The organism is Pseudomonas sp. AFG_SD02_1510_Pfu_092, assembly GCF_003331055.1.
In the GTDB taxonomy this organism is placed as follows: domain Bacteria; phylum Pseudomonadota; class Gammaproteobacteria; order Pseudomonadales; family Pseudomonadaceae; genus Aquipseudomonas.
In genome coordinates this window covers 1-41,187 of the sequence record NZ_PUQD01000049.1, presented here as the reverse complement: position 1 = coordinate 41,187, position 41,187 = coordinate 1, and the positions used below count along the sequence as shown (strand labels likewise).

General features: G+C 65.6%; 45 protein-coding genes. 23 read left to right on the top strand and 22 right to left on the bottom strand.

The features are described from left to right. The first annotated feature begins 268 nt into the window (after positions 1-268). Together C6A77_RS19005 and C6A77_RS19000 are read left to right on the top strand one after the other, a co-directional pair. Positions 269-1,918, top strand: a complete 1,650-nt coding sequence (locus C6A77_RS19005) for a VRR-NUC domain-containing protein (protein ID WP_114170856.1) — start codon at positions 269-271, stop codon at positions 1,916-1,918. Then, on the top strand, positions 1,915-4,182 hold the full coding sequence (locus C6A77_RS19000; protein ID WP_114170855.1) for an ATP-dependent DNA helicase: 2,268 nt from the start codon (positions 1,915-1,917) through the stop codon (positions 4,180-4,182). Before C6A77_RS19005 ends, C6A77_RS19000 begins: the two co-directional genes overlap by 4 nt. Positions 4,183-4,347: 165 nt before the next feature. Here C6A77_RS19000 and C6A77_RS18995 read toward each other — a convergent pair whose 3' ends face one another. Next, complete coding sequence (locus tag C6A77_RS18995; RefSeq protein WP_114170854.1) at positions 4,348-5,529, bottom strand: NnrS family protein; 1,182 nt, start codon at positions 5,527-5,529, stop codon at positions 4,348-4,350. Positions 5,530-5,743: 214 nt separating this feature from the next. On the opposite strand from C6A77_RS18995, the gene C6A77_RS18990 reads away from it, so the two are divergent. The 9 genes from C6A77_RS18990 (at position 5,744) to ureG (ending at position 12,511) form a co-directional block, all read left to right on the top strand. Beyond that, entirely contained in the window at positions 5,744-6,658 is a 915-nt protein-coding gene (locus tag C6A77_RS18990; RefSeq protein ID WP_114170853.1) for a tyrosine-type recombinase/integrase, read from the top strand. A gap of 284 nt (positions 6,659-6,942) precedes the next feature. Next, the gene (locus tag C6A77_RS18985) at positions 6,943-7,776 is read left to right on the top strand and encodes an urease accessory protein UreD (protein ID WP_114170852.1); all 834 of its coding nucleotides are present in this window, start codon (positions 6,943-6,945) and stop codon (positions 7,774-7,776) included. Between the two features lie 9 nt (positions 7,777-7,785). Further along, positions 7,786-8,088, top strand: coding sequence for an urease subunit gamma (locus C6A77_RS18980; RefSeq protein WP_003256923.1), 303 nt, complete (start codon positions 7,786-7,788; stop codon positions 8,086-8,088). Positions 8,089-8,107: 19 nt separating this feature from the next. Further along, on the top strand, positions 8,108-8,425 hold the full coding sequence (locus C6A77_RS18975) for an urease subunit beta (protein WP_114170851.1): 318 nt from the start codon (positions 8,108-8,110) through the stop codon (positions 8,423-8,425). Further along, the gene (ureC, locus tag C6A77_RS18970; protein ID WP_114170850.1) at positions 8,422-10,125 is read left to right on the top strand and encodes an urease subunit alpha; all 1,704 of its coding nucleotides are present in this window, start codon (positions 8,422-8,424) and stop codon (positions 10,123-10,125) included. Before C6A77_RS18975 ends, ureC begins: the two co-directional genes overlap by 4 nt. Before the next feature lie 10 nt (positions 10,126-10,135). Then, positions 10,136-10,639 carry an urease accessory protein UreE gene (ureE, locus tag C6A77_RS18965; RefSeq protein WP_114170849.1) on the top strand — a complete coding sequence of 168 codons (504 nt, stop codon included), beginning with the start codon at positions 10,136-10,138 and terminating at the stop codon, positions 10,637-10,639. 17 nt (positions 10,640-10,656) lie between these two features. Next, entirely contained in the window at positions 10,657-11,202 is a 546-nt protein-coding gene (locus C6A77_RS18960) for a HupE/UreJ family protein (protein ID WP_114170848.1), read from the top strand. Then, entirely contained in the window at positions 11,202-11,876 is a 675-nt protein-coding gene (locus tag C6A77_RS18955; protein ID WP_114170847.1) for an urease accessory UreF family protein, read from the top strand. The genes C6A77_RS18960 and C6A77_RS18955 overlap by 1 nt, the downstream gene beginning before the upstream one ends. 11 nt (positions 11,877-11,887) lie before the next feature. Further along, positions 11,888-12,511: an urease accessory protein UreG gene (gene ureG / locus C6A77_RS18950; RefSeq protein ID WP_114170846.1), complete on the top strand. Its 624-nt coding sequence runs from the start codon at positions 11,888-11,890 to the stop codon at positions 12,509-12,511. Between the two features lie 183 nt (positions 12,512-12,694). On the opposite strand, the gene C6A77_RS18940 is transcribed toward ureG, so the two are convergent. The 11 genes from C6A77_RS18940 to mcpP form a co-directional block, all read right to left on the bottom strand. Then, entirely contained in the window at positions 12,695-13,423 is a 729-nt protein-coding gene (locus C6A77_RS18940) for a thioredoxin family protein (RefSeq protein WP_114170845.1), read from the bottom strand. A 95-nt stretch (positions 13,424-13,518) separates the two neighbouring features. Continuing rightward, positions 13,519-15,720 (bottom strand): LTA synthase family protein, encoded by a 2,202-nt coding sequence (locus C6A77_RS18935; protein ID WP_114170844.1) that lies wholly within the window; start codon positions 15,718-15,720, stop codon positions 13,519-13,521. 135 nt (positions 15,721-15,855) lie between these two features. Next, complete coding sequence (locus C6A77_RS18930) at positions 15,856-17,130, bottom strand: hypothetical protein (RefSeq protein ID WP_114170843.1); 1,275 nt, start codon at positions 17,128-17,130, stop codon at positions 15,856-15,858. A 37-nt stretch (positions 17,131-17,167) separates the two neighbouring features. Then, positions 17,168-17,920: a hypothetical protein gene (locus C6A77_RS18925; RefSeq protein WP_114170842.1), complete on the bottom strand. Its 753-nt coding sequence runs from the start codon at positions 17,918-17,920 to the stop codon at positions 17,168-17,170. Positions 17,921-17,964: 44 nt separating this feature from the next. After that, the gene (locus C6A77_RS18920) at positions 17,965-18,645 is read right to left on the bottom strand and encodes a C39 family peptidase (protein ID WP_114170841.1); all 681 of its coding nucleotides are present in this window, start codon (positions 18,643-18,645) and stop codon (positions 17,965-17,967) included. A 62-nt stretch (positions 18,646-18,707) separates the two neighbouring features. Further along, entirely contained in the window at positions 18,708-20,159 is a 1,452-nt protein-coding gene (locus tag C6A77_RS18915) for a heme utilization protein (RefSeq protein WP_114170840.1), read from the bottom strand. 48 nt (positions 20,160-20,207) lie between these two features. Further along, positions 20,208-20,786: an adhesin gene (locus tag C6A77_RS18910; RefSeq protein WP_114170839.1), complete on the bottom strand. Its 579-nt coding sequence runs from the start codon at positions 20,784-20,786 to the stop codon at positions 20,208-20,210. 1 nt (position 20,787) lies between these two features. Continuing rightward, entirely contained in the window at positions 20,788-21,225 is a 438-nt protein-coding gene (locus C6A77_RS18905) for a hypothetical protein (RefSeq protein WP_114170838.1), read from the bottom strand. A 299-nt stretch (positions 21,226-21,524) separates the two neighbouring features. After that, positions 21,525-22,094, bottom strand: a complete 570-nt coding sequence (locus tag C6A77_RS18900; protein ID WP_114170837.1) for an AAA family ATPase — start codon at positions 22,092-22,094, stop codon at positions 21,525-21,527. Next, positions 22,091-22,657: a nicotinamide riboside transporter PnuC gene (gene pnuC, locus C6A77_RS18895; protein WP_114170836.1), complete on the bottom strand. Its 567-nt coding sequence runs from the start codon at positions 22,655-22,657 to the stop codon at positions 22,091-22,093. Before pnuC ends, C6A77_RS18900 begins: the two co-directional genes overlap by 4 nt. A 199-nt stretch (positions 22,658-22,856) precedes the next feature. Continuing rightward, on the bottom strand, positions 22,857-24,491 hold the full coding sequence (gene mcpP / locus C6A77_RS18885) for a methyl-accepting chemotaxis protein McpP (RefSeq protein WP_114170835.1): 1,635 nt from the start codon (positions 24,489-24,491) through the stop codon (positions 22,857-22,859). A gap of 299 nt (positions 24,492-24,790) precedes the next feature. On the opposite strand from mcpP, the gene C6A77_RS18880 reads away from it, so the two are divergent. Both C6A77_RS18880 and C6A77_RS18875 read left to right on the top strand, forming a co-directional pair. Further along, a complete protein-coding gene (locus C6A77_RS18880) occupies positions 24,791-25,621 on the top strand; it encodes an undecaprenyl-diphosphate phosphatase (RefSeq protein WP_114170834.1) in 831 nt (276 codons plus the stop codon). Continuing rightward, positions 25,614-26,033, top strand: a complete 420-nt coding sequence (locus tag C6A77_RS18875) for a DUF1294 domain-containing protein (protein ID WP_114170833.1) — start codon at positions 25,614-25,616, stop codon at positions 26,031-26,033. The genes C6A77_RS18880 and C6A77_RS18875 overlap by 8 nt, the downstream gene beginning before the upstream one ends. A 114-nt stretch (positions 26,034-26,147) precedes the next feature. Here C6A77_RS18875 and C6A77_RS18865 read toward each other — a convergent pair whose 3' ends face one another. Both C6A77_RS18865 and C6A77_RS18860 read right to left on the bottom strand, forming a co-directional pair. After that, positions 26,148-26,507: an MmcQ/YjbR family DNA-binding protein gene (locus tag C6A77_RS18865; RefSeq protein ID WP_114170831.1), complete on the bottom strand. Its 360-nt coding sequence runs from the start codon at positions 26,505-26,507 to the stop codon at positions 26,148-26,150. Further along, the gene (locus C6A77_RS18860; RefSeq protein WP_114170830.1) at positions 26,500-27,402 is read right to left on the bottom strand and encodes a LysR substrate-binding domain-containing protein; all 903 of its coding nucleotides are present in this window, start codon (positions 27,400-27,402) and stop codon (positions 26,500-26,502) included. Before C6A77_RS18860 ends, C6A77_RS18865 begins: the two co-directional genes overlap by 8 nt. Positions 27,403-27,533: 131 nt before the next feature. Here C6A77_RS18860 and C6A77_RS18855 point away from each other — a divergent pair, with 131 nt between their 5' ends. The 5 genes from C6A77_RS18855 to C6A77_RS18835 all read left to right on the top strand — a co-directional run bounded on the left by C6A77_RS18855 (position 27,534) and on the right by C6A77_RS18835 (position 30,341). After that, positions 27,534-28,145 carry an FMN-dependent NADH-azoreductase gene (locus C6A77_RS18855; protein ID WP_114170829.1) on the top strand — a complete coding sequence of 204 codons (612 nt, stop codon included), beginning with the start codon at positions 27,534-27,536 and terminating at the stop codon, positions 28,143-28,145. 150 nt (positions 28,146-28,295) lie between these two features. After that, entirely contained in the window at positions 28,296-29,180 is an 885-nt protein-coding gene (locus tag C6A77_RS18850) for an EamA family transporter (RefSeq protein ID WP_114170828.1), read from the top strand. Between the two features lie 61 nt (positions 29,181-29,241). Next, the gene (locus C6A77_RS18845) at positions 29,242-29,562 is read left to right on the top strand and encodes a YbjQ family protein (RefSeq protein ID WP_003258990.1); all 321 of its coding nucleotides are present in this window, start codon (positions 29,242-29,244) and stop codon (positions 29,560-29,562) included. A 139-nt stretch (positions 29,563-29,701) separates the two neighbouring features. Further along, positions 29,702-29,890 carry a hypothetical protein gene (locus tag C6A77_RS18840; protein WP_003253897.1) on the top strand — a complete coding sequence of 63 codons (189 nt, stop codon included), beginning with the start codon at positions 29,702-29,704 and terminating at the stop codon, positions 29,888-29,890. Positions 29,891-30,029: 139 nt separating this feature from the next. After that, positions 30,030-30,341 carry a hypothetical protein gene (locus C6A77_RS18835; RefSeq protein WP_114170827.1) on the top strand — a complete coding sequence of 104 codons (312 nt, stop codon included), beginning with the start codon at positions 30,030-30,032 and terminating at the stop codon, positions 30,339-30,341. 46 nt (positions 30,342-30,387) lie between these two features. On the opposite strand, the gene C6A77_RS18830 is transcribed toward C6A77_RS18835, so the two are convergent. Both C6A77_RS18830 and ampC read right to left on the bottom strand, forming a co-directional pair. Then, the gene (locus tag C6A77_RS18830; protein ID WP_114170826.1) at positions 30,388-30,720 is read right to left on the bottom strand and encodes a hypothetical protein; all 333 of its coding nucleotides are present in this window, start codon (positions 30,718-30,720) and stop codon (positions 30,388-30,390) included. 295 nt (positions 30,721-31,015) lie between these two features. Then, positions 31,016-32,158, bottom strand: coding sequence for a class C beta-lactamase (ampC, locus tag C6A77_RS18825; protein ID WP_114170825.1), 1,143 nt, complete (start codon positions 32,156-32,158; stop codon positions 31,016-31,018). A 119-nt stretch (positions 32,159-32,277) separates the two neighbouring features. On the opposite strand from ampC, the gene C6A77_RS18820 reads away from it, so the two are divergent. Further along, positions 32,278-33,270: a bile acid:sodium symporter family protein gene (locus C6A77_RS18820; RefSeq protein ID WP_114170824.1), complete on the top strand. Its 993-nt coding sequence runs from the start codon at positions 32,278-32,280 to the stop codon at positions 33,268-33,270. Positions 33,271-33,376: 106 nt separating this feature from the next. On the opposite strand, the gene C6A77_RS18815 is transcribed toward C6A77_RS18820, so the two are convergent. After that, positions 33,377-33,970, bottom strand: coding sequence for a DUF4157 domain-containing protein (locus tag C6A77_RS18815; RefSeq protein WP_114170823.1), 594 nt, complete (start codon positions 33,968-33,970; stop codon positions 33,377-33,379). After that, complete coding sequence (locus C6A77_RS18810) at positions 33,957-34,520, bottom strand: TetR/AcrR family transcriptional regulator (protein WP_114170857.1); 564 nt, start codon at positions 34,518-34,520, stop codon at positions 33,957-33,959. The genes C6A77_RS18815 and C6A77_RS18810 overlap by 14 nt, the downstream gene beginning before the upstream one ends. Before the next feature lie 89 nt (positions 34,521-34,609). Here C6A77_RS18810 and C6A77_RS18805 point away from each other — a divergent pair, with 89 nt between their 5' ends. Beyond that, positions 34,610-35,341 (top strand): SDR family oxidoreductase, encoded by a 732-nt coding sequence (locus C6A77_RS18805; protein ID WP_114170822.1) that lies wholly within the window; start codon positions 34,610-34,612, stop codon positions 35,339-35,341. Between the two features lie 29 nt (positions 35,342-35,370). Beyond that, complete coding sequence (locus tag C6A77_RS18800; RefSeq protein WP_114170821.1) at positions 35,371-35,988, top strand: 2-hydroxychromene-2-carboxylate isomerase; 618 nt, start codon at positions 35,371-35,373, stop codon at positions 35,986-35,988. A gap of 73 nt (positions 35,989-36,061) precedes the next feature. On the opposite strand, the gene C6A77_RS18795 is transcribed toward C6A77_RS18800, so the two are convergent. The 4 genes from C6A77_RS18795 to C6A77_RS18780 form a co-directional block, all read right to left on the bottom strand. Then, complete coding sequence (locus C6A77_RS18795; RefSeq protein ID WP_046616603.1) at positions 36,062-36,607, bottom strand: cupin domain-containing protein; 546 nt, start codon at positions 36,605-36,607, stop codon at positions 36,062-36,064. Positions 36,608-36,688: 81 nt separating this feature from the next. Further along, positions 36,689-37,894, bottom strand: coding sequence for an MFS transporter (locus C6A77_RS18790; RefSeq protein WP_114170820.1), 1,206 nt, complete (start codon positions 37,892-37,894; stop codon positions 36,689-36,691). An 84-nt stretch (positions 37,895-37,978) separates the two neighbouring features. Further along, positions 37,979-38,512 (bottom strand): cytochrome b/b6 domain-containing protein, encoded by a 534-nt coding sequence (locus C6A77_RS18785; protein WP_114170819.1) that lies wholly within the window; start codon positions 38,510-38,512, stop codon positions 37,979-37,981. Further along, positions 38,509-39,561, bottom strand: a complete 1,053-nt coding sequence (locus C6A77_RS18780; RefSeq protein WP_114170818.1) for a catalase family peroxidase — start codon at positions 39,559-39,561, stop codon at positions 38,509-38,511. The genes C6A77_RS18785 and C6A77_RS18780 overlap by 4 nt, the downstream gene beginning before the upstream one ends. A 124-nt stretch (positions 39,562-39,685) precedes the next feature. Between C6A77_RS18780 and C6A77_RS18775 the strand changes: the two genes are divergently transcribed. Continuing rightward, positions 39,686-40,207: a sigma-70 family RNA polymerase sigma factor gene (locus C6A77_RS18775; RefSeq protein WP_114170817.1), complete on the top strand. Its 522-nt coding sequence runs from the start codon at positions 39,686-39,688 to the stop codon at positions 40,205-40,207. Next, positions 40,204-40,956 (top strand): anti-sigma factor, encoded by a 753-nt coding sequence (locus C6A77_RS18770; protein ID WP_114170816.1) that lies wholly within the window; start codon positions 40,204-40,206, stop codon positions 40,954-40,956. The genes C6A77_RS18775 and C6A77_RS18770 overlap by 4 nt, the downstream gene beginning before the upstream one ends. Positions 40,957-41,187: the final 231 nt, after the last annotated feature.

Sequence of the window (41,187 nt, the reverse complement as noted above, 5' to 3'; positions counted from 1 at the left end):
CGGCGTAGCCGGTGCCATCCACCGCGTCGCCTGCTTCGCGGGCTTGCCCGCTCCCACTGGGACGGCGCAGGTCCGGGCTCACGCTGTCCTTGTGGGAGCGACCGTGGCCGCGAACACCGGCGCAGCCGGTGCCATGCACCGCGTCGCCTGCTTCCACAGGGCAAGCGGACCGCTTGCGCATTGCCAAGCTGGCGCGACCTGCGGCACTTGCCAGGCATACTAATCTGTATGTATAACCAGTATCCATTCCAGCCGCCCGACCCATCCCGTGATTGCCCATTCCGTCGACGACCCGTTCTACTACCTGCACAATTTCCGCCAGGTGCTGCTGTGGGTCGAACAACGCTATGCAGACCTGCTCGACGATCAGGACCTCGCTTTCCTGCGTACCTTCGGCCAACTGAGCGCGCCTGCTCAGGCCCTGATGGTGCGTATGGTCATGCGCAAGGGCGAGCTGTTTCGTAGCGACCGGCTCGACTATGGCGAAATCGGCGATACCGCGCAGGCCCTGCAACCGCTGCTGGCCCTCGGCTGGGTACGGGAACCCGCGCAACTGGCGCTGGAGCAGCTGTTCGCCCTGCTGCGCAAGGACGAACTTGCCCGCTGTTTTGCCGCGCAGTTGCCGCGCCCGCGCGCTGCCAAACATGACCTGTTGGCGCAACTGCAACCCTTGGGCCTGCAGCCGCGGCCACTGGCCGAATGGTTTCCGGACTGCGGCGTACGTATCCTGCAGTGGTGCCTGCAACCCCTGTGTGATCGCATGCGCCTGCTGTTTTTCGGCAACCTGTACCAGGACTGGTCGGATTTCGTCCTCGCCGACCTGGGCCTGTTGCGCTACGAACAGGTGCCGTTTAGCACCGATTCGCGTGCCCTGCGGCACCGTGGCGAAGTCGACCTGGCCATGGCCCTGCACCAATGCGCCGAGCGCCTGGAGCAAGGTGACGACCCGCTGTCGATCCTCGCTGCGATGCAGGGGCTGTCCAGCGACAACCCCTGGCTGGCCCGGCGCCACGCGCGCCTGCAATTCGCCCTCGGCCAGCAATGCGAGCGCCTGGGTGACTGGGACCAGGCCTTTGCCGTGTACGCGCAGTGCAGCCATGCCCAGGCGCGCATCCGCCAGGTACGCGTGCTGGAGCGCAGCGAGCAGTGGTCGCAGGCCCACGCACTGGCGCTGCAACTGGCGGCGGCACCGGCCAACGCCCTGGAAGTGCAAGCGCTGGAACGCATGCTGCCACGCCTGGCACGCAAGCTGGGCGGCCCGCCACAACGGCGCCAGCGTGTCGCGCCGCTGGAGCTGATCGAACTGGAACTTCCTGCCGAGCTAGCTGCGCTGGGCGTAGAAGAAGCGGTACGCCAGCACCTGGCGGAAGACGGCGGGCCGGTGCATTACGTGGAGAACACCCTGTTCAACAGCCTGTTCGGCCTGCTGTGCTGGGAAGCGATCTTCGCCCCGGTGCCTGGCGCGTTCTTCAACCCTTTCCAGGCCGCCCCTCAGGACCTGCACGACAGTGACTTCCAGCAACGCCGCAGTACGCTGTTCGCGCGCTGCCTCGGTCGGCTTGACGATGGCAGCCATCAGCAGGCGATTCGCGACTGCTTTGCCGCCAAGCAGGGCCTGCAATCGCCGTTCGTGTTCTGGCCCATGCTCGGCGACGAACTGCTCGAGCAAGCCCTGGCCTGCCTGCCGGCGGCGCATCTGAAACAGTGCTTCCTGCGTTTGCTGCAAGACATCCGCAACAACCGCGCCGGCATGCCGGACCTGATCCAGTTCTGGCCCGGGCAAGGCCGCTACCGCATGGTCGAGGTCAAGGGCCCCGGCGACCGTCTGCAGGACAACCAGCTGCGCTGGCTGGCGTTCTGCCGGGCTCACGGCCTGCCGGTCGCGGTGTGCCATGTGCGCTGGAGCGAGGCGCCGTGAGCTACCGCGTGGCGGTGCGCGCCTTGTGCGAGTTCAGTGCCAAGGTCGGCGACCTGGACCTGCGCTTCACCCCATCGCCCACGGCCCAGGAGGGGATCGAAGGGCATCGGCGGGTGGTAGCGCGGCGCGCTGCCGGCTACGAGTCGGAAATTGCCCTCGAAGGCCAGTTCCAGGGCTTGACGGTGCGTGGCCGCGCCGATGGCTATGACCCCGCCTGCAATCGCCTCGAAGAGATCAAGACCCACCGTGGCGACCTGTCGCGCCAGCCGGCCAACCATCGCCAGCTGCATTGGGCACAGGCCAAGGTGTATGGCTGGTTGCTCTGCCAGGCACGGCAACTGCCGACCATCGAAGTGGCGCTGGTGTACCTGGACATCGACAACGATGGCCAGACGCTGATCAGCGAACACTGCACGGCGGGCGAGTTGCAGGCGTTCTTCGAAAGCCAGTGCCAACGCTTTCTGGCCTGGGCGCAAGGGCAGGCGCAGCGCCTGGCCGAGCGTAACCAGGGGCTGCAGGCGCTGGGCTTCCCGTACCCGGCGTTTCGCCAGGGCCAGCGACAACTGGCGGAAACCTTGTACAAGGCGGTGAGTACCGGCCGTTGCCTGATGGCCCAGGCCAGCACCGGCATCGGCAAAACCCTCGGTACCTTGTTTCCACTGCTCAAGGCCATGGTGCCGCAACAACTGGACAAACTGTTCTTTCTCACGGCCAAGACCCCGGGCCGGGCGCTGGCCCTGGATGCCTTGCGCCAGCTCACCGACGCCACGCCGCAGCCGGCCCTGCGCACGCTGGAACTGATCGCCCGCGACAAAGCCTGCGAGCACCCCGACAAGGCCTGCCATGGCGAATCCTGCCCTTTGGCTGCGGGCTTCTATGACCGCCTGCCGGCCGCGCGCGAGGCGGCCGCAGCATTGCCGCTGCTCGACCGGGCCCGGCTGCGCGAGGTCGCCCTGGCGCACCAGGTATGCCCGTATTACCTAGGCCAGGAAATGGCGCGCTGGGTCGATGTGCTGGTGGCGGACTACAACTACTACTTCGATGCCCACGCCTTGCTGTTCGGCCTGACCCAGGCCAACCAGTGGCGGGTGGCGGTGCTGGTTGACGAAGCGCACAACCTGGTCGAGCGTGGGCGCAGCATGTACAGCGCCAGTCTGGATCAGGGCCAGTTGTTGGCCCTGCGCCAGAGCAAGCCGCCAGGGCTGGTCAGTGCCCTTCACCGGCTGAACCGCCAGTGGAACGCGCTTTACAAGGACCAGCGTGCGCCGTACCAGGCCAGCGAGTCGCTGCCAGACGGCCTGTTGCGGGCCCTGCAGCAGTGCATCGGGCTGATCCAGGAACAGCTGAACCAGGCCCCCGTGCAAATCGACCCGCAGGTATTGCAGTTCTTCTACCAGGCGTTGCAGTTCAGCCGGGTTGCCGAGTTGTTCGACGAGCATTTCCTGTTCGACATCAGCCAGCGCCAGGGCCCGCGCCAGCGGCGGCTGGCCACCCTGTGCCTGCGCAATGTCACGCCGGCACGCCTGTTGGCCCCGCGCATGCAGGCGGCACGCAGCGTGACCCTGTTTTCCGCCACCCTCAGCCCGCGGCGTTTCTACAGCGACCTGCTGGGCATGCCGGCCGATACCGCTTGGCTGGAAGTGGCTGCGCCGTTCCGGGCCGAACAACTGGAAGTGCGCATCGCCAGCCAGGTCTCCACCCGCTACCAGCAACGCCAGGCTTCGCTGGCGCCCATCGTCGAGCTGATTGCCCGGCAATATGAACGGATGCCGGGCAACTACCTGGCGTTCTTCAGCAGTTTCGAATACCTGCAGCAGGTGGCCGGGTTGCTGGCCGAGCAGCACCCGCAGATCCCCCTGTGGGCCCAGCAACCGGGCATGGACGAAGCAGCTCGCCAGGGCTTTCTCGAGCGTTTTGTGGTGGATGGCCGTGGGCTGGGCTTTGCCGTGCTGGGCGGCGCCTTCGGTGAGGGCGTGGACTTGCCCGGCACCCGGCTGGTCGGCGCGTTTGTCGCAACGCTCGGGTTGCCTCAGGTGAACCCGGTCAACGAACAATTCAAGCAGCGCCTGGGGCGGCAGTTTGGCGCCGGTTTCGATTACGCCTATCTCTACCCGGGCGTGCGCAAGGTCATCCAGGCGGCAGGGCGGGTGATCCGTGGCGACCAGGACCGCGGTGTGCTGGTGCTGATCGACGAACGTTTCGCCGAACCCCGGGTGCAGCAGATGTTCCCAGGCTGGTGGCCGGTGGCCGAAAACTGTCCCTGATGGCGTCGGTCAGTGTCATTGGGGCTGCTGTGCAGCCCATCGCCGGCAAGCCAGCTCGCACACCGACCGCGCCGAGCCCAGCAGTAGCCTTGAACGCAGCGCGGTCAGTGTGGAAGCCGGCTTGCCGGCGATGGGCCGCAGGGCGGCCCTGGACAGGCATCTGAGCTAGCCCGGCATGCCGTCCGCCCGTGGCCGCAGCAGAATCGGCAGGTAGTGCCGCAGGAACAGCAACAGCGCCAGGCTCCAGCACAGTGCCGAAACGCTCACCCCCAGCGGCGTGAACAGCGGCAGCACTACCCGGGCCAGCGCCGCCAGTTGTATCAGGGCAAACGCCCAGGCAATGCTGGCGGGCACCTGCAGCGGCCTGCCGGTATGGCCCAGGCTGACGCGCGCCATCATCGCCACAATCAAGCCGGTCATGGCGCCCACGGTCAGCGCGTGCGTCACCAGGCTCGGGTTCAGCGCTACCCCGGCGTGCCACTGCGCCATGCCCAGGCAGGCAACGGCGATCCAGGCATAGGCCAGGTGCAGCGACCACAGCAGCGGCACACGCCACAGGCCACGGTCGTGCCACAACACCAGGCGCGCAGCGTGCCCGGCGAACAAGGCACCGAACAGCACGGCGAGGCCGCTACGCGGTGTGTCGGCCAGGCCCGAAGCAAACGCCAGCGGTACCGCCACGCTCAGCAGCAGGCAGGCACGGTCCAGCCACGGGCGGGCCGGGGTCGGCGCCATGTTGCCCAACCCGCGCCGGGTGAAGAATGGAATCACCCGCCCGCCGAGCACCGTCATCATCGCCGCCACCAGCCATAACCCGGCGAACACGCCGCGGCGCTGCAACAGTTCGTCGTGGCGCAACCAGCCCGCCAGGGTCAGCCACTGGCAAGCGGCGATCAGCAGCACCAGGCCGACGATCGGGTAATTGTTGCGCAAGCGCCGTTGCACGATCGGCCGCGCCAGGGCCAAGGCCACCAGCGGCAGGAAGCTGCCCTCGATCAGCGCCAGCAAGCCGCTTGGCAGCGGCACGAACCAGCTGGCCCGACCCAGCAGCCAGAGCAGGAACAGGCCCTGCAGCGCCCGCCCGCTCAGGCCCGGGATGCCGCTCCAGTTCTGCACCGCAGTCAGCAGAAAGCCGGCGACGATGGCGGCGGCAAAACCGTAGAGCATTTCAAAACGGTGCCAGGCGAGCATGCCGCCGGGCGGCGTGGGGTTCAGCAGCCCGGCCAGCACCCCAGCCCACAACAGCAGGGCCACCAGGGCAAACAGACTGCCGCCGAGGAAGAACGGGCGGAAACCCAGGCCCCAGACGGCCTGGCGTGGGCGTGAAGCGATCGGTTGCACGAGCATGGGCGGTCCTTCGTTCGTTCAGTGGGCTCAATTGGGGTAAGATCACGATCCGTGCCAGTTGCAAACCCCTTGCATATCAAGGTGATGGCCTCTCGCCAGGTCCGAATGACACGCTGTAATTGCAGTCATCCGGACACATTTCCATGTCGTTTTGACCCGCTTCAGGGATTGGCCGGTGCACCCCAGGCCAACGCTCCGCTACAGGATTCACGCTTTGTCCGACCTCTCGAAAAATCCGCTGCTGCAGTACATGGCCCGCCTGGCCCCCTCCAGCCAGCAGACCATGCGCTACATCCTTCAGGACGCCGCCGACCGGCTGGGGTTTGTCGACTGCAACATTGTCGATGTGCCCTGGCATCGGCTCGAGCCCGGCCATGTGATGGCCCTGGTGGCGGCGCTGCGTGCCGATGGTTATGCCCCCAACAGCTCGTCGCTGTACGTCAACGCCATTCGCGGGGTGATGAACGAGGCCTGGCGCCAGGGCCTGATCGACCACGAGCAGTTGCTGCGCATCCGCGAGGTCAAGCCGGCCAGCGGCAGCCGGCTGCCGCCCGGGCGCAACCTGCGCCGCAGCCTGATTCGCGAACTGATGGATGTGTGTGCCGCCGACCCACGGCCGCAGGGAGTGCGTGACGCGGCGATCATCGCCTTGCTGTACGGCACCGGCATGCGCAAGTCGGAGTCGGTGGACATCGACCTGAACCAGGTGGACTTTGCGGCGCGCAGCCTGCAGGTGCTGGGCAAAGGCAACCGCCAGCTGATCAAGTACGCCCCGCCGTGGGCGTTCGAGAAGTTGCAGGCGTGGCTGGACCTGCGCCGCCAGGACCTGCCTGCCGGCGCCGAAGACGACCCGTTCCTGTTCAACCGCATCCGCCGTGGCAGCCACATCACCCGGGCGCGTATCACCAAGCATGCCATCTACTACATCGCGCGCCAGCGCGGTGCACAGGTGGGGGTGAAGATCATGCCGCACGACTTCCGCCGGGCCTTCATTACCCGGGTGATCGAAGAGCATGACTTGTCGATTGCGCAGAAGCTGGCGCATCACGCCAATATCCAGACCACGGCCATTTATGATCGGCGTGACGACAACGAACGCCGGCGCGCGGTGGACCGCTTCGATTACTGAGCCTCGATAGTCTTGGGCCGCTTTGCGGCCCTTCGCGGGCATGCCCGCTCCCACAGCTGCAGCACTGGCATCCAGGTACCGATCAACCTGTGCACCATCCCCTGAATGCCTGAGGCCAGAGCGGCTGCCGTGCAAGTTTCATCTTCCTTCACCTGCGAAGTTGGCCCGCAACCTGCTATATCCAGCCTGCGAATTTGATCGAGTGGTCAGGCTGTGCGTGCAGGCATGCACACGCCGCGGACCCTCTAAACGGCCAACAGGCCACGGATTTCAGGGGCCGCAGGATGTCGCTCGCGGAGCAGATCGAACCACAACAAGACGATAGCGGCTGGAGTGCCCAGCTGCAGTTGCGCTTTGTCAGGCGCGACGCGGTGACCCGCCTTGGTGCATGGCGGCACTTCGGTCCCCTTTTGGTGCAGCGGCCGTTCTACCCCGAAGGTGCACCGTGCCATGTTTACGTTTTGCACCCACCCGGTGGTGTCGTCGCCGGCGACCGCCTGGCGCTGGACGTTCAGCTGGAACCCGGCAGCCACGCGCTGCTGACCATGCCCGGCGCCAGCAAGTTCTACCGCAGCATCGGCCCGACCGCGCGCCTGACCCAGCGTTTTCACCTGGCGGCCGGCAGCACCCTGGAGTGGCTGCCGCAAGACAGCATTTTCTTCTCCGGCGCCCGCGTCAGCCTCGCCAGCCATTTCACCCTTGAGCCGGGGGCGCGCCTGCTGGCCTGGGAAACCCTGTGCCTAGGGCGCCCGGTGATGAACGAGCGTTTCGACCACGGCGCCCTCGACAGCCGCCTGCACATCGAATTGCCCGACCAGGTCGGCCTGCACGAGCGTTTGCGCCTTGCAGGCGGGCAGCTGGACAAGCTGGGCGGGCACCCGCTGCTCGCCACCTTCTGCGCCGCACCCGCCGACCAGGCCGTGCTGGAGCAGGTGCGTGCGCTGCTCGACGAACTGGCCAACCCGGCCGGCGCGACCCTGCTTGGGTCGCTGCTGGTGATCCGTGTGCTCGACCATGACAACCAACACCTGCAACGCACCCTGCAACGCCTGTGGCACCTGCTGCGCCCGGCCGTCCTCGGCCTGCCGGCGTGCCCGCCGCGTATCTGGGCCACCTGAGAGAGCGCCATGGAGCTGACCCCGAGAGAGAAAGACAAACTGCTGCTGTTCACCGCCGCGTTGCTGGCGGAGCGGCGCCTGGCCCGCGGCCTCAAGCTCAACTACCCGGAAGCGGTGGCGTTGATCAGTGCCGCCGTGCTCGAGGGTGCCCGGGATGGCCGTACCGTCGCCGAACTGATGAGCCTGGGCCGCGAGGTGCTGAGCCGCGAGCAGGTGATGCCCGGCATTGCCGAGATGCTCCATGACGTGCAGGTCGAAGCGACTTTCCCGGATGGCACCAAGCTGGTGACCGTGCATGACCCCATCGTCTGACATTGCCCAGGAGGCGCGCATGATTCCAGGTGAAATCCAGGTCGCCGCTGGCGACATCGAACTCAACAGCGGCCGTGAAACGCTCAGCGTCAGCGTGGCCAACCATGGCGACCGGCCGGTGCAGGTCGGCTCGCATTACCACTTCTACGAGGTCAACGACGCGCTGGTGTTCGACCGCCTGCCAACCCTGGGCTTTCGCCTGGACATCCCGGCCGGGACCGCCGTGCGTTTCGAGCCTGGCCAGGCGCGCACCGTGCAGCTGGTGGCCTACGCCGGCAAACGCGAAGTCTATGGCTTTCAAGGCAAGGTGATGGGTGCGCTGGAGGGCAGGGCATGAGCCGCATTTCCCGCCAGGCCTATGCCGACATGTTCGGCCCCACCGTGGGCGACCGCGTACGCCTGGCCGACACTGCACTGTGGGTCGAGGTGGAGCGGGACCTCACCGTATACGGTGAGGAGGTCAAGTTCGGTGGCGGCAAGGTCATCCGCGACGGCATGGGGCAGGGCCAGATGCTCGCCGCCGACGCCATGGACCTGGTGCTGACCAACGCCCTCATCATCGACCACTGGGGCATCGTCAAGGCCGACATCGGCATCAAGCACGGGCGTATCGCGGTGATCGGCAAGGCCGGCAACCCCGATGTGCAACCGGGCGTCAACGTCCCGGTCGGCCCCGGCACCGAGGTGATCGCGGCCGAAGGCAAGATCGTCACCGCCGGTGGCGTCGACTCGCACATCCATTTCATCTGCCCGCAGCAGGTCGAGGAGGCGCTGAACAGCGGCGTCACCACCTTCATCGGCGGCGGTACCGGGCCGGCCACCGGCACCAATGCCACCACCTGCACGCCCGGCCCCTGGTACCTGGCGCGCATGCTCCAGGCCGCCGACAGCCTGCCAATCAACATCGGCCTGCTGGGCAAGGGCAACGCCTCGCGGCCGGAAGCGCTGCGCGAGCAGATTGCCGCCGGTGCCGTGGGCCTCAAGCTGCACGAAGACTGGGGTTCGACCCCGGCGGCCATCGACTGCTGCCTGGGGGTGGCCGAGGAAATGGACATCCAGGTGGCGATCCACACCGACACCCTCAACGAGTCCGGCTGCATCGAGGACACCTTGGCGGCCATCGGCGATCGCACCATCCACACCTTCCACACCGAGGGTGCCGGCGGCGGTCATGCCCCGGACATCATTCGTGCCGCAGGGCAGGCCAACGTCCTGCCGTCCTCGACCAACCCGACCCTGCCGTACACCGTCAACACCGTGGACGAGCACCTGGACATGCTCATGGTCTGCCACCACCTGGACCCGAGCATCGCTGAAGACGTGGCCTTCGCCGAGTCGCGCATTCGCCGCGAGACCATCGCTGCCGAAGACATCCTTCACGACATGGGCGCCTTTGCCATGACCTCGTCCGACTCCCAGGCCATGGGCCGGGTCGGCGAAGTGGTGCTGCGGACCTGGCAGGTGGCCCACCAGATGAAGCTGCGCCGCGGGCCATTGGCGCCGGACAGCGCCTACAGCGACAACTTCCGGGTCAAACGCTACATCGCCAAGTACACCATCAACCCGGCACTGACCCACGGCATCGGCCACGAAGTGGGTTCGCTGGAGGTTGGCAAGCTGGCCGACCTGGTGCTGTGGGCGCCGGCGTTCTTTGCGGTGAAGCCGGCGCTGGTCATCAAGGGCGGCATGATCGTCAGCGCGCCCATGGGCGACATCAACGGTTCCATTCCCACGCCGCAGCCGGTGCATTACCGGCCCATGTTCGGCGCCTTGGGCGCGGCGCGCCATGCCACGCGCATGACCTTCCTGCCGCAGGCGGCGATGGACCGCGGCCTGGCCGCTGAGCTGAACCTGCGCAGCCTGATCGGCGTGGCCCGGGGCTGCCGCCGGGTGCGCAAGCCGGACATGCTTCACAACACCCTGCAGCCGCTGATCGAGGTCGACGCGCAGACCTACCAGGTACGCGCCGATGGCGAGCTGCTGGTCTGCGAGCCGGCCCGCGAACTGCCGCTGGCCCAGCGCTATTTCCTGTTCTGAAGGAGCACCGATGATTGTCTTGACCCGCCGTATCAGCGCGCCCGGCCCGCTGGACCCAACCGGCACCGTTACCCTGGACGTCGACAGCCGCATCAAAAGCCGCCTGCGGGTGACCCTGGACGATGGCCGCGAGGCCGGGCTGATGCTCGAACGCGGCCACTTGCTGCGTGGCGGCGAACTGCTGGCCGATGCTGCGGGCACCGAGCTGATCCGGGTGCTGGCGGCGCCCGAGGCAGTGTCCACGGTGCGCTGCGCCGACCCGCACCTGCTGGCGCGCGCGGCGTATCACCTGGGTAACCGGCATGTCCCGCTGCAGATCGAACCCGGCCTGCTGCGCTTCCAGCACGACCATGTGCTGGACGACATGCTGCGTGGCCTGGGCCTGACGGTAGAAGCCGAACAGGCGCCGTTCGAGCCGGAGGCGGGCGCTTACCAAAGCGCGTCGCATAGCCATAGCCATAGCCATAGCCAAAGCCACGATCACCCCTTCGTGCGCCTGCCTGCCCATTCCTGAACTACCCGGAGCAAACGATGAAAAAGACTTTCGCCCTGATTCTGCTGATGCTGGCGCTACCAGCCTTCGCCCACCCTGGGCACGACGGCAACCCGCTGCAGGATGGCCTGCTGCACCCGCTGACCGGCCTTGATCACCTGCTGATGCTGCTGGGCACCGGCGTACTCGCGGCGTTGACCCGGCGTAACCTGACGTTGCCGCTGGCGACCCTGGTGGCGATGTTCGCGGGTGCGGTGTGCGGCCACCTGTTCGGCGATGTGCTGGGCATGGAAACCCTGATTGCCGTGTCGCTGCTGGTGGCTGCCGGGGCCGTGCTGCTGCCGCGTCGGCAATTGCTGCTGGCCATGGCCATGCCGGTGTTTGCCCTGTTCCATGGCTGGGCCCATGGCGTGGAAGCCACGCCCAGTGCGTTCTGGCAGTTCAGCGCCGGCTTCGTCACGGTCAGCGGCCTGCTGCTGGCGGCCGGTTTTGCGCTCGGTTGCCTGTTGCGCCGGCACAGCGCTTTGCAAAAGGCCTTTGGCGGTGGCCTGCTGGCCAGTGCCGCGCTGGTACTGGCGGGCTGATGGACAGCGACCTGGCATTGCTGCGCCTGCTGCAGCTGGCCAGCCCCGGCTTGCCGGTGGGCGGCTTCACCTACTCGCAGGGCCTGGAGTGGGCGGTCGAGGCGGGCTGGGTCGGCGATGTGGAGGCTTTCGCTGGCTGGCAGCGCGAGCAGATCGACGACACCCTGGCGCGGCTCGATTGGCCCGTTTTGGCACGGTTGTATCAGGCCTGCCAGGCCGAGGACGCCGAGTCCTTCGGCCACTGGAGCCGCTTTCTGCTGGCCAATCGCGAAACCGCCGAGCTGCGCCTGGAAGAGCAGCAGCGCGGCGCGGCGTTGGCGCGATTGCTGGACGGTTGGCAACTGGGCCAGGCCACGCCCTGGCGCGCCAGCCTCGAACTCACTCAGCTCGGCGGCATGGCCTGGCTGGCTGCCCACTGGGCCATCCCGCTGCGTCAGTTGGCCCTGGGCCATGGCTTCGCCTGGCTGGAGGGCGCGGTGATGGCTGGGGTCAAGCTGGTGCCGTTCGGCCAGCAGGCTGCGCAGACCTTGCTGCGCGACCTGAGCCAAGGTTTGCCCGCAGCACTCGACCAGGCCCTGGCCCTGGATGATGACCAGCTCGGCGGCGGCCTGCCGTTGCTGGCCATTGCCTCATCGCGTCACGAAACCCAATACACCCGTTTGTTCCGTTCCTGAGGACTGCCTGCATGCAAAGCTATCAACAACCCCTGCGCGTCGGTGTCGGCGGCCCGGTCGGCTCCGGCAAGACGGCGCTGCTCGAAGCGCTGTGCAAGGCCATGCGCGACCACTACCAGATCGCCGTGGTCACCAACGATATCTACACCAAGGAAGACCAGCGCATCCTCACCGAAGCCGGCGCGCTGGAGCCGGAGCGCATCGTCGGTGTGGAAACCGGCGGCTGCCCGCACACCGCGATCCGCGAAGACGCCTCGATGAACCTGGCGGCGGTCGAGGCCCTGGCGCGCAAGTTTGGCAACCTGGAAGTGATTTTCGTCGAGAGCGGCGGTGACAACCTGAGTGCCACGTTCAGCCCGGAGCTGGCTGACCTGACCATCTACGTCATCGATGTCGCTGAAGGCGAGAAAATCCCGCGCAAGGGTGGGCCGGGGATAACCAAGTCGGACTTCCTGGTGATCAACAAGACCGACCTGGCGCCGTATGTCGGCGCTTCGCTGGAAGTGATGGAGCGCGATACCCGACGCATGCGCCCGCAACGGCCATGGACCTTCAGCAACCTGAAGAGGGGCGAGGGGTTGCAGGCGGTGATCGATTTCATCGTCGAGCGCGGGATGCTGGGTGTGCGCGGCTGACAGGTCGCGCCCTTGTGGTAGCAGCGGTCTTGGTCAATTTCTAAAAGCTGGCGCGATCCCTTGTAGGAGCGGGCTTGCCCGCGAACACCGGCGCAGCCGGTGCCATCTACCGCGTTGCCTGTTTCGCGGGCTTGCCCGCTCCCACAGGGAATCGTGCAGGCCTCGGGCTCATGCAGTGCTGCATCATGTGTGGCAGCAATGGCTCGAGTCTGGCTGCCCGTCATAGCGATCATGATGGCGCACCCAATCCATGGTCCCGCCCTCATTGCGCCCCAGCGGGGCAATGTCGAGGAAGTTGTAGGTGTTGACCAGAATATCCAGGCCGCGGGCGTAGGTTGAATAGGTGTGGTATACGCTGCCGTCTGCCGCGCGGTAGAACGCACTCAGCCCGGGCAACTCGCTTTCACTGCCGTTATACGGTTCATAGTTGTACTGCCGCTGCCCGTCACTGCCGACACTGACGCCAAAGTCCGCGTTGAACCCGCTGCCCTGTGACGAATACCACGGGAACCGCCAGCCCATGCGCCGTCGGAAGGCCTGGAATTCGGCATACGCTGCCCGTGATACCGCGACCAGCGATACATCGTGATGCGCCAGGTGCAGGTTGGCGCCGTCAAAATGGTCGGCCAGAAACGAGCAACCGGGGCAGCCTTCGCTCCAGCCCTCGGCGAACATGAAGTGGTAGACCAGCAACTGGCTGCGGCCGGCGAACAGGTCGGCCAGGCTCAGTTCGCCGTCCGGCCCATGAAAGTGATAGTCGTGCTCCACCCTGACCCATGGCAGGGCGCGACGGGCTGCGGCCAGCGCGTCGCGGTGGTGGGTAAAGGCTTTTTCGTGCAGCCACAGCTGGCGGCGGGCCGCCAGCCACTGGTCGCGGGAAACCACCGGGTGCTTGCCTTCGCGCGTGCTCATGGTGCTGTCTCCAGGTTGGGGATTCACCCTCTGGTCGAACACGGCAGGAAGGAATCGACAGGCCGCGCGGGCCGGGCGATGGGCGGTGGTACCGTTCAACCCGAATGGGCGATATGGCCCTCGGTCAGTTCATCGGCAGTGTCGTCCTCGCCGGGTAGCGCGGTGATCACGCTGAAGTCGCTGACTTCCACCTGGCCGCCGCCGTAACCCAGCAGATGGAAGGAAAACGCCTTGCGCGCGGTCGGGTTGTCGAAGCTGAATTCCATCTCCAGCGGCGCGTCGGCGGTGACTTTCACTTCTTCGGGCAAGCCCAGCGGTACGTCCTGCTCCAGCTGCTTGGCCTTGAGCTTGATATAGGCTGCGCGCTCAGGGTCCAGCGAGCGCACCTTGACCCGCACACGGGTATGCGAGCCTTCGGGCATTTCCAGATACTGGGCGCCGATCAGGTTGTCGGCCCAGTCGTCATGAATGCGCTTGCGCAACTGAATCGGCGATGGGCCGCCGAACTGGTAACGCAGGTTGAGCGGGGTTTGCAGCAGGGACTGGTCGAGCACGCCGGCCAGGGCACCGATCTGCTGGCCGAGCAGGCTGTCGCCCGGGCCCAGGTAACGTGCCTGGTCGGCGATGAAACCGTCACTGGCGTAGCGCCGGCAGCGCTGCTGGAAGTCGCATTCGGTGAACACCCCCTGGCCGTCGTGGTACCGCAGCATGCCGTTGGTGTAGGCGATCATCTCGCGACCGCTGTCGTAGTCGCGGTACAGCGAGCGACCGCCGAGCGCCATAGGGATCGGCAGGGAAAAATAGTCGAGCAGGGAGGTGGCCAGGTCGACATGGCCGTAGGTGCCGCGCTTGATCCGGGGCAGCTGCGCCTGCTCGGGCGCCAGGGTGAGGTTGAAGCCCCATGACGAGGCCAGGCGTACGCCATCGATGCCGTGGGACTCGTCAGAGGTGACCACGACCAGGGTGTCCTTGAGTACCCCCTGGCGTTCGAGATTGTCGAGGAAGGCGCCGAGCGCGTCGTCCAGGTAGGCGACCGCCGCCTGTTTCGGCGTGTCGTAACGCGCGAGGTAGTCGGCCGGTGCCGAGTACGGCTGATGAGTGCCCACGGTGAGCAGGGTCAGCATCCACGGCTGGTCCTGCTGCTGCAGCTCGCCGACGTAGTCCAGCGCGCCTTCGAAGAAGGCCCGGTCATCCTTGCCCCAGGGGAAGTCCAGGTAGTTCTTGTTGGCGAACCACTCCAGCCCGTGCACCGCCTCGAAGCCGATGTGCGGCATGATGCGGTCCTTGGCCATGAAACGCAGGCCGGCGCCCTGCAGGTAGTGGGTGGTGAAGCCGGCCTGGCGCAACTGCGCCGGCAGGCAGGCCTGGTTGCGTTCGTTCTGGGTCAGCAGTTCCACGCCCTTTGGCGTACCGTTGGCCAGCTTGTCGTAGTCACCGCACAGCATTGCATACAGGCCACGGATGGTCTGGTGGGTATGCAGCACGTAGTCCGGGGTGTTCATGCCGCGCTCGGCCCAGCGGCTGAGCCTGGGCATCAGGTCTTCGTCGAAGCGGCTGTGCAGGGCCTGGCGATTGGGCCGCAGGTAGGCCCCGGGGATGCCTTCGACGGTGATCAGCAGCAGGTTGCGGGCGTTGCCGGGCCCGGCGAGCAGGCGCTGGCCATGGAGGTCGGACTGGGTAAGGCCAGCGCTGGCCAGTGGCGTGAAGGGCTGCTTGTGGCCTGCCCAGCCTTCGAAGCGGCGTTGCAGGTCGCCGACGCCGGCCGACATCAGCTGGTGGGTGAGGTTGTATTGCCGCCACTGGTCTGCATCGGAGGGGGCCAGTTGCTGGCTGGCCCAATGCGCGCCAAACAGCAGCAGCGGAACGGCCCATGCCTTGCGCGGCAGAGCTTGCGGGCGTTGTGTGCGGCTGCGCCAGGCGCTGCCCAGCCAGGCCAGCAGGCCGGTGCCCAGCACCCAGGGCAGCCAGGCATGGGCCAGGCCGCCACCGGTGGAGTTTTCCATGAACTGGGCGTCGAGCAGGTAGGCCAGGTCGGCGCTGGTGGGCAACCGGCCCACTGCGCTGACCAGTTCTGCCGACGCCACCCACAGCGCAGCCCAGGCCAGCAATACGGGCAGCGCCAACCACCACGGGCGGCGCTGCAACAGCACGATCAGCAGGCTGCCGAGGGCGAGGTCGGACAGGTAACCGAGCGGGTTGGACCAACCCAGTATGGCGCGCGTACCCAGTGGGATCACCAGCACCAGGGCCGCCAGAGCGACGAGCCGGGTACCTGGGTGGTCTGACAGGTTCTTCACAAAAACATCCCTTTTGCCATTAAATCGTCATACATCTGTGCTGGATGATAACAGGCCGGGGCGGCGAACGCGTTTGGCTACAAGCCTGGTAACCAAATGCCGGGGCCGCTGGCGCGGGCCCGGCGGGTGCAAGTGTCAGAAGTAGTAGGGGAATTTCAGGCTGAAGGAAAAGTCCGGTGCGTCATCGGTCAGACCAATGGACAGGTTGGGCACGATGGTCAGGTTGTCGGTGGCGGCGAAGGTCATGCCGATGTTGAAGTTGGCGGCGTTGTAGTCGCTGTTGGTGATCGACTGCCAGTCGCCGCCATCCGGTTTGATCTTGCTCTTGCTGGCGAACTGGTCGGACACCGAGAACGACATGCTCATCTTTTCGTTCAGGGCAAAGGCGATACCGCCGCCAATCTGCCAGGAGTCGCCTAGCTTGACGTCACCCGGCACCTTGCTGTTGACCTGCGGGCTGATGTCGCTGAACGAGTCCTGCATGTTGTAGGTGTAGGACAGGCTGCCGAACAGCACGGCGGGGTCGAAGGTCTTGACCAGCGAAATGCCCGGGGTGATCGACCACACCCCGTTTCCGGTCGGCAGGCTTTCGGGTACCGACAGGTTGTCGTTGCCCTCGACCTGGCGCAGTTTGATGCCATACGGGTCCTTGCCGGTCGGGGCCTTGACCCGCAGGGTGGCGACGGCGTCCGGCCAGGTCTCGTCCTCGTCGAGGAACTTGTAGGCGACGCCGACGTTGACATCGCCGATTTCCGGGTCGCGGGTCACGGTCGCATCCGAAGTGCTGGCGCCGGCGCCCCCCGCGCCACCGGACGAGTAGGTGGATTCGCGGTACACCACCGGCACGTTGATGTCGAACTGCCAACGCTGGGCGAGGTTGTAGCGGGCGGTCATGTCCAGCGTCCAGTTGTCGGCCTTGACCCGGTCGAGGTTGATGCTGCCGAGGAAGATCGAGTCCAGCGCGAGGAAGCCGTTGAGCACCAGGGCCCGGGTATCGTAATGGGTGTAGGTGACACCGGTCTCGAAGCTGAACTTGCCGCCACCGAAGAAGCCACTGGCCTCGTCATACAGGTTGGACACGCTTTGCGCCGGCTCGGCGTCGGCCGTCAACGCCTGGCCATAGGAGCTGCTGCCCGATGCGCCCGAGGCTACCGTCTGCGCCCCCTTGACCCCCTCGGCGGGCGACCTGACCAGGCGTTTTGGCGGCGGGGCGGCAGGGGCTTCCTCGACTTGGCGGACGCGCTGTTCCAGCACCATCAGCGCCTGTTGCTGTGCCTCGTAGCGTTGCTTGAGCTCGAGCAGCTCTTGTTTCAGCATTTCGACCTGCGGGTCGGCAGCTGCGAAAACGGCGGTGGCCGGGGCCAGGGTGGTCAAACAGACGATAGCGCGGAGCGTCAATGATCGGTGCATGGATGTGCGTCCCTTTCGACTGCTTTGAACGTGAAGATCAGTATCCGAATGTGCGCAGGCCCTTGAGCTGGTCGAGGCTGCCGTTCAGCGAAGCCGCTGTCGGCACGCTCTCGCGCATGACCACATTGAGGGTGGTGACGTTGTTGACGTGGTTGCCATTGCCAAGCAGCGTCGAGTTCTGCAGCAGGCCGCCTTGGGCCAGGCGCTGCACGCTGCTGCCCTGGTTGTTGCTGGCATTGATGTTCAGTTGCACACCCGCGCCGGTGGACGACACGCTGAGCGAGCCGGCAGCGTTAGCGCCGACCAGGGTCTGGCCCGCCGCCAGCACCTGGCCCTGGGGTTGGCTGGCCGGTGCCTGGTCGGCGTGGGTCACGTTGATATCGACGTTGTTGTAGGCACTGTTGTTGTCGCCGGCCGCGCGCACCACCTGGGTCACCCCTTGGGTGCTGTCGAGCCCGCTGCCGCCGGTGACCGTCCCGGTGCCGGCGGGCGAGCCACCGCTGGTGGCCGGGGCGGTGGCTTTTTCGTCGATCATCGATACGTGGAACTGCGGCTTGAGAGTCGATTGCTGGATCTGCAGGGTGGAGGTCGCGCCGATCACCTCACCGTTGGCGTGCTGCCAGGTGCTGCTCATGACGATGCCGAAACTGATGATGCGCCCCGGCAGCACATAGCGCCCACGCAGGCTGGCCAGTTCCTGATCCTTCAGTTCGATGGGCCGGAACGTTTCGCCGTGGCTCGGCAGGCTGGCCGCCAGGCAAACCACTGCGAGCCAGAGTGGATTCTTCATGGTTGCTCCCCGGAGCGTCGTGCTCCCTGTCGTTGCAGGCGTCGTTAGAAGAAGTCGCTTTTGATGAAGCCGAAGTCCAGCAGCTCTGCGTCCTGCACCGGGGTGAAGTTGTTCACCCGGCCTTTGGCGGTCAGCGGCAGCGGCGGATCGAGCAGGACATTGTTCTTGTCATAGCCTTGGCCGATCACGGCGAAGATGATGCCGTTCCAGCCCTTGAGAAAATCGTCGACCCTGTAGCGCTTGTGGCCCAGCACCGGGTCACCGATGTACACCCAGCCCTTGTCGACCTTCTGCATGACCACGAAGTGCTTGTAGCCACGCACATCCATCAGCACCACGACCGGGATGCGCACGCTGTGCAGGGTTTCTGGCGCCACGCGGTAGCCGCGGGCGCGCATGCCCAGGCTTTCCACATAGCGTTTCATGTCGAGCATCGAGAAGCCCTGGGTGCGGACCAGCTCCTGGTCGGCGTGGGCCAGCATGCCTTCGATGATCTGTTGTTCGTTCACATCCAGCCAGTAGGCCTGGCGCAGGATGGTGGCCAGCGCGGCGGCGCCGCAGCTGAAGTCGGTTTTCTGTTGCACCAGGTCGGCGAACTTGCGCTCGCGAACGCTCTGGATCGGTTTGAACACCACGGCGCCGCCGGGCAGGACCGACAGCGGCATTTGTGCCGCTTCGCTGACGCTGGCCAGGCACAGCAAAAACGCCAGGGCAATGATGCGCATGATCGAGGGCCTTCCACTGCTGTTGGAGAAAGGCCCCCCGAAGGGGGCCTCAGGCACACTGCTCAGAACGAGGTGTTGGAGATGGCCAGCGAGTTGCTCTGCTGGTTGCCCACACCGGCTGCCACGTTCACGCCCAGGTTGCCGCTGCCACCGTTCACCGAGCCGCTAAGGGTTGCAGTGTTGGTCACAGGGTTGGCCCAGCCGGTCGGGGTCAGCACTTGGAAGGACACGGTATTGCTCAAGTCGTAGGCGCTGCTTTCGCTGTAGCTCTTCGACACGTCGTTCGAAGATTGCGACGACTTCTCGCCAGACTTTTCAAACGCCGATTCCGATGCATTGGCATACGACGACTCGTGGGCTTTTTCATACGACGAGTCGCGCGACTTCTCGTAGCTCGATTGGCGGGTCTTGTCGTACGACGAGTCGAATGCTTTCTCGAACGAGGAGTCGTAGGCGCTTTCTCGCGAACGGTCGACATCGACATTGAGCGAGGCATTGAGCGAAGCATCGAAGCTGTCGGTGCGGGTGCGCTCGCGACGGCCGTCATCGGTGGCCACGGTGCGGGTCGCATCGGCCGCAGCCGCCAGGGTGGCGCTCAGGCTGGCGCTGCTGGACGAGCTGGCAGTACCGGCCATCGAACCACTGGCATTCCAGCTGTTGGAGCCACTGGCCGTCGAGTTGCGCGAGCCGCTGGCGTTCATGCTGCTCGAACCGCTGGCGTTCCAGCCACTGGAGCCGCTGGCACTGGCGCTTTGCGAGCCGGCCACGCTGAAGCTCGACGACGAGCTGCGATCGTCGGTCGAGTTGAACGTGCCCTCACGCGAGCTGGAACCGCTCTGGGTCGTGGTGACGGTCAGCGTGTCCACCCGGTAGGTGCGGTCGGCGCCGTTGTTCACCGTCAGGCCCGGGCCGTTCTGCTCGGCAGAGGCGGTGGCAGTGGCGTTGCCCAGCGGCGCACCCGTGTTGGCGATGGCCATGGTGTTCTTCTGCTGGTTCAGGTCGCCGCCTGCGATGTTGACGCCGACGTTACCCTCCGCACCATCGGCCGAGCCGGTCATCACCGCCGAGTTCTGTGTGGACCAGTTGTCGACCCGGTTGTTGTTGCTGAACTGGCGAACGTCAGCGGTAGCTTCGGCGCTGCCGAACACGAAGCTGTTGTCCAGGCTGGACTCGGACGAAGCGTTGGCAATGGCCGCGGCGTTGTCCTGCTGGTTGCCGTTGCCGGCCGCTACGTTGACACCCACGTTGCCGCTGGCACCCGAGGCCGAGCTGCTCATCTCGGCTTCGTTGACGGTGCCCTGGTTGGTGATGGTGTTGCCGGTGCTGCTCTGGCTGTCAATGGCGTTGGCGGTGGCGAACACAGGGATCCTGGTGGGAGGAGGGGTGTGCTGCCCGTTGTGGTTGTGACCATTGTGGTGCCCGCCACGCCGGTCGTTCTGATCAGCTTGTACAGCAACAGCCATGACCGCAGCAATTGCGAAAACCAGAGGCTTGATTGCCATCGAGGGTTTCATGGTGATTCTCCGTACGCTATTAGGTTAAGTGTCGTTCTTGACTGAGGGTCAATCCGCGACCCGGATGCTCAGGGTGTTGGCCATGCGGTTTCCCACCCCGGCACTCTGGTTCAACTGGATCACTCCACGGCTACCGGTGAAGGCCTGGTCACTGGTAGTGACCTGGCGATGGCCAGCTGGAGCGGCAATTGCACCGGAGTCGTTGAGCAGCGCCACGTTCTGCTGCATGAGTACGCTGTCGTCGATGCTTTGCGGCTGGGCACCGATGCTGATGCTCAGTGCGTTGGCTTGCTGGGTGTTGGCACCGGCGCTCTGGTTGATGCCCAGGGCACCACTGCCGTTGCTGAAGGCGTCGCCGTGGATGGTCGCGCGGGCGTCCATCGCCGGGTTGGCGGGGGTATTCAGCCGTTGCCGTATCTGCGTGCTGGCATTTGCCGCAGGCCCGACCGCAATGGCCCGCGCGTTCGCCTGCTGTTGCAGGTCGCCGGCGGCCTGGTTGACGGTGAGGTTGCCCTGGTAACGGCTGCCGGAGCTGTCGATGCCGGCGTCGTTGACCACGGGTACTGGCGATTGGGCGAAGGCTGAGGTACTGCACAGCGTGGCCAGGATCAGCAGCGTGTGCTTCATCTCACTTGCTCCCCCCGGTCAGGATCTGCAACGGGGCCAGGCCACGCTGCACGCTGGAGTTGACCATGTTCGAGATACCGCTGCCGGCCCCCGTGCCGCGTCCGCCGGAAAGGTTGGGCAGTTGCGTCTGGTTGCCGAGGTTGCCGCCCAGGTTGCTGGTCTGCTGGGTGATCAGGCTGCTGATGCCGGCGCCACTGCTGATGCTGGCGAAGTCGCCATCACTGAGTTCATTGGTTTGCCTGAGCACGTGGGCAGACGGGTTGGCATTGACGGTGGTGGGGTTCGGGTCGGGGATCAGCGGCGGGACGGTCGCGTTGCGCGTCTGCACGTCGCGGGTGATGATGATGACGCCGTTGTCCGCCTGGGCTGTCATGCTCAACGAGCCGAGCACGCAGCCCAGCAGTAGCAGGTGATGAAGGCCTTTGTCAGTTTTCCTCACGACGGCATCTCCTTCTTTGAGCGCTGGCCCGGTTCAGCGATGCGAACCAGAGAGCAGAAGGTGTGCCGGTTTTGCCAAGTGTTTGCAGATCAACAGCTTAAGGGAGGGGGCAGGCGAACCTGCGGCGTATTCTGTCTCGCCGCTGAAACAGGCAGCCGCGCGCGCTGCCGGCAAAGCCAGCAGCGCCGTTGGCAAAGAGGGTTTTGGCAGGGGTGTTTCAGCGGCTTGACAGGGCCGCCCCAGGCGCGGGGAAGCCTTGCAGTTTCAGGGCTTTTGCGCCCTTGGCCTGTGTCAGGCGGTTAACACTCGGTGGCGCAGGCTGGCGCATCGCTATCAATGAGCTTAGCCACTGTTTGTAGGGCCAGCAACTGGCGCTGTGGCCAATCGCCCTCAATTATCTGGTACGCCTGGTGATGCCGTTGCAACCAGTGCAGGCTGTCGTCGAAAAAGCGCTGGCGGTCACGCAGTTCGGGCTGGCTGCGCTGGCCATCGGCAACCCAGTCCACACCTTGCGGGCTGAGCAACAGGTGCAGGTCATAACGGCGGGCCAGCAGTGCCGGTTCCAGCCAGACCGGGCAGTCATCGAACAAGGCCCGGCTCCAGAGCATGTTGCTGAGCAGGTGGGTGTCGAGTATCAGCAGCGGCGGCGCCTGCTCGCGGGCGCGGTCTTCCCAGGCCAGCTGGCCGCGGGCGATGGTGGGGATATCGGCGTAGCAGGTGTCGCGGCCTTCCTGCTCGATGAAGTGGCGCACGTATTCGGCCACCACCACACCGCCGAAATGCGCCTGGATCACCCCGCTGAGCCAGCTTTTGCCGCTGGATTCCGGGCCGCACAGCACCAGCACTTTCATCGCCTGCTGCGCGCTCATGGCTGCACCAGCGCCGGGTCACGGCGCCATTCGAGCCAGCCGCGCACGGCAATCAGGGTGAGCACGGCGAAGAAGCCGGCGGTGAAATACAGCTGCTGGTGCAGGTACTGGGCCACATAGATGATGTCCACCACCACCCACAGAGGCCAGCATTGCAGGCGCTTTTGCGCCATCCACAGTTGTGCCACCAGGCTGAAGCCGGTCAGCGCGGCATCCAGCCAGGGCAGGGCGGCGTCGGTCCAGTTGGCCATGGCGGCGCCCAGCACGGCGCTCAGCAGCACCCCGACGGCCAGGCCGGTGAACACCGCCGGGCGTTGCAGGCGCGAGACCTGGCGGGCGTCTTCGGCATGCCCCGGGCGCTTCCATTGCCACCAGCCGTAAACCTGGAGGATCGCGTAGGCCAGTTGCAGCAGCATGCCCGAGTACAGCTTCACCTCGTAGAACAGCCAGCCATAGATCAGCACCATGACCAGGCCGATCGGCCAGCACCAGGCATTTTGCCTGACCGTGAGCCAGACAGCGGTGACGCCCAGCACGGCGGCGATGAGTTCAAGGCCGGACATCGGCGATCCTTGGAGACTACAGGGAGGGGCGCGATTGTAGCGGGTCGGTGGACGAAGGAGTAGGGCGCAATAGGGAGCGACGCCCCCACAGGTGTCGCAGCTCCCTGTGGGAGCGGCTTCAGCCGCGAACACCGGCGCAGCCGGTGCCATGCACCGCGCTGGATTCTTCGCGGCTAAAGCCGCTCCCACAGACCGCTTGCTATACCCGGAACTGGCGCAGCAATTGCTCCAGCTCTTCGCTCAACTGCCCCAATGCCACGCCGGCATCGCTGGACTGGCGCGCCGCATCGGCGGTCTGCTGGGACAACCCGGCGGTATCCAGCACATTGCGGTTGATCTCTTCGACCACATGCGACTGCTGCAAGGTGGCGCTGGCAATGGAAGCATTCAAGGCGGTGAGGTTGTTCAGCACCTGGTTGATGGCATCCAGGCTGGCCCCGGCCTCGCGGGCCTGCTCGATGGTCTGGCGCGAAGCCTCGCTGCTGGTGTCGATGGCCTTGACCGCAGCGTCGGACTGGCTCTGCAGGTGCTCGATCATGGTATGGATCTCGGCAGTCGACTGCGCAGTGCGCTGGGCCAGCAGGCGCACTTCATCGGCGACCACGGCAAAGCCGCGCCCTTGCTCGCCGGCCCGCGCCGCTTCGATGGCGGCGTTCAGTGCCAGCAGGTTGGTCTGTTCGGCAATCGAGCGGATCACATCCAGCACACCGCCGATGCGCGTGCTGTGCCCGGCCAGGTCGCGGATCACCTGCACAGCCTGGTCGATGGTCAGCGACAGCTTGTCGATCTGTGCCAGGCTGCCGTGAATGGCTTCCTGGCCATGCGCCACCTGCTGCTGGGCGGTGCGCATTTCCCCGGCAGCCTGCTCGGCGGTCTTGGCCACATCCTGCACGGCGTAGGTCACCTCATTGACCGCCGTGGCCACCTGGTCCATCTGCAACGATTGCTGGGCGCTGTGCTGTTGCGCGGCACCGGCATTGTCGCCGACATGCCCGGCAGACGCGGCCAGGGCATGGGCGGCGCCTTGCAGCTGGCCGATCACGCCTTGCAGCTTGCCGTTGAAGCGGTTGAAGTGCTCGCCCAGGTGGCTGATTTCGTCGCGGCCGTGGGTGTCCAGGCGCCGGGTCAGGTCGCTCTCGCCGCTGGCGATGTTGCCCATGGCCTGCACCGCTTCCTGCAACGGCTGGGCAATGCTGCGGGCGATCAGCATGACCACCAGCGCCATCAGCAGGGCAATCGCCAGGCCCACCAGCGAGGCGTCGCGCAACTGGCGGCTGAATTCGGCCTGCACGTCATCGACGTACACGCCAGAACCGATGATCCAGCCCCACGGTTTGAACAGCTGGATATAGGAGGTCTTGGCCACCGGCTCGCTGGCGCCGGGCTTGGGCCAGCGGTAGTTGACCGGGCCGGCATCCTGCTGCCGGGCCAGGGCGACCATTTCGTTGAACACGGCAAAACCGTCGGGGTCGCGAATCGCCGACAGGTCCTTGCCATCGAGTTTGGGGTTGGCCGGATGCATGATCATCTTCGGCCCCAGGTCGTTGATCCAGAAGTAGTCGTCGTGGTCGTAGCGCAAGGCGCGTACCACTTGCAGCGCCTGTTGCTGGGCGGCTTCGCGGCTGAGCGTGCCGGCCGCCTCCAGGCCCTGGTAATAGGCCAGCACACCAGCTGCGGTCTGCACCACATGGCGGGTCTTTTCCGCTTTGGCCTGGTACAGGTCGCCGTGGATCTGGCGCAGCATCAGCAGGCCCAACACCACCAGCATCGCCACTGCCACCAGCAGGATCAGCCACAGACGCCGGCTGATGGACATCGATCTCAGGGTTTTCATCCCACAGCTCCCGGATTGTTCTTTTTATTCAGGTGCATCCAAGCATGCTTTGCGCAAAGCCCCTACTCGACTAATGGCTAAGTGATATACGTCCTATAGTCTGCAGCAGTTCGTACAGGTTGATTGCACAAGCGTTCTGTCAGGATTTCGGCCGCGCAAGATGAAAGCTTTAGGCGCCATGAACTTTTCTGCTGGCGTTACGCCCAACAGTCGCTGTAAAACTGCCGGGCCGCGCGCGGCAATTTCAAGCAAATCAAGAACAAGGAGCCTGCAGCGAGCAGCGCTCCATTGGGGGAACGATGGATTTTTGGACTGCCTTCCAGGCAATCATCTTAGGCGTGGTCGAAGGACTGACGGAGTTTCTGCCGATCTCCAGTACCGGCCACCAGATCATCGTCGCCGACCTGATCGGGTTTGGCGGCGAACGGGCCATGGCATTCAACATCATCATCCAGCTGGCGGCGATCCTGGCGGTGGTGTGGGAGTTTCGGGCAAAAATCCTCGAGGTGGTGTTTGGCCTGAGCAGCCAGCCGACGGCGCGGCGCTTCACCGGCAACCTGTTGCTGGCGTTTCTGCCGGCGGTGGTGCTGGGGGTGCTGTTCGCCGACCTGATTCACCATTACCTGTTCAACCCGATCACCGTGGCGGCGGCGCTGGTGGTGGGCGGGGTGATCATGCTCTGGGCCGAGCGCCGCGAGCACCGCGTGGAGGTCGACCACGTTGATGAGATGCGCTGGAGCCATGCGCTGAAGATCGGCTTCATCCAGTGCCTGGCGATGATCCCGGGCACCTCGCGTTCCGGCTCGACCATTATCGGTGGCCTGCTGTTCGGCCTGTCGCGCAAGGCGGCGACCGAGTTCTCGTTCTTCCTGGCGATGCCGACCATGGTCGGTGCGGCGGTGTATTCCGGCTACAAGTACCGCGACCTGTTCCAGCCTGGCGACCTGCCGGTATTCGCCATCGGTTTCGTCACCTCGTTCATCTTTGCCATGATCGCCGTGCGTGGCCTGCTCAAGTTCATCGCCAACCACAGCTACGCGGCCTTTGCCTGGTATCGCATCGCCTTTGGCCTGCTGATTCTGGCCACCTGGCAATTCGGCTGGGTCGATTGGGCCACGGCAAATGGCTGAGGCAGCGCGGCGGCAAGGCGCGCAGGGCGTGCGCAATGTGCGCCTGAAGCTGCTGCTGTTGGGCCTGCTGTGCCTGTTGCCAGGCCTGGGTGCGGCGCGCATGGCCTGGCACGACCAGGCCTGGTGGTTGCTGGCGCTGTACCCGGCAATGAGCCTGATCAGCCTGTTGCTGTACTGGCAGGATAAACAGCAGGCGCGTACGCAAGCCTGGCGGACCCCGGAAAAGGTCCTGCATGCCAGCGAGCTGTTGGGCGGCTGGCCGGGCGCGTTGCTGGCGCAGCAGCTGTTTCGGCACAAGACACGCAAGGTTTCGTACCAGGTGGTGTTCTGGGCGATCGTGCTGCTGCACCAGGTGTTCTGGGCGGACTGGCTGTTCCTTGGCGGGCGGTATCTGCCATTCAGTGATATGTGACTGTGCCGGCCCTTTCGCGGGTAAACCCGCTCCCACAGGTGCTGGGCAAGTCTTGAGACCAGCAGAGAACCGTGTGGGAGCGGGTTTACCCGCGAAAGGGCCGGCACAGAGCACTCACAATACCAATCCCACCTGCAACCGCTTCGGTAAGCGCCGCACCACCAGCTGGTGCGAGCGCTGCAACAAATCGCAGAGTTCATCCCGCGCCATGGGGTAGGGCGCCGCCATGCTGACCCACCGGGCCCGCGCCAGGTACGGCGCCGGCCGGACCCCGGGGCGGTCGCAATAGCCGAGAAACAACTCGTCGGCAACTTTGAACGACAACCCTGCACCCGCCAGGTCGAGCACCGCGAACATCTTGTTGCCCGCCACCGAAAACACCCGGATGCCGCCCCATTTGTAGTCTTCCCGCGCCCCCGGCAGGCTCAGGCACAACGCCGCTACCTCGGCTTCGCTCATGTTCCGCTCAGACATAGCGCTCTCCACAGGCCTCGAACGAAGCCGCCAGGTGGTCGATCCATACCCGCACCGCTGGCAGCAAGCCGCGCCGGTGCGGGTACACCGCTTGCAGGTAACCGCCCGGCAGCGACCAGTCTGGCAGCAGACGCACCAGTTCGCCGCGTGCCAGCTCTTCTTCACAGAACATGCTGGGCAGCGCGGTGAACCCGAGACCGGCCCGTACAGCTGCATTACGTACCACGAAATCGTCGATTGCCAGGCGCGGTTCCAGGGCCAGGTCCTGCTGTTTGCCGTGCGGGCCGAACAGGCGGAAGTGTACCAACCGGTCGGCCTCGGCGGCGCCCAGCACCGGCAATGACGCCAGCTCGCCGGGTTCGCGGATGTGATCGGCAAAACCGGGCGCGGCCACCAGCTGCATCTGTGCCTGGCGTAGACGGCGGGTGACCAGCGCCGGGTCTTCGTCGCCCAGGTCGCGCACGCGCAGGGCCACGTCGATGCCTTCGGAAATCAGGTCGACGCGGCGGTTGAGCAGCACCATGTCCAGCTGCACCAGCGGGTACTGCGCGAGAAAGCGGCTGATCACCTCCGGCAGGAAGGCGTGGGCCAGCGCTACCGGGCAGGACACCCGCAAGCGCCCGCGCGGCTCGCTGCTCATGCTGGCCACGGTTTCGTCGGCGGCTTCGGCTTCCAGCAACATGGCCTGGCAGTGGTGCAGGTAGCGCTCGCCCACGGCGGTGAGCTTCAGTTGCCGTGTGGTGCGTTGCAGCAGGCGGGTGCCCAGGCGCTCTTCGAGTTCGGCGATACGCCGCGACAGGCGCGACTTGGGGATGCCCAGCTGGCGCCCGGCAGCGGCGAAACCGCCGGCTTCGACCACGCGGGCAAAATAGAAGAGGTCGTTGAGGTCTTGCATGGGAATGTCTCACTGTTCCACCTGTGGGACAAACTAACGCATTTTTGCCGACTTATCAGCCATTGGTGGCGCCGGTAGGATTCTCCCCATCGTGATCGCCACACCGCGGTCGTCATTCACAGGAGAGTCCCATGAAACTGTTGCACATCGATTCGAGCATCCTGGGCGACAATTCCGCCTCCCGCCAGCTGAGCCGCGAAGTGGTCGAAGCGTGGAAAGCCGCCGACCCTGCTGTGCAAGTGGTGTACCGTGACCTGGCTGCTGATGCCATCGCCCACTTCTCCGCCGCGACCCTGGTTGCAGCTGGCACCCCTGAAGACATGCGTGATGCCGCCCAGGCCTTCGAAGCCAGGCTGAGCGCGGAAACCCTGGAAGAGTTCCTGGCGGCCGATGCGGTGGTGATCGGCGCACCGATGTACAACTTCACCGTGCCGACCCAGCTCAAGGCCTGGATCGACCGCGTCGCCGTGGCTGGCAAGACCTTCCGCTACACCGAAGCCGGCCCGGAAGGCCTGTGTGGCAACAAGAAAGTGGTGCTGGTGTCCACCGCTGGCGGCCTGCACGCTGGTCAGCCGACGGCTGCCGGGCATGAGGACTTCCTCAAGGTGTTCCTCGGCTTCATCGGCGTCACCGACCTGGAAATCGTCCGCGCCCATGGCCTGGCCTACGGCCCCGAGCAGCGCAGCCAGGCACTCGACGCTGCCCAGGCGCAGATTGCCAACGAGCTGTTCGCCGCCGCCTGACCCTGTTCTCTGAACACATGCGCAACCGTTCGGGCTGTAACAGCCGCACTGTTGCGCAACCCTTGACCGCAACTGTGCCGGTCCCTGTCAAAGGAATAGCCTTATGCTGTAACGAAATATGTCTAGAAAAGCCTGAAGAAGGATGTCGCAATGCCGCTCAAGGACCTGCTCATCGCCCTGGTGGTGATTGTCGCCTGGGGAGTCAACTTCGTGGTCATCAAGGTTGGCCTCGATGGTTTGCCGCCGATGTTGCTGGGGGCATTGCGCTTCTTGCTGGTAGCGTTCCCGGCGATTTTGCTGGTCAAACGACCCAAGCTGCCCTGGCGCTGGCTGATTGCCTATGGCGCGACCATTTCGCTGGGCCAGTTCGCCTTCCTGTTCCAGGCCATGTACAGCGGCATGCCGCCAGGTCTGGCCTCGCTGATCCTGCAGTCGCAGGCATTCTTCACCCTCGGCTTCGCCGCGCTGTTCCTCGGGGAGCGGTTGCGCCTGGCCAGCGTGTTCGGGCTGCTGGTAGCAGCCAGCGGCCTGGCCCTGATCGGCAGTGAAGACGGCGGCCATGTGCCGCTGCTGGCATTGCTGCTGACCCTGTGTGGCGGGGCCATGTGGGGGATGGGCAACATCATTACCCGGCGCTTCGGCTCGGTGAACCTGGTGGCGCTGGTGATCTGGGGCGGGCTGATCCCGCCGCTGCCGTTCCTGGCGTTGTCCTGGTGGCTGGAAGGGCCGCAGCGCATCGGCGATGCCCTGGTCAATATCAGCTGGAGTTCGGTACTGGCCCTGGCCTACCTGGCGTTCGTCGCCACCATGCTCGGCTACAGCCTGTGGAGCACGCTGCTGTCGCGTCACCCGGCGGGCAAGGTGGCGCCGTTCTCGTTGCTGGTGCCGGTGATCGGCCTGAGTTCGTCGGCGCTGTTGCTGGGCGAGCGCCTGACCGCCACCCAGGGCTGGGGCGCCTTGCTGGTGATGGCCGGGTTGCTGGTGAATGTCTTCGGCGCCCGCATCGGCCAGCGGTTGCGCGCCGCCACCGCGTGAAGCGTCACGCCTGCACTCTGTTAGAATCACGCTCTTTTGCCAGGCCAATGGAGTGCAGCCCATGATCATTTCCACCACCAGCCAGCTCGAAGGCCGCCCGATTGCCGAATACCTGGGTGTGGTCAGTTCCGAATCGGTGCAGGGCATCAACTTCGTGCGCGATTTTTTTGCACGTTTTCGCGACTTCTTCGGCGGCCGTTCGCAAACCCTGGAAAGCGCACTGCGCGAGGCCCGCGAGCAGGCCACCGAAGAACTGAAAGCGCGGGCACGGCAGTTGCAGGCGGATGCGGTAGTGGGTGTGGATTTCGAGATCAGCATGCCGTCGGTACAGGGCGGCATGGTCGTGGTATTTGCTACCGGCACGGCGGTGCGTTTGAAATAGGCGTTCTGCCGCTGGTCGGGCCCCAGAGGTCAGCCTGGGCGGTCTGCAAATGACCAGCTAGTCTCACTTTCACAGGCCGCGCTTGTCTGGGCAACCATTGTGGTTTGCCGGCGCGTCCGCCACTGGAGGGAGACAGGGCATGAGCGAATCCTTTTTCGAAGACCTGAACGACGCGTTCCCGATCAACAGCCAGGTGCGTTGCGGCCAGGCGGCGTTCCGCCTGGGCTTCGCCCACATGACACTGGATGATTCCGAACAGCTCCAGCCTGCACATTTGCAGCGCAGCAAAAAAGGCCGCTTCATGCCGCGGGTTCCGCTGAAGAAGTGATCCCGCTCCAGCACAACCCCGCCGAACGGCGGGGTTTTTATTGCCATTTATTGATCCGCCTCATGGCATTGCCGGGTAGCGCTCGCCGAATGGGCATGGCTGTGGTTTTCTGACGCTGCATTCCAGCAACGGAGGATGAATGCTCATGCGAGTCAGGGAAGATACCTATTGGCAATGGGCCGATGCCCAGCTGCACAGCCGCTGCCATGAAGAAGCGCTCAGCGATGGCACCACGCTGGATGTGCAGGTGCGCCTGTCGCGCCTGGGGGCTACCCAGCTGTTCCTGGGGCTGTATGCCGCTGATGGGCGGGCATTGCTGGAGGAGTATTACCCCGCGCGGCCAGGCGAGACCATGACCCGCGCCCTGGTATGGGGTGTCGACCGCGCCCGGGCCATGGCTACCGGCGCCTTGCCGTTGCCGGATACCCGCCGGCAGCTACGCCAGGCATGAAAAAGCCCGGCCTATGCGGGCCGGGCTCAGGTACAGGTGGCAACCCTCAATTGAGCGGTTCGATCACCTTGACTGCCTGCTGCTCACGGGCAGCGGGCCATTCTTGTTGCAGGGTATGCAGGACACGGCCCACGAACTCGGTGTCGGCGGCGGCCTTCTTGCCGACGTAGCCTTGGCCACGGCGGTAGACCTTGAAGCGGGCACGCATGCTCGGCAGGTGCTCTTCGAATTCATCCTCAACGGTGTTCGGTGGCAGGCGGTCGAGGCGCACTTCACCGGTCTGGCTGACCCACAGCAAGTGGTCATCGAGGCTGTCCTTGCGTACGGCGAACAGCTGGGCCAATTGATCGATAGTCGGATTGTTGTTCAAGTTCATCATAAAGCCCCCATTACCCATTTGATTTTTCACAGTCGGCGCCACCACGGTGTAGCGCACTACCAAGGCTGCTACAGCAGCATCGCAACAGGGGCTTTCTCACGCTGCCTTTTGGACAGTTTCCCTCTCCACGGACGGCCTGCGTTACCGCGCAGGCCGTCTGGAACACCCTTGCCACCGCTCCCGATCAGGGAGACGGCTTCATCATGCCCAAGGGCGATGAACGGCGTCAACCGTTTTGTAGTGAATATTTTTCCTCACTACATTCTGTCATTTTGTTCGACAATCTCGCGCGGCACTACAACCCGGACAGAATGTCGAAGGCGGCGCGTACCCGGGCTTCGTTGGGGTAATTGCGGTTGGCCAGCAACACTACCGCCAGTTGTTCGGAAGGCACGAACGCGGCGTAGGCGCCAAAGCCATTGGTCGAACCGGTCTTGTTGTACCAGGCTGCCGGCAACGCGGGCAGGGGCGGTTGCAGGCGTGTGGTTGCCTGCGGTTCGCGGATAAGCTGCGGGCTGTTGCCAGCGACCAGGGTGGCCAGCGTGACCGGGTAGGGGTAACGCTCCCAGCCCAGGCCCTGGGTCATGGCGCCGACCTGAAAGTACCCTTGCCGGGTAATGGCCGTGGCTTGTTCCACAGCCGGCGGCAAGCCCTGCGGCTGCAGGTGCAGGCGCACATAACGCAACAGGTCGCTGGCGCTGGTCTTGATGCCGTAGGCTTCGTCGGCGTAGGGGCCGGGGCCGACCCGTACTGGCTGGTCGGCGCTGTCGTAGCCCTGGGCATACAGCCCCTGGGCGCTGGCCGGGACCTGCAGGTAGGTGTTTTCCAGGCCCATTTTTGCCAGCAGGCCTTCGCTCATCAGTGTGGCGAAGGGCTGGTGCTGCGCCCGTGCGGCGAGGTCACCGAACAGGCCCAGGCTGGGGTTCGAGTAGCAACGCTGGGTGCCCGGTTTCGCGCGGGGTTGCCAGTGGCGGAAGAAGTCCACCACCTGCTGTGGCGTCTGCACCGCATCCGGGAACTGCAGCGGCAGGCAGTCGGCACTGTAGGCGCCCAGTTCCAGCACGCTGGCGTCGCCGAGCGGGGTGCCGGCAAGCGCCGGGTGATAGCGCTTGGCCGGCGCCGCGAGGTCCAGCTTGCCCTCGGCGCTGGCCAGGGCCGCCAGGGTGGCGGTGTAGGTCTTGCTCAGCGAACCGATCTCGAACAGCGTGTCGCGGCTGACCGGCACCTGGTCAGCCTTGCTGGCCACGCCGTAGCTGAAGTAGTGCGCATGGTTGCGGGCATAGATGGCCACGGCCATGCCGGTAATGCCTTGCTCCTGCATCAGCGGGCGGATGATCTGGTCGACCTTGGCCTGCAACTGGTCGTCGGCGTGGGCCGCGCCGTGGCTGAAGGCAAGGGTGATGGCGGCGGCGAGTGCGGCCAGGCGGGAGCGGGGCATGGGCGGGTCCTTTGCTGGAACGTGTCCGTTGAGCGACACCGGTGGGGGTTCCGGCGTTAGCGGCGAAAAGCCGAAGACCTTATCGTCTGCCGTTGCACAATGACAAGACGGAAACTGTGATGAAGTATTTGCGCATGTTGTTCGACAACTTCACCCTGGCGTTGCTCGGGGTGGTACTGATTGCCACCGTGCTGCCGTGTTCGGGCGACGGCGCGGTGTATTTCGGGTGGCTGACCAACCTGGCCATCGGCCTGCTGTTCTTCCTGCATGGCGCCAAGCTGTCGCGCGAAGCAATCATCGCCGGCGCCGGGCACTGGCGCCTGCACCTGCTGGTGTTCTCCTGCACCTTCGTGCTGTTCCCGCTGCTGGGCCTGGCGTTCAAGCCGCTGTTCGTGCCGCTGGTGGGCAACGAGCTGTACCTGGGCGTGCTGTACCTGTGCGCCTTGCCGGCGACCGTGCAATCGGCGATCGCCTTCACTTCGCTGGCGCGCGGCAACGTGCCGGCGGCCATTTGCAGTGCGGCGGCCTCCAGCCTGCTGGGCATCTTCCTAACCCCGTTGCTGGTGATGATGTTGCTGGGGGCCAGCGGTGATACCGGCTCTGGTCTGGACGCCGTGGTGAAGATCACCTTGCAGCTGCTGGTGCCGTTCGTGGCCGGGCAGATCGCCCGGCGCTGGATCGGCGCCTGGGTCAAGCGCAATGCGCGCTGGCTGAAGGTGGTGGACCAGGGCTCGATCCTGCTGGTGGTGTACACCGCGTTCAGCGAGGCGGTGGTTACCGGGCTGTGGCATACGGTGTCGGCGCAGCACCTGGCCGGGTTGTTCGTCGTCTGCGGGATCTTGCTGGCGGTGGTGCTGTATGGCACCCGTGTGCTGGGCAAGGCGTTGGGTTTTGACCTGGAGGACCGCATCACCATCCTGTTCGCCGGCTCGAAGAAAAGCCTGGCCACTGGTGTGCCGATGGCCCAGGTGCTGTTCGTCGGCAGTGGCATTGGCGCGATGATCCTGCCGCTGATGCTGTTCCACCAGATCCAGTTGATGGTCTGTGCCGTGCTGGCCCAGCGCTATGCGGGCCGTGAGCAGGCGGCTGAAGAGGCTTCGCCAGCGTCCTGACCAGGCTGCCGCAAAGCCAGGGCAACCTACTCATGTTGCCTGCCAGGGCCTCATCGCTGGCAAGCCAGGCTCCCACAGATACTGCGCGGTCGGGGCAGCCCCCGACCTATCTGGCCTGGCCTGAGCCACGCGCGCGCAAAGCCTTGCCGACCTCGGCCTCGATCTTGTACGCCGGCGCCTCCAGCTCGTCGTAGTTGCGCGTATAGCGCCGGGCGAACTCTTCCACACCCAGTTGCTGATACTGCTGCACGTGCTTGAGCTCGTGCGCCCACAACGCCACGTTGTCCTCGGCATCGGCGGGCCGGCGGAAAATGATCGTGTCGATCAGGGTCACGGCGTTCACATCGGGGTTCTGCAGCAGCGCATTGGCCGCGCTCATCTGTTGTTCGTCACCGACCCGGAAGCGCGCTGCGTCCAGTACGGCGAAGTCATACCAGGCTTCGAGCTGCGCGCGGATATGCAACGGGATCGGCTCGACGCCGCTGGCCGTGGCTTCGTCGCGGGCCTGCTGCAATGCGTAGACCAGGCTGGAGGAAGCCATGACTTCCACATCCTTGAGAATCTGCCCGGCCTGGCCGGGGTCGATCGGGGCACAGAAGCACCCCATCAGGCACACCTGATATTGCCCTGGCGGGCAGGCCTGTTCGGCGAACGCAGGCACGGCCAGCAGCAGCCCCAGCAGTAGGCTAATCCGCTTCATGCAGGGCTTTCTCGACAAAGTGGCGGCTGGCGTCCAGCACCTGGGTCTGCACGCTTTCCGTGGCCAGCATGCGCCCGACCAGCAACGCGCCGACGCACTGGCTGATCAGCACCCAGGCCAGTTCGTGGTCCTCCAGCGTCGCGCTCCAGGCTCGATGCAGTTCAACCAGCCAGTGCTCGGCCACTGCGCGCACCGGGGTTTCGGCCCGGGCAATCTCCACCCCCAATGGCGGCAGCGGGCAGCCACCTTCGGCATTGTGCAGGTGGGCCAGGCTCAGGTATTGCTGCAGGCAACGGCCCAGGCGTTCACGGCTGGCACCCTCGTTGGCCAGGCGCGCCAGCGGGCTGTTGCACAGTTCCTGGCGCACCACCTCGGTGAACAGGTCGTCCTTGGACGGGAAATGGTTGTAGAACGCGCCGCCGGTCAGGCCGATCGCCTTCATCAGGCCGGCCACGCCGGTGCTGGAAAAACCCCCGCGCTTGGCCAGCGCGCCGCTGCTCGCCAGCAGCCGTTCGCGGGTTTGTTTCTTGTGTTCATTCGAGTAACGCATTCGCTTGTCCCAGCAGCCAGGCTTGACGGAGGTGGCGATCATAACATAGCGTTCGTTAACTAAACGATCATTCACCAATGGAGGCAGGCATGACAGAACAACAAAAAGTAGTGCTGGTGATCGGTGCCGGGGATGCCACCGGTGGCGAGATTGCCAAGCGCTTTGCCCGCGAAGGCTACATTGCCTGCGTGACCCGGCGCCAGGCCGACAAATTGCAGCCACTGCTCGAGGAAATCCGTGCCGCCGGCGGCCAGGCGTATGGCTTTGGCTCCGATGCGCGCAAGGAAGAGGACGTAGCGGCGCTGGTCGAGACGATCGAGCGCGACATTGGTGCGATCGAAGCATTTGTCTTCAACATCGGCGCCAATGTGCCGTGCAGCGTGCTTGAGGAAACCCCGCGCAAGTATTTCAAGATTTGGGAGATGGCCTGCTTTGCCGGTTTTCTCACCGCCCAGGCGGTCGCCCGTCGCATGGTCCAGCGCGAGCGCGGCACGATTCTGTTCACCGGTGCCACCGCCGGCACCCGTGGCGCGGCGGGCTTTGCCGCGTTCGCTGGGGCCAAGCACGCGCTGCGCGCCCTGGCGCAAAGCATGGCGCGCGAACTGGGGCCGCGTAACATCCATGTGGCCCATGTGGTGGTCGACGGGGCCATCGACACCGCTTTCATTCGTGACAGTTTCCCCGAGCGTTACGCCCTCAAGCATCAGGACGGCATTCTCGCGCCGGCCCACATCGCCGACAGCTACTGGTTTCTGCACGCCCAGCCGCGCGACGCCTGGACCTTCGAGCTAGACCTGCGGCCGTGGATGGAACGCTGGTAAACCTCTTTCACCGCGCAAGGACCCTGATCATGCACAAGACTGTCGATTTCTTCTTTGACCTGGGCAGCCCGGCCAGCTACCTGGCCTGGACGCAACTGCCTGGCCTGTGTGCCCGCCAAGGTGCCACACTGCGCTACCAGCCGATGCTGCTGGGTGGCGTGTTCCAGGCCACCGGCAACGCCTCGCCCGCGATGATTCCGGCCAAGGGCCGCTACATGTTCACCGACCTGGCGCGTTTCGCCGAGCGCTATGGCGTGCCATTCGGCTTGCCGCCGGGGTTCCCGGTCAACACCCTGACCTTGATGCGCGGGTTGACGGGCACCCGGTTGCGTTCGCCGGAACGCTTCGAGGCACTGCTGGCGGTGCTGTTCAACGGGCTGTGGGTAGCGCGTCGCAACCTGAGCGATAGCACGGTGCTGGATGAAACCTTGAGCCAGGCCGGCTTCGACCCGCAGGCGTTCCACGCGCTGGCGGCGGATGGCGAAGTGAAGGCTGCGCTCAAGCAGGCGACTGACCAGGCGGTGCAGCGTGGGGTATTCGGCGCGCCCGCCTGTTTTGTCGGCGATGCCATGTTCTTCGGCCAGGACCGCCTGGACTTCGTCGAAGCGGCGCTGCGTCAAGGTGCCGACAGCATGGCGGCTGATTGAGAGACGCAAGGCCGCGCCAACAGGATTGTCGTATCACCTGTGGGAGCGGCTTCAGCCGCGCCATCTAGTTAAATCAGAAGTTCGCCGGTGTGTTGGCGCTGATGATCTCGGCCTCGTCCGGGCCGATGTTCTTGAAACTGTGCGGTAGGGTAGTGGGGATGTAGTACCCGTCGCCCGAGTTGAGCACGCTCACCTGGCCATCCACCCACAGTTCGACGGTGCCGCGGGTAACCAGGCCGCACTCTTCCCCCTCGGCATGCACGATCGGTTCGCCCGAGTCGGCACCCGGTGCATACAGTTCACGCAGCATGCGCATCTGCCGGCCTTCGACGCTGGCGCCGACCAGCAGCATGCGCAGGCCGTTACGGCCCAGGTCTGGCTGTTCGCTACCGCGGAACACGTAGCGCTCTTCGCGCACCGGCTCGTCGAAGCTGAAGAATTCCGCCAGGCTCATCGGAATCCCCTCGAGCAGCTTTTTCAGGGAGCTGACCGAAGGGCTGACGCGATTCTGTTCGATCTGCGAGATCGTCGAATTGGTCAGCCCGCTGCGGCGGGCCAGTTCCCGTTGGGAGAGGTTGTTGCGTTCACGCACCAGTTTGAGTCGCGTCCCCGTGTCCATAGCCGCCTTGTAATGAGAGGTGTCAAAAATAATGAGCGATGCGCATTAAAACATACTCTGCACGCTTGCGCGCTGTGCTTGTCAGGCCCGCGGTGCGCGGGGCATCGGCCATGACCCGACCAGCAGCAACAGCAGCGCCACCATCAGGAATGGCAAGCGTGGATCCAGGCCGTAGACCAAGGTGCCGGCCAGCGGCCCGATCACCGCGCCCATGCCTTGGGCGGCACCAATGGAGCCGGCCGTGGCGCCTTGCTCGGAGGCGTGCATGGCATTGGCGGCCAGCGCAGAGAACGCCGGGAAGACAAAGCCCATGCCCGCCGCCGCGACGAAGTAGCAGGCCCACAGCCAGGGCGCCGTGGTCGCCAGCGAACCGCAGGCAAAGCCCAGGGCCGAGACCGTGGCGCCGACGCGGATCATTTTCAGCGGTGGCCATTCCAGCCGGCGCAGCAGCACCTGGGCCAGAATCAACGCCACGCCCACCGTGGTCAGGGCGATGCCGGCCGCCTGGGCGGCTTCGGCAGGGGCCAGTTGCAGGCGGTCGAGGGCGAAGAAACCGACGACGATCTGCGACACCGTCACGCTGAGCATGGCGCTGAACGCCACCACCAGCGGCCGACGCAGACGCGGGTCGTTCAGCCGCACCGGGCTGGGGGCATGGCCATGCGGCAGGGCGTGCGGCTTGAGGGTGACCAGCAGAACCATGAAGGCCGTGGCCGGCAGTAGCGACATGATATGGAACGGCAGGCTCAGGCTATGCCGCGCCAGCAGCGCGGCCAGCGCCGGCCCCAGCACCAGGCCGACAGCGTTGGCCGCCCCCAGCGAAGCCATGGCCCGGGCCCGCCGTTGTGGTTCGACATGGTCGGCGATCAGCGCGTTGCAGCCCACCGGAATGGCGGCATAGAACGCGCCGATGCAACCGCGTGCGACCATCAGCCCGACGAAGGCCAGCGTCGCCCCCGGCAGCCAGCGCAGCGCACCTTCGACGAACAGACACAGCAGCCAGTAGGCCAGGGTGAAACCACCACTGCCCAGCAGCAGGATACGCCGCCGCCCCAGGCGGTCTGCGGCGCGCCCCCAGGGCCGCGCCAGTAGCACCCAGACCACGCCCGACACGGTAACGGCAGCGCCGGCCTGCCAGGTGGCGATGCCGAGCTGGCGGGCGATCGGGCCGATCAGGGCGACGAAGGCCATCATCGACATGGTGCAGGCCATGTTGGCCAGCAGCAGCGGGCGCAAGTCCAGGGTGCTGGCGCTTGCGAGGGTGGCAGGATCCTTTGCGACATTCATGGGGGCAGTCCAGGGATGAGGGCGGCAAGCAGTAAGCCGATCTTGTCGGAATCATCGGTCATCGGGCCGCCCGGCTGCCGTGGGTCATTCGCTGCGGCGCAGGGGGCCAGGCCACATGCTACGCAACACGCCGTCGCGGCGCACCCAGGCATGCAGCAATGCCGCGCCCACATGCACCAGCACCGTGGCAAACAGCAGGTAGCCAGCCCAACCATGGGCCTGGCGCAGCACCGCGTAAATCTGCAGGTCGTGCGGGGCAATCGCGGGCAAACCCAGCGGGCGCGGGTAGCCGCCTGCCGACAGCATGGCCCAGCCCAGCAGCGGCATGCCCAGCATCAGGCCATACAGCAGCAGGTGCGAAGCCCCGGCGGCCCAGCGTTGCACGGGCGGCAGGTCGCGGGGCAGGGCCGGGTGCGGCAGCGCCAGGCGTACGCCGATGCGCAGTACCACCAGCACCAGCAGCGCCAGGCCGGTGGCCTTGTGCAGCCCGATCAGCAGCGGGTAGCGCAGCGACAGGTCGCTGACCATGCTCACGCCGATCAACAGCATGGCCAGGATCAGTACCGCCATCAACCAGTGCAACAGGCGGGCGAGGGGATGGAAAGCATCGGGTTTCATGGGCGGGCTCCGGTGCCGAGCGATTCGCGGCTGCGGCGGTTGAAGGACTCCGAATAGGCCGCCGAACGGGCGGCGAGGATCGGGTCGGCAGAGGGCTCGATACCGCGCGGGAGGATCAGCGGGTCGAAGTTGAGGTCGCGGCAGGCGCCTTGTTCGGGGCCGTCGACCTGCTCCAGCACCAGGGTGCCGGCGTCGATGCTGCGCCGTTCGGCCGGCCAGCGGCTGGCGGGGTCATCCACCGCATCGCCAGGTTCCGCCAGCACCAGGCGCAGCGTCCAGCGCAACGGGCCTTGGGCCAGGCGTTGCTGCAGGTCGTGCTGCAGGAACTGCTTGTCATCGACCTGGGCGGGCAGGGCGGCAAATGCCGTCTGCGGCTCCAGTTGCCAACGCACCGGGTGGGCCGCGCCGCTTGCGTCGATCAGGTGGAAGGCGTTGATGCTGTGGTACTGGGTGCTGGCAAAGCTGTTGCTGGGCTTGTAGCCCGCCGCCCATTGGCGAAACGCCGCGCTTTCCGGGTGGACGGCAAAAAACGCCTGCAGTTTGCCGGGGTCCGGTTTGCCGGTGGCCGGGTCTGGCGCTCCCGCCAGCACCTGCTCATAAAACGCCTGCGGCGTGCTGATCGCCAGCACCGGCGGGGTGTTCATGCCGGTACGCCAGACTTGCCCGTCGTCAGTGCTCAGCTCGATGGCCAGGCTGCGTACCGGTATGCTGGTGTCCGGTGCGAACGGGTTGGCGCCGCCGATGGCGAAGCGGCCGATCACCGGCACGCGCGCCTGGCTGAATGCCCGCGCGACGGACAGCGTGGCCGCTTGCCCGCTGGGCTGGAAGTAGCCGCTGACGCACAGGCCTTTGGCGTGGTTCTTGCGGTAACCCGGGTAATGCCCGGCCTGGGCTTCGAAGGTGTCGATGATGCGTTGTGGCGTCAGCCGGGTTTCGCCGAGCCAGCCGGCGGCATAGGCGAAGCCGGCGCCTGCGGCCAGCATCACGGCGCCAATGGCGGCCAGGCGCAGGGCCTTGGCCGGGCCGTGCAGGGGTGGGTTCATGGTCATGGTCCGGTTCAGTGAAGGTGCCGGTACGACGGCGTAGGGAAAATTTTATTCCCGCCGCGGGAATAGAATTTCCTCACCGACGTCTGCCTCTTACACTGACCACCCCAGACACCGGGACTTTGCCATGCATGATCTGGACGACCCCCAGTGGCGCGAGCTACTGGCTCGCCTGCGCCGCTTTGCCGTGTGGCTGACCCGCGAGCCGGGCAGCGCCGACGACCTGGTGCAGGCCACGGTCGAGCGGGCGTTGAGCCGGCGCGACCAGCAACGCGACGCCGATGCGTTGCGCGCCTGGCTGTTCACCATCCTTTATCGGCTGTTCCTCGACGGCAAGCGCCGCGACCGCCTGCACGCGCGCTGGCTGTCGTGGTTCGGCCGTGGCGAGCGCGACGACGAGCCGCTCGGCGACAACCTCGAGGCCATTGTCCTGGCCCAGGCCGACCTGCAGGCCTTCGCCCGGCTCACGGCAGAACAGCGTGCCTTGCTGCTGCTGGTCAGCATCGAAGGCTTGAGTTACAAGGAAGCCGCTCAGGCCTTGGGTATTCCCATCGGTACGGTGATGTCGCGCCTGTCGCGCGCGCGCAATGCCTTGCGTGAACTGACCGAGGGCAGCCCCCGGCCCCCAGCCTTGCGGAGACTGAAATGACGCGCCTGATCCCCAGCGAAGACGAATTGCACGCTTACGTCGACCAGCGCCTGGACGCCGCACGCCGTGCCGAAGTACAGGCCTGGCTGGCGGCCAACCCGCAAGCGGCGGCCACGGTCGAGGGCTGGCAAGCCGATGCCCGTCGGCTGCGTACGGCGCTGGCCGGGTTCGCCGAGGGGCCTGGGGCGCCGCCGCTGGAGCTAGGCCGGTTGCGCCGGCAAGTGCGCCACCGCCGCCAGCGGCGCTGGGCCACGGCGGCGGTGCTGTTGCTGGCGTTGGGTGTGGGAGGCCTGGGCGGTTGGCAGGTGCGCGATGCGCGCTTGGCGCGTGCCGACCTGCCCATGGCCGATGCGGTGCAGGCGCACCGCTTGTTCGCTGGCAGCGAGGCGCTGGATATCCAGGCCAGCGACCCGGGCCAGCTGCGGGACTGGCTGGGGCGCCATTTCAACCGCGTCGGCCAGTTGCCGGACCTTGCTGGCTATGGCTTCAAACCGGTGGGCGCGCGTCTGCTCAGCAATGAGCAGGGGCCGGCGGCGTTGCTGGTGTTCGAGGATGGCAAGGGCCAGCGCATCAGCCTGTTCCTGCGTTCACCGGGTGATCAGTACCGGCGCATGCCGGACGGGCAGCGGGTGGATGGCCAGCTGGAGGCGCGGTACTGGTCGCATGGGGCTTACAACTTTGCTCTGGTCAGTGCGGCGGACGATGTGCGTGGGGCGGGGGTGAGGGAGGCGTTGCGGTTGGGCTTGTGAATGAGCGAGGTCAGCGGGGTGGATGGCACCGGCTACGCCGGTGTTCGCGGCTAAAGCCGCTCCCACAGGTACCGCGTGAGCCCTAGGCCTGCGCGATTCCATGTGGGAGCGGGCAAGCCCGCGAAGCAGGCGACACGGTGGATGGCACCGGCTGCGCCGGTGTTCGCGGCTAAAGCCGCTCCCACAGGTACCGCGTGAGCCCTAGGCCTGCGCGATTCCATGTGGGAGCGG

What these genes read in the sequence shown, in the direction of transcription:
- C6A77_RS18845 (WP_003258990.1), top strand. Translation starts at nt 29,242, where the DNA reads ATGATCATTTCCACCACCAGCCAGCTCGAAGGCCGCCCGATTGCCGAA.
- C6A77_RS18975 (WP_114170851.1), top strand. Translation starts at nt 8,108, where the DNA reads ATGATTCCAGGTGAAATCCAGGTCGCCGCTGGCGACATCGAACTCAAC.
- ureC (WP_114170850.1), top strand. Translation starts at nt 8,422, where the DNA reads ATGAGCCGCATTTCCCGCCAGGCCTATGCCGACATGTTCGGCCCCACC.
- C6A77_RS18865 (WP_114170831.1), bottom strand. Translation starts at nt 26,507, where the DNA reads ATGTCTGAGCGGAACATGAGCGAAGCCGAGGTAGCGGCGTTGTGCCTG.
- C6A77_RS18875 (WP_114170833.1), top strand. Translation starts at nt 25,614, where the DNA reads ATGGCTGAGGCAGCGCGGCGGCAAGGCGCGCAGGGCGTGCGCAATGTG.
- mcpP (WP_114170835.1), bottom strand. Translation starts at nt 24,491, where the DNA reads ATGAAAACCCTGAGATCGATGTCCATCAGCCGGCGTCTGTGGCTGATC.
- ureG (WP_114170846.1), top strand. Translation starts at nt 11,888, where the DNA reads ATGCAAAGCTATCAACAACCCCTGCGCGTCGGTGTCGGCGGCCCGGTC.
- C6A77_RS18985 (WP_114170852.1), top strand. Translation starts at nt 6,943, where the DNA reads ATGTCGCTCGCGGAGCAGATCGAACCACAACAAGACGATAGCGGCTGG.
- C6A77_RS18830 (WP_114170826.1), bottom strand. Translation starts at nt 30,720, where the DNA reads ATGATGAACTTGAACAACAATCCGACTATCGATCAATTGGCCCAGCTG.
- C6A77_RS18925 (WP_114170842.1), bottom strand. Translation starts at nt 17,920, where the DNA reads ATGAAGAATCCACTCTGGCTCGCAGTGGTTTGCCTGGCGGCCAGCCTG.
- C6A77_RS18930 (WP_114170843.1), bottom strand. Translation starts at nt 17,130, where the DNA reads ATGCACCGATCATTGACGCTCCGCGCTATCGTCTGTTTGACCACCCTG.
- C6A77_RS18915 (WP_114170840.1), bottom strand. Translation starts at nt 20,159, where the DNA reads ATGAAACCCTCGATGGCAATCAAGCCTCTGGTTTTCGCAATTGCTGCG.
- ureE (WP_114170849.1), top strand. Translation starts at nt 10,136, where the DNA reads ATGATTGTCTTGACCCGCCGTATCAGCGCGCCCGGCCCGCTGGACCCA.
- C6A77_RS18835 (WP_114170827.1), top strand. Translation starts at nt 30,030, where the DNA reads ATGCTCATGCGAGTCAGGGAAGATACCTATTGGCAATGGGCCGATGCC.
- C6A77_RS18775 (WP_114170817.1), top strand. Translation starts at nt 39,686, where the DNA reads ATGCATGATCTGGACGACCCCCAGTGGCGCGAGCTACTGGCTCGCCTG.
- C6A77_RS18860 (WP_114170830.1), bottom strand. Translation starts at nt 27,402, where the DNA reads ATGCAAGACCTCAACGACCTCTTCTATTTTGCCCGCGTGGTCGAAGCC.
- C6A77_RS18800 (WP_114170821.1), top strand. Translation starts at nt 35,371, where the DNA reads ATGCACAAGACTGTCGATTTCTTCTTTGACCTGGGCAGCCCGGCCAGC.
- C6A77_RS18820 (WP_114170824.1), top strand. Translation starts at nt 32,278, where the DNA reads ATGAAGTATTTGCGCATGTTGTTCGACAACTTCACCCTGGCGTTGCTC.
- C6A77_RS18780 (WP_114170818.1), bottom strand. Translation starts at nt 39,561, where the DNA reads ATGACCATGAACCCACCCCTGCACGGCCCGGCCAAGGCCCTGCGCCTG.
- C6A77_RS18790 (WP_114170820.1), bottom strand. Translation starts at nt 37,894, where the DNA reads ATGAATGTCGCAAAGGATCCTGCCACCCTCGCAAGCGCCAGCACCCTG.
- C6A77_RS18940 (WP_114170845.1), bottom strand. Translation starts at nt 13,423, where the DNA reads ATGAGCACGCGCGAAGGCAAGCACCCGGTGGTTTCCCGCGACCAGTGG.
- C6A77_RS18880 (WP_114170834.1), top strand. Translation starts at nt 24,791, where the DNA reads ATGGATTTTTGGACTGCCTTCCAGGCAATCATCTTAGGCGTGGTCGAA.
- pnuC (WP_114170836.1), bottom strand. Translation starts at nt 22,657, where the DNA reads ATGTCCGGCCTTGAACTCATCGCCGCCGTGCTGGGCGTCACCGCTGTC.
- C6A77_RS18785 (WP_114170819.1), bottom strand. Translation starts at nt 38,512, where the DNA reads ATGAAACCCGATGCTTTCCATCCCCTCGCCCGCCTGTTGCACTGGTTG.
- ampC (WP_114170825.1), bottom strand. Translation starts at nt 32,158, where the DNA reads ATGCCCCGCTCCCGCCTGGCCGCACTCGCCGCCGCCATCACCCTTGCC.
- C6A77_RS18910 (WP_114170839.1), bottom strand. Translation starts at nt 20,786, where the DNA reads ATGAAGCACACGCTGCTGATCCTGGCCACGCTGTGCAGTACCTCAGCC.
- C6A77_RS18920 (WP_114170841.1), bottom strand. Translation starts at nt 18,645, where the DNA reads ATGCGCATCATTGCCCTGGCGTTTTTGCTGTGCCTGGCCAGCGTCAGC.
- C6A77_RS18810 (WP_114170857.1), bottom strand. Translation starts at nt 34,520, where the DNA reads ATGCGTTACTCGAATGAACACAAGAAACAAACCCGCGAACGGCTGCTG.
- C6A77_RS18855 (WP_114170829.1), top strand. Translation starts at nt 27,534, where the DNA reads ATGAAACTGTTGCACATCGATTCGAGCATCCTGGGCGACAATTCCGCC.
- C6A77_RS18795 (WP_046616603.1), bottom strand. Translation starts at nt 36,607, where the DNA reads ATGGACACGGGGACGCGACTCAAACTGGTGCGTGAACGCAACAACCTC.
- C6A77_RS18980 (WP_003256923.1), top strand. Translation starts at nt 7,786, where the DNA reads ATGGAGCTGACCCCGAGAGAGAAAGACAAACTGCTGCTGTTCACCGCC.
- C6A77_RS18815 (WP_114170823.1), bottom strand. Translation starts at nt 33,970, where the DNA reads ATGAAGCGGATTAGCCTACTGCTGGGGCTGCTGCTGGCCGTGCCTGCG.
- C6A77_RS18840 (WP_003253897.1), top strand. Translation starts at nt 29,702, where the DNA reads ATGAGCGAATCCTTTTTCGAAGACCTGAACGACGCGTTCCCGATCAAC.
- C6A77_RS18995 (WP_114170854.1), bottom strand. Translation starts at nt 5,529, where the DNA reads ATGCTCGTGCAACCGATCGCTTCACGCCCACGCCAGGCCGTCTGGGGC.
- C6A77_RS18960 (WP_114170848.1), top strand. Translation starts at nt 10,657, where the DNA reads ATGAAAAAGACTTTCGCCCTGATTCTGCTGATGCTGGCGCTACCAGCC.
- C6A77_RS18955 (WP_114170847.1), top strand. Translation starts at nt 11,202, where the DNA reads ATGGACAGCGACCTGGCATTGCTGCGCCTGCTGCAGCTGGCCAGCCCC.
- C6A77_RS18805 (WP_114170822.1), top strand. Translation starts at nt 34,610, where the DNA reads ATGACAGAACAACAAAAAGTAGTGCTGGTGATCGGTGCCGGGGATGCC.
- C6A77_RS18770 (WP_114170816.1), top strand. Translation starts at nt 40,204, where the DNA reads ATGACGCGCCTGATCCCCAGCGAAGACGAATTGCACGCTTACGTCGAC.
- C6A77_RS18850 (WP_114170828.1), top strand. Translation starts at nt 28,296, where the DNA reads ATGCCGCTCAAGGACCTGCTCATCGCCCTGGTGGTGATTGTCGCCTGG.
- C6A77_RS18900 (WP_114170837.1), bottom strand. Translation starts at nt 22,094, where the DNA reads ATGAGCGCGCAGCAGGCGATGAAAGTGCTGGTGCTGTGCGGCCCGGAA.